This window comes from Streptomyces sp. NPDC001492 (genome assembly GCF_053597275.1).
Genome location: NZ_JBSFHW010000024.1, coordinates 1 through 56140, shown reverse-complemented (window position 1 = coordinate 56140; position 56140 = coordinate 1). Strand labels below are relative to the sequence as shown.

General features: G+C 68.2%; 53 protein-coding genes and 2 pseudogenes (1 of these 55 cut by a window edge). 22 read left to right on the top strand and 33 right to left on the bottom strand.

Translation table 11 applies throughout. The annotated features are described in order from the left end of the window. The 10 genes from ACWC1K_RS28545 to ACWC1K_RS28500 form a co-directional block, all read right to left on the bottom strand. Positions 1-441, bottom strand: the 5' portion of a protein-coding gene (locus ACWC1K_RS28545; RefSeq protein ID WP_450835482.1) for a hypothetical protein. The gene continues 189 nt to the left of window position 1, outside the view; 441 of the gene's 630 nt are visible here — the first part of the coding sequence; the start codon lies at positions 439-441; its stop codon lies beyond the left edge, outside the window. A gap of 428 nt (positions 442-869) precedes the next feature. Further along, on the bottom strand, positions 870-3266 hold the full coding sequence (locus tag ACWC1K_RS28540; RefSeq protein ID WP_450835480.1) for a putative T7SS-secreted protein: 2397 nt from the start codon (positions 3264-3266) through the stop codon (positions 870-872). Continuing rightward, on the bottom strand, positions 3263-3844 hold the full coding sequence (locus tag ACWC1K_RS28535; RefSeq protein ID WP_450835478.1) for a hypothetical protein: 582 nt from the start codon (positions 3842-3844) through the stop codon (positions 3263-3265). The genes ACWC1K_RS28540 and ACWC1K_RS28535 overlap by 4 nt, the downstream gene beginning before the upstream one ends. Further along, the gene (locus ACWC1K_RS28530) at positions 3841-4356 is read right to left on the bottom strand and encodes a hypothetical protein (protein ID WP_450835476.1); all 516 of its coding nucleotides are present in this window, start codon (positions 4354-4356) and stop codon (positions 3841-3843) included. Before ACWC1K_RS28530 ends, ACWC1K_RS28535 begins: the two co-directional genes overlap by 4 nt. 431 nt (positions 4357-4787) lie before the next feature. Beyond that, positions 4788-5375, bottom strand: a complete 588-nt coding sequence (locus tag ACWC1K_RS28525) for a hypothetical protein (protein WP_450835475.1) — start codon at positions 5373-5375, stop codon at positions 4788-4790. 6 nt (positions 5376-5381) lie between these two features. Next, positions 5382-5861 (bottom strand): hypothetical protein, encoded by a 480-nt coding sequence (locus tag ACWC1K_RS28520; protein WP_450835473.1) that lies wholly within the window; start codon positions 5859-5861, stop codon positions 5382-5384. Between the two features lie 214 nt (positions 5862-6075). Then, on the bottom strand, positions 6076-6756 hold the full coding sequence (locus tag ACWC1K_RS28515; RefSeq protein ID WP_450835471.1) for a hypothetical protein: 681 nt from the start codon (positions 6754-6756) through the stop codon (positions 6076-6078). Continuing rightward, a complete protein-coding gene (locus ACWC1K_RS28510) occupies positions 6756-7283 on the bottom strand; it encodes a hypothetical protein (protein WP_450835469.1) in 528 nt (175 codons plus the stop codon). The genes ACWC1K_RS28515 and ACWC1K_RS28510 overlap by 1 nt, the downstream gene beginning before the upstream one ends. A 2-nt stretch (positions 7284-7285) precedes the next feature. Continuing rightward, on the bottom strand, positions 7286-8695 hold the full coding sequence (locus ACWC1K_RS28505; RefSeq protein WP_450835467.1) for a putative T7SS-secreted protein: 1410 nt from the start codon (positions 8693-8695) through the stop codon (positions 7286-7288). Next, positions 8692-8994: a WXG100 family type VII secretion target gene (locus ACWC1K_RS28500; RefSeq protein WP_450835465.1), complete on the bottom strand. Its 303-nt coding sequence runs from the start codon at positions 8992-8994 to the stop codon at positions 8692-8694. Before ACWC1K_RS28500 ends, ACWC1K_RS28505 begins: the two co-directional genes overlap by 4 nt. Positions 8995-9678: 684 nt before the next feature. Between ACWC1K_RS28500 and ACWC1K_RS28495 the strand changes: the two genes are divergently transcribed. From ACWC1K_RS28495 to ACWC1K_RS28470, 6 genes and pseudogenes are all read left to right on the top strand, one after another. Further along, positions 9679-10407 (top strand): hypothetical protein, encoded by a 729-nt coding sequence (locus ACWC1K_RS28495; RefSeq protein WP_450835463.1) that lies wholly within the window; start codon positions 9679-9681, stop codon positions 10405-10407. Next, positions 10404-11588: a S8 family peptidase gene (locus ACWC1K_RS28490; protein WP_450835461.1), complete on the top strand. Its 1185-nt coding sequence runs from the start codon at positions 10404-10406 to the stop codon at positions 11586-11588. The genes ACWC1K_RS28495 and ACWC1K_RS28490 overlap by 4 nt, the downstream gene beginning before the upstream one ends. A 294-nt stretch (positions 11589-11882) precedes the next feature. Further along, a pseudogene (locus tag ACWC1K_RS28485) lies at positions 11883-12185 on the top strand (WXG100-like domain-containing protein); the annotation flags it as partial. 97 nt (positions 12186-12282) lie between these two features. Then, on the top strand, positions 12283-12735 hold the full coding sequence (locus tag ACWC1K_RS28480) for an SUKH-3 domain-containing protein (RefSeq protein ID WP_450835459.1): 453 nt from the start codon (positions 12283-12285) through the stop codon (positions 12733-12735). 1076 nt (positions 12736-13811) lie between these two features. Next, entirely contained in the window at positions 13812-14156 is a 345-nt protein-coding gene (locus tag ACWC1K_RS28475; protein ID WP_450835457.1) for a hypothetical protein, read from the top strand. A 306-nt stretch (positions 14157-14462) separates the two neighbouring features. Continuing rightward, the gene (locus ACWC1K_RS28470; protein WP_450835455.1) at positions 14463-15224 is read left to right on the top strand and encodes a hypothetical protein; all 762 of its coding nucleotides are present in this window, start codon (positions 14463-14465) and stop codon (positions 15222-15224) included. Positions 15225-15388: 164 nt separating this feature from the next. On the opposite strand, the gene ACWC1K_RS28465 is transcribed toward ACWC1K_RS28470, so the two are convergent. The 5 genes and pseudogenes from ACWC1K_RS28465 to ACWC1K_RS28445 all read right to left on the bottom strand — a co-directional run. Continuing rightward, positions 15389-15802: a hypothetical protein gene (locus ACWC1K_RS28465; RefSeq protein WP_450835453.1), complete on the bottom strand. Its 414-nt coding sequence runs from the start codon at positions 15800-15802 to the stop codon at positions 15389-15391. Then, the gene (locus ACWC1K_RS28460) at positions 15799-16272 is read right to left on the bottom strand and encodes a protease inhibitor I42 family protein (protein WP_450699703.1); all 474 of its coding nucleotides are present in this window, start codon (positions 16270-16272) and stop codon (positions 15799-15801) included. Before ACWC1K_RS28460 ends, ACWC1K_RS28465 begins: the two co-directional genes overlap by 4 nt. Positions 16273-16281: 9 nt before the next feature. Continuing rightward, entirely contained in the window at positions 16282-17880 is a 1599-nt protein-coding gene (locus ACWC1K_RS28455) for a peptidoglycan-binding protein (RefSeq protein WP_450835451.1), read from the bottom strand. A 128-nt stretch (positions 17881-18008) separates the two neighbouring features. Continuing rightward, entirely contained in the window at positions 18009-18476 is a 468-nt protein-coding gene (locus tag ACWC1K_RS28450; protein WP_450835449.1) for a WXG100 family type VII secretion target, read from the bottom strand. 140 nt (positions 18477-18616) lie between these two features. After that, positions 18617-18844 (bottom strand): annotated as a pseudogene (locus tag ACWC1K_RS28445) (IS5/IS1182 family transposase); the annotation flags it as partial. A 113-nt stretch (positions 18845-18957) separates the two neighbouring features. Between ACWC1K_RS28445 and ACWC1K_RS28440 the strand changes: the two are divergent. Next, entirely contained in the window at positions 18958-19284 is a 327-nt protein-coding gene (locus ACWC1K_RS28440; protein WP_450835447.1) for a plasmid mobilization protein, read from the top strand. Next, positions 19281-19766: a hypothetical protein gene (locus ACWC1K_RS28435; protein ID WP_450835445.1), complete on the top strand. Its 486-nt coding sequence runs from the start codon at positions 19281-19283 to the stop codon at positions 19764-19766. Before ACWC1K_RS28440 ends, ACWC1K_RS28435 begins: the two co-directional genes overlap by 4 nt. Before the next feature lie 48 nt (positions 19767-19814). Here the strand turns inward: ACWC1K_RS28435 and ACWC1K_RS28430 are convergent, their stop codons facing one another. The 4 genes from ACWC1K_RS28430 to ACWC1K_RS28415 form a co-directional block, all read right to left on the bottom strand. Further along, a complete protein-coding gene (locus ACWC1K_RS28430; RefSeq protein WP_450835444.1) occupies positions 19815-20096 on the bottom strand; it encodes a hypothetical protein in 282 nt (93 codons plus the stop codon). Further along, on the bottom strand, positions 20093-20635 hold the full coding sequence (locus ACWC1K_RS28425) for a hypothetical protein (RefSeq protein WP_450835442.1): 543 nt from the start codon (positions 20633-20635) through the stop codon (positions 20093-20095). The genes ACWC1K_RS28430 and ACWC1K_RS28425 overlap by 4 nt, the downstream gene beginning before the upstream one ends. An 81-nt stretch (positions 20636-20716) precedes the next feature. Further along, the gene (locus tag ACWC1K_RS28420; protein WP_450835440.1) at positions 20717-21304 is read right to left on the bottom strand and encodes a hypothetical protein; all 588 of its coding nucleotides are present in this window, start codon (positions 21302-21304) and stop codon (positions 20717-20719) included. A gap of 35 nt (positions 21305-21339) precedes the next feature. Beyond that, on the bottom strand, positions 21340-21837 hold the full coding sequence (locus tag ACWC1K_RS28415) for a hypothetical protein (RefSeq protein ID WP_450835438.1): 498 nt from the start codon (positions 21835-21837) through the stop codon (positions 21340-21342). 211 nt (positions 21838-22048) lie between these two features. Here ACWC1K_RS28415 and ACWC1K_RS28410 point away from each other — a divergent pair, with 211 nt between their 5' ends. From ACWC1K_RS28410 to ACWC1K_RS28400, 3 genes are all read left to right on the top strand, one after another. Then, positions 22049-22375, top strand: a complete 327-nt coding sequence (locus ACWC1K_RS28410) for a hypothetical protein (RefSeq protein ID WP_450835436.1) — start codon at positions 22049-22051, stop codon at positions 22373-22375. 20 nt (positions 22376-22395) lie between these two features. Continuing rightward, a complete protein-coding gene (locus ACWC1K_RS28405) occupies positions 22396-23559 on the top strand; it encodes a WXG100-like domain-containing protein (protein ID WP_450835434.1) in 1164 nt (387 codons plus the stop codon). 93 nt (positions 23560-23652) lie between these two features. Further along, the gene (locus ACWC1K_RS28400) at positions 23653-24042 is read left to right on the top strand and encodes a hypothetical protein (RefSeq protein ID WP_450835432.1); all 390 of its coding nucleotides are present in this window, start codon (positions 23653-23655) and stop codon (positions 24040-24042) included. On the opposite strand, the gene ACWC1K_RS28395 is transcribed toward ACWC1K_RS28400, so the two are convergent. The 9 genes from ACWC1K_RS28395 to ACWC1K_RS28355 form a co-directional block, all read right to left on the bottom strand. Next, a complete protein-coding gene (locus tag ACWC1K_RS28395; RefSeq protein WP_450835430.1) occupies positions 24033-24398 on the bottom strand; it encodes a hypothetical protein in 366 nt (121 codons plus the stop codon). The genes ACWC1K_RS28400 and ACWC1K_RS28395 overlap by 10 nt on opposite strands. Next, on the bottom strand, positions 24398-25657 hold the full coding sequence (locus tag ACWC1K_RS28390) for an amidase domain-containing protein (RefSeq protein ID WP_450835428.1): 1260 nt from the start codon (positions 25655-25657) through the stop codon (positions 24398-24400). Before ACWC1K_RS28390 ends, ACWC1K_RS28395 begins: the two co-directional genes overlap by 1 nt. Positions 25658-25659: 2 nt before the next feature. Then, on the bottom strand, positions 25660-25983 hold the full coding sequence (locus ACWC1K_RS28385) for a type VII secretion target (protein WP_450835426.1): 324 nt from the start codon (positions 25981-25983) through the stop codon (positions 25660-25662). A 326-nt stretch (positions 25984-26309) separates the two neighbouring features. Further along, entirely contained in the window at positions 26310-27014 is a 705-nt protein-coding gene (locus ACWC1K_RS28380; RefSeq protein ID WP_450835424.1) for a hypothetical protein, read from the bottom strand. A gap of 127 nt (positions 27015-27141) precedes the next feature. Next, on the bottom strand, positions 27142-29028 hold the full coding sequence (locus ACWC1K_RS28375) for an ATP-binding protein (protein WP_450835422.1): 1887 nt from the start codon (positions 29026-29028) through the stop codon (positions 27142-27144). 40 nt (positions 29029-29068) lie between these two features. After that, complete coding sequence (locus ACWC1K_RS28370; RefSeq protein ID WP_450835420.1) at positions 29069-29395, bottom strand: hypothetical protein; 327 nt, start codon at positions 29393-29395, stop codon at positions 29069-29071. 159 nt (positions 29396-29554) lie between these two features. After that, a complete protein-coding gene (locus ACWC1K_RS28365; protein ID WP_450835418.1) occupies positions 29555-30409 on the bottom strand; it encodes an immunity 49 family protein in 855 nt (284 codons plus the stop codon). Further along, positions 30387-35822, bottom strand: coding sequence for a toxin glutamine deamidase domain-containing protein (locus ACWC1K_RS28360; protein WP_450835416.1), 5436 nt, complete (start codon positions 35820-35822; stop codon positions 30387-30389). The genes ACWC1K_RS28365 and ACWC1K_RS28360 overlap by 23 nt, the downstream gene beginning before the upstream one ends. 174 nt (positions 35823-35996) lie before the next feature. Next, positions 35997-36503 carry an LppU/SCO3897 family protein gene (locus ACWC1K_RS28355; RefSeq protein WP_450835414.1) on the bottom strand — a complete coding sequence of 169 codons (507 nt, stop codon included), beginning with the start codon at positions 36501-36503 and terminating at the stop codon, positions 35997-35999. A 175-nt stretch (positions 36504-36678) separates the two neighbouring features. Here ACWC1K_RS28355 and ACWC1K_RS28350 point away from each other — a divergent pair, with 175 nt between their 5' ends. After that, positions 36679-37113: a hypothetical protein gene (locus ACWC1K_RS28350; RefSeq protein WP_450835412.1), complete on the top strand. Its 435-nt coding sequence runs from the start codon at positions 36679-36681 to the stop codon at positions 37111-37113. An 81-nt stretch (positions 37114-37194) separates the two neighbouring features. Here the strand turns inward: ACWC1K_RS28350 and ACWC1K_RS28345 are convergent, their stop codons facing one another. From ACWC1K_RS28345 to eccCa, 3 genes are all read right to left on the bottom strand, one after another. Continuing rightward, on the bottom strand, positions 37195-37518 hold the full coding sequence (locus ACWC1K_RS28345) for a DUF397 domain-containing protein (RefSeq protein ID WP_450835410.1): 324 nt from the start codon (positions 37516-37518) through the stop codon (positions 37195-37197). Positions 37519-37614: 96 nt separating this feature from the next. After that, on the bottom strand, positions 37615-38001 hold the full coding sequence (locus tag ACWC1K_RS28340) for a hypothetical protein (protein WP_450835409.1): 387 nt from the start codon (positions 37999-38001) through the stop codon (positions 37615-37617). A 138-nt stretch (positions 38002-38139) separates the two neighbouring features. Continuing rightward, positions 38140-42084 carry a type VII secretion protein EccCa gene (gene eccCa, locus ACWC1K_RS28335; protein ID WP_450835407.1) on the bottom strand — a complete coding sequence of 1315 codons (3945 nt, stop codon included), beginning with the start codon at positions 42082-42084 and terminating at the stop codon, positions 38140-38142. A gap of 269 nt (positions 42085-42353) precedes the next feature. On the opposite strand from eccCa, the gene eccD reads away from it, so the two are divergent. From eccD to ACWC1K_RS28300, 7 genes are all read left to right on the top strand, one after another. After that, a complete protein-coding gene (gene eccD, locus ACWC1K_RS28330) occupies positions 42354-43817 on the top strand; it encodes a type VII secretion integral membrane protein EccD (RefSeq protein WP_450835405.1) in 1464 nt (487 codons plus the stop codon). Positions 43818-43943: 126 nt separating this feature from the next. Beyond that, positions 43944-45461 carry an outer membrane protein assembly factor BamB family protein gene (locus tag ACWC1K_RS28325; protein ID WP_450835403.1) on the top strand — a complete coding sequence of 506 codons (1518 nt, stop codon included), beginning with the start codon at positions 43944-43946 and terminating at the stop codon, positions 45459-45461. A gap of 185 nt (positions 45462-45646) precedes the next feature. After that, on the top strand, positions 45647-45934 hold the full coding sequence (gene rpsO / locus ACWC1K_RS28320) for a 30S ribosomal protein S15 (protein WP_030945091.1): 288 nt from the start codon (positions 45647-45649) through the stop codon (positions 45932-45934). A 314-nt stretch (positions 45935-46248) separates the two neighbouring features. Beyond that, positions 46249-48468: a polyribonucleotide nucleotidyltransferase gene (locus tag ACWC1K_RS28315; RefSeq protein WP_450835402.1), complete on the top strand. Its 2220-nt coding sequence runs from the start codon at positions 46249-46251 to the stop codon at positions 48466-48468. Continuing rightward, positions 48465-49844, top strand: a complete 1380-nt coding sequence (locus ACWC1K_RS28310; protein ID WP_450835400.1) for a M16 family metallopeptidase — start codon at positions 48465-48467, stop codon at positions 49842-49844. The genes ACWC1K_RS28315 and ACWC1K_RS28310 overlap by 4 nt, the downstream gene beginning before the upstream one ends. A gap of 26 nt (positions 49845-49870) precedes the next feature. Next, entirely contained in the window at positions 49871-50623 is a 753-nt protein-coding gene (gene dapB / locus ACWC1K_RS28305) for a 4-hydroxy-tetrahydrodipicolinate reductase (protein WP_450835398.1), read from the top strand. A 7-nt stretch (positions 50624-50630) separates the two neighbouring features. Further along, positions 50631-51083: a tetratricopeptide repeat protein gene (locus ACWC1K_RS28300; RefSeq protein WP_351480035.1), complete on the top strand. Its 453-nt coding sequence runs from the start codon at positions 50631-50633 to the stop codon at positions 51081-51083. Between the two features lie 23 nt (positions 51084-51106). Here ACWC1K_RS28300 and ACWC1K_RS28295 read toward each other — a convergent pair whose 3' ends face one another. Both ACWC1K_RS28295 and ACWC1K_RS28290 read right to left on the bottom strand, forming a co-directional pair. Next, the gene (locus tag ACWC1K_RS28295; protein ID WP_450835396.1) at positions 51107-51658 is read right to left on the bottom strand and encodes a PH domain-containing protein; all 552 of its coding nucleotides are present in this window, start codon (positions 51656-51658) and stop codon (positions 51107-51109) included. A 90-nt stretch (positions 51659-51748) separates the two neighbouring features. Then, entirely contained in the window at positions 51749-51985 is a 237-nt protein-coding gene (locus ACWC1K_RS28290; RefSeq protein ID WP_351480029.1) for a hypothetical protein, read from the bottom strand. A 202-nt stretch (positions 51986-52187) separates the two neighbouring features. Between ACWC1K_RS28290 and thyX the strand changes: the two genes are divergently transcribed. From thyX to ACWC1K_RS28275, 3 genes are all read left to right on the top strand, one after another. Next, the gene (thyX, locus tag ACWC1K_RS28285) at positions 52188-52928 is read left to right on the top strand and encodes an FAD-dependent thymidylate synthase (RefSeq protein ID WP_450835394.1); all 741 of its coding nucleotides are present in this window, start codon (positions 52188-52190) and stop codon (positions 52926-52928) included. A 209-nt stretch (positions 52929-53137) separates the two neighbouring features. After that, complete coding sequence (gene dapA, locus ACWC1K_RS28280) at positions 53138-54037, top strand: 4-hydroxy-tetrahydrodipicolinate synthase (protein WP_450835392.1); 900 nt, start codon at positions 53138-53140, stop codon at positions 54035-54037. 143 nt (positions 54038-54180) lie between these two features. After that, entirely contained in the window at positions 54181-55866 is a 1686-nt protein-coding gene (locus ACWC1K_RS28275; protein ID WP_450835390.1) for a ribonuclease J, read from the top strand. Positions 55867-56140: the final 274 nt, after the last annotated feature.

Genomic DNA, 56140 nt, shown 5'->3' with positions numbered 1-56140 from the left:
ATCACGCTCGATGGCGTAGCTGCCGCCCTCGCCGACGGGAACGACGAGCTCGGCTGAGCGGAAGTGCTTGCTGAACGCCGTGTCGCTCTCGCGTCCCATGTGTCGGCGCTGGATGCTGCCCTCGAACTCGTTGACCGCCGCACGCCACCCCAGGCCGACCAGCGTGGGCTGGTACTCCCGGTTGATGATGAAGTCGCTCAGGCTGCCGTCCGGTTCGATGACCCAGCCGCCGAACACGTGCTGGAGGGGGACCTGCTCCGCGTACAAGTCGGGGAAGCTGCGGTCTACGACCGTCCACCAACGCTGCGCCTTCGGGTTGCGTGCGTAGTCGGCCATTTTTCGGATCTCGTCCGTGGTCGGTACGACGAAGCCCTGATGGCTCGCGGAGTACTCCGCCTCGTGCGGTGCGCCCGCGTACGAGCGCAGCTCACGCCCGGCCACGTTCGGGCGCGACAGCTCGTTCTCGACGTATTCCTTGAGCTCTTGCAGACTCTCTGCTGTCCGGAGTGGCCCCGGGAGTACGCGCCCGGGGAAGGGCCATCCGCCCGAATCATGCGAAGTTTGAATTTCTGCGAGAAACTGCGTTGGTTTCAGTCCGCGAGTCTTTGCGATGCGACGTTTCTTGATCCAGTAGATTCCACAGTTCCAGGCTTCGTCTCCTTGCTCCTCGTTTGTTACCCCGCCGCTGGCTTCCTGGTCGTCAGAGGCCCACAGCGCTTCAACAACGCCTACAGGGTTCGCTACTAGAGCGTACATAACTGGCCCCTTGCATCGACCCCGATAGTCGTCAGGTGCCGAGATTTCGTGAACGACCACATCCTGCGAGAGGGGGGAGCCTCCGCGGCGCTCCGAGTGCTCCTCATTGCTGCTCATTCCAGCACCTTTCCGTGGATGTGAATCTTACCGGATTCCCTGGTGACGTGAGTCACCTCGAATTGCGTGCCTTGCGGCAGAAGAAGTTCCCGCTCTTTGGGGTTGGCAGTGATCATGTTGCGTGCGCCATCTACCTGGTCCATCCAGATACCAGGGTGACCTTCCGGGACTTCGAGATGGAGCCATACAGGCTTGTGGCCAAATGCAGGTGTTTCGCCGATGGACGTGGAAAAGTAGCCTTTGTCGCTGAGTGTGCGGCCAACAAGTTGCTTAGCGTTGTCAGCGTCGAACTGGTCGAGCCAATGCTGGATTTCTGTGCCACGGCGCACCATCAACGACTCGGGAATGTGTGATTTCGCCAGAGCCTCATCCATATGTTGAGCTATACTCTCCAGCTCAGGCGTCTTTTCCCTCTGCCCTCTCAGCCAGCCGTTGATTTCATCGTACTTGTGAGTCGAGTACTCGCGCAGAGCTGCGTACTGTTCGTCTGGCAGTTTGTTGACAAATTCGCTCCAGTTCTTGGATCCATACTCGAAAGCCTCATCGTTGGTCAGATGCCTGACGTCGCTCGAGGCGCCGAGACCCCGACCGGAGTCGGCATCTACCGTTCCTGAGGACTCGTGAGTATCGGAGCCGTGCGCGTATTCGGGGGCATCGTGCGGCTGATTGACGTGGAGTTCGTCGATTTTCTTGCCGATGGCGTCAAGGTCGTGGCCAGCGGCCTCGGCGGCCGGCGAAGGCTTCGGCGCGAAGTCGTCGAAGGCCTTGTTGGCGTTGGCGCTCTCGTATGGGCCGCTGGGCGGTGCCAACTCGGCTTCCGGAGGCGGTGCGGTCTTCCCGGTGGGGGGAGCCGTCCACTTTACGGGTCCGGTCTCCGGGGTCGCGTGACCGGAGGCCGCCTGCGAAGGGGCGGTGGGCTCATGGGCGGCGGCCGTGGGGGAGTCCGGGTGGTTGACGTGGAGCTCGTCGATCTGGGCGCCGATTTTGTCGAGGTCGCCGGTAGCTGACTCGGCTGCGTGCTGGAGTTGCGGGACTTCGCTGTGCGACACGCCCTGGGCGGCATCAGGGGCTGCAGCGTCGATGTTGTGCTCGATGCCGGACAGGGTGTTGTCGAGGCCGCCTCCGAAGTCCTCAAAGGTCTTGGCGGCGTTCGCAGACATGCCTTTGCTCGCATCGGCGGCTGCTGTGGTGCCGGTGTGGGCGGCGTCGCGGGCCAAGGTGTTCTCGGCGGCGTGGGCCAGGCTGTTCTCGGCGGTGTGGGCGGCAGTGGAGGCCCCGACTTTGGCCGCGCCGCCGACGGGGATGAAGTTGGTGGCGAGGGCGCCCAGGGCCTGGTTGCGGTCGGTGGACCAGCCATCGCCAACGAAGCCTTTGACCAGTTCGGTGGGGTGGTTGACGCTGTGGACCAGTCCGGTGCCCACGGCGGCGAGGTTCGCGACGTACTGGCCGGGGTGGCTGATGTTGTAGGGGTCCGTGGGGTTGACGGTCCGGGCGAGCCGGAGCACGGACGTGCCGGCTTTGACCACGCCGCCGAGGCGGTGCTCGGTGCCGACGATGGTGTTCTTCAGTGTGTTGGAGACTTCGCGCTTCAGGAGGTCGGTGCCCTGGGGGGCGGGCGGTGCCTGCGAGTAGGCACTCTCGAGGGCCGCGGCCAGGGTGTCGGCGTCGGAGTCGCGCTGGTGGCGGGCGTGTTTGAGGAGGTGTTCGGCGGCGGCGCGCTCGTCAGCGCCCGGGTCTTGGAAGTCGCCGGGTTTCGGCGGCAGTTGGTCAGTGTTGCCGCGTGTGCCGGTCCAGGAGTTCTGCTGCCACAGAGCGTTGCTGTAGGCGTCGACCTGGGCGTTGTAGTGCTCGCGAGCGGCGTCGGTACGGGTCTGGGCGGCCTTGTACTTCGCGACGGCTTCCCTGGCCTGGCCACGGGCCCAAGCCACGGTCTCGGCGTACGAGACCATGGCGGAGGCGGCCTTTTCGAAGGCGTCGGCTGCCTTCAGCCAGCGCTTGGGATGGGTGGAGACCTTCTCGCGGAAGCGGTCGGCGGCCTCGCCGCGCCAGTCATGGGCGTCCATCTTCCGCAGGGACTGGCCGGTGCGTTCAAAAGCGGCGGAGAACTTCAGCAGGTGGACGGCGGTCTCGCGGATGCGGGAGGCGTCTCCGTGCAGGAGTTGGTCCGGATCGTCGCTCTCGTCGAGCTCCAATTCGCTGGTGTTGGCGCCGAGATGGTCGGCGACCCAGGAGCCGGCGCCGTCGGCCTTCTTCGCCAAGTCGTGCGCGCCCACGGCGTCCAGGCCTTCAGAGGCGCCATGGGTGACGTACTGCACCCCGTCGGCGATTCCGTCGCGCAGGCCTTGGGTGGCCTTGCCCAGTCCGTCCAAACCGGGTAGGCCGAGACCGCTCACCGGGATTCTCCGTCTTGGTCGGTGCCGGGCAGGGCGGCCTTCTTGACCGCGGCGATCTCGAGTCCGGTCTGGCCGGAGGTGGTCACATCGTCCCATTCCTCGGTGAGGGACTTGTAGGCCTGTGTCGAACCCTGTTTGAAGTCGTCGCCTGAGTAGTGGAAGCTGTAGTTTTCCCTGGCGGCCGCGGTCAGGTCTTGCATGGACATCTGCTGCGCCTGCTCGGAGGTGGTCGTCGGAGCCGCGACGACGGAGGCGGCAACGTCCTTCAGTACACCCTTTCCGTACTCCTCGGCCTCGTGGTAGTAGCCGGCGTTCAGATCGAGAGCCCCGGCAATCTCGTTGCCCTCATCCATCAGCGTCTGCACCTCCCAGGACCACCGGCTCGCGAAGTCCTTGAGCGCCTGAGCGGGGCGTGCCGCCCCAAGGGCGTTCGGCGGCAGCGCGAGATCCTCGAAGCCCTGACCGGTGGTCGCGTCGGTGGCGTCGGCCACTTCCTTGAGCTCGTCCATCGCTGCGTTCAGGCTCTTCGACAGCTGCTGGAGCAGCTCCGGGTCGACGCTGTAGCCGCCGCCGCTCATGCCGCAGCACCTCCCGCGCCGACGCCGGTGGCTGCATCGAGGTCGAGAGCGGCATGGTCGGGAACGATGCCGGGCAGCGGGGGCAGGAGAGTGCGCTGGGCGGAGGTGACATCCAGTGCGACGCCGTAAGGCACGCGGTCGCGCTCCATCAGTGCGGGGATGAGGTCTTCGAGGAGTTCGGCGCCGTTGACGCGTAGGTACACCGCGCGTCGCGCGAGTTCGGGCGGTAGATCGCCGGGTTGGGATGCATCCCATTTCTGCTGCATGAAGGCGTGCAGTTCACCGGTGGTGGTGAAGGCGAACAGCCACTGAGTCTCTTCCAGTTCGCAGGTCCACAACTGCTCTGGCGTGAGCAGGGCCAGTAGCAGCGGCGCACCGCGCACCGCGGCGATCAGCTCTTCCGGGTCTCCTGCGCCGCGGGACATTGCGGCCATCTGAGCCTGCAGCTCGGCTATGTCCGTCGGTTCACCATCGTGCTGGCGGCCCGGCGCGTCCCCGTCCCCGCAGTTCATGTGCGCGTGATCCCCAGCGTGCATCGTTCCGGCATGGCTGTGGCCGTGTCCCGATTACGGAGCACGGCCACTGATCATCTTAGGCATGGCGACTGAGTGCTTCGCGACAGCAACTGAACGACATTCGCAGTTTCTTCACGTTCGAGGTTGCGTTCACACGAGTGGCGTGAGGTCCGGGGTTTGGCTGGTGATCAGCTGCGGGGTGGCGGCTCGGAACCCCGACTGGGCCTCCGATGGGTCGATCCCTGGCCATGGACGCGATGGGAGTCTGTTCAGTGTTCCTGAAGCATCGAGTCATGTGGAAAGAGCGATCGGGGTCTTGAGAATGATGAGCGACGAAGCCGTCGAGGCGGCCAACGGCCCACGAAGTCGTTCTGAGCCCATGAGCGATCCGGTATCGCAGGCTGAGGACTGGTTGCGACGGCAGGGATTTAGGAGGTGATCGACTCCACGAGGTTGGCGACCCAGCCCAGAACCCCCACAACGACGCAGACGAAGACACCGACGCCCACCCGCCGGGCCGCCTGCTCGCGCCGCGAAGGCTCCCGGCTTCGCTTCGGTTTGCTCGACCTGGGCGGCCTGATCACCAGGTACGCGAGCCAGCCGAGGGCGGCCACGGCGAACCCAATCTGCCACAGCTCGCCCACGACGCCCCGGATTCCGGCCCGCTGCACCGTCTGTGGTTCGAGGCCCTGCCGCGCATCGAACTCGGTGCCGTCCGGGTAGTCGTGCCCGGTGTCCTTGAGGTGCACGTAGACGGCGTCGTCGGCACTGCCACCGTCCGGTATGAAGTCCCCGTAGCAGGAGACGTTGAAGATCTTACGGCGAGGGTTGGTGTCGTAGCAGCTGTCCACCTTGTACGTGCCCGGCGTGCCGTAGAGGCCCGCGGAAAGGGCGAGATCGGCGGCAGCGGTGACGGCCCAGAAGGTGGCGGCGAACGCGGCGACGCTGCCGCAGATCCACAGGATCACCCGGGTTATGAGGCTTCGAGTACGGAAGGCGGTGCGGGAGTTGGACATGTGGGGCTAGATGATCCTTCGAGTGAGGCCGGCGTCCTGGGCCCGGGTGACACGGTCGGGGGTCGCCTGCTTGCGGTCGCGCACGGTCGCGTCCCAGTCATCGGGCTGCATGAGGAAGAACCTCCCGCTGTTCGGCACGTAGCCGACCGCGCCGAAAGGCAGGTCTCCCGCAACGTAGACGCCGTTCTCGATGCCTTCGGGCCAGGGGTTGCGCCACGCGACGGACGGGGGGACGGCGTCCATCCGCATCAGCGGTGACTCCTGGCCGCCGGCGGCCCGCAGCGTGAGGGTCATCTTCTTCGAGTGGCCTCTGGTCGCCTCGGCACCGTCCACTTTGGCCACCTCGGGCCAGAATGCGTCGAAGGAGTACTGCGCCAGCGTCTTGCGGCAACTGCGCGTCATGAGGATCGCGATCGGAATGCTCTTGAGCGTGGCGAGCATTCCCATGATGCCGATGAAGACGCACGGCCCCATGACGATGAACACCCAGGACAGGCCGGCGCGAGTCAGATCCGCACCCAGTGACGCCCCCCCCGAACGCCATGATCGCGTAGATTCCGCCCTTGCGGATAGCGACCCACCATGCCCGGCCGGTCAGTTTCCCTCGCAGCGCGGCGGTGTCCAATGTTCCCGGTGCGTCGGCATCTTGCATGTAGTGCAGCATTCGTTCCCCTGTTGTCCGTCCCAGCCCGGATTCGTGCTACCCGAAGTCCGCCCTGACGTGATCGGCGACGGTACTCCTCGCTTCGTCCCCGCTGTCCGAGCCCGACTGCGAGCTGGCCTCTGCACCGCTGGAGACCGCCAGGTCGTGGGCGGACTTCGACAACAGCGAGACGTAGAAGGGGAGATCGGGCAGAGAAGGTGTGGTGAGGCTCAGGACGAGGAGTCGTTGCATGCGGGGAAGAGGCAGGTACACGTCCGCTCTGGCCAGTGGCAGCGAGGGAGCCGCGTCATCTGCAGGATCCGACTGCCACTCAAGGCCGCACAGGACCAGAACGCCCGGCCCCGCCGGGACACGTATCTCTTCGACCGTGTTGTTGTCGTTCGCGGAAAGGGCCTCGAAGAGGCCGCGTGCCGAGAGCTCGGCGTCCGGCTCGTCGAGTGGGTCGAGGCGAGCCAGCAGTGAGGCGGTGGTGAGTCGGCCATCAGGGGCCTCGTCGAGGCAGAAGCCGGCGTAGAAGGAACTCTCGGCGAGGGCGTGGTCGGCCATTTCGCGATATGTAAGAAAGGTGACTTCTCGCTGAAAGTCGGTGCCGTGGGGCCAGATCTCCTCGGCGATGGACCAGAGTTGCTCCTCGCGCTCCTCTTCGTCCAAGTCGAGCCCCAGTGAGTGAAACCCACCGGGTATGTCCAAGTGCAGCTCGTTACTCGGGGCGGACATCAAAGAATCTTCCTGTGGGTTGGCCGCAGCTCCACACCGCTACGCAGATCCGTGGGTACGTTCAGGGAGAGGTGGTGCTTGTGTGCCAGGCGGGTCAGCACACTGACCGGAGTGCCCCGGAATGCACGAGGATGCAGCGCGACACCCTTCAGGCGTCCGCCGTCAGACAGGTGGGTCAGGGTGACGAAGTGGTAGATCGTCGTGCGCCAGCCGAATTGCTGTCGCTCGATCTCCCCGGCGAGCCGGGCGAACTCCCGGTCCAAGGAAGCCTCGTGCTTGGCCGGGCTGCGAGAGAGGCGGAGCGCCAGCTTGCTGGGGGATATGAACCGGGCGGGAGCGTTGAGGAGCCGCATCAGATCGTCCTCATGGCCATCCCCGAAGATGACCATGAGGAGCCAGACCAGCTTGGCAACGAACTCCACCGGAATGAGGACCCACTGCAGCACGAACCAGAGCAGAAGCCCCAGCCTTGAAGGGAACGGAAGGGCCCGGTCGGCGACCGAGCCTGAGCGCGGCGTGACTGCCATGGCTAATCCCCCGTCACGCCGTCGTAGATACCGCTGGCAGTGCCCGGCACCTGCATCGCGAGCTGGGGGCCCTTCGACCACCAGGACAACGGGTCCACGGTTCCGTCGGCACGTATAGCTGCTCGTAGGGACTCAAGGTTCCTGAGCCCTGGAGTGTTGGCGACAACAGTGCTCAGTCCGGTCTCACCGATCGAGGCGCCCATGTTCTTGGCCACCGAATTCTCCCAGGCGAGCTTCACCTTGTTCGCGGCGCCTTGAGCCTCGAAGACCTGGCCCTCGGCGCCGCCGAGGATTCGGTTACCCGCTCGACTGAAATCGGTCGCTGTTGCGGCTCCGTCGTCCACGAGCTTGCCCAGCCGAGCAGCCCTTGCCGCGCCGTCGACCGATGTCACCAGTTCGCCAGCCTTCTCCGCGCGTACCACGACCTTCGCTGAGCCGGTGATGGCCGTCTTGGCGAAACCTGCGCCTGGAATGATGCCAAGGGTGTCGCCCGCCAGGTCCATGAGCCCGATATCCGCTCCACCGATCTTGGCTGCACCATGGGCCAGGAGCGCTCCTGCCGAAAAGCCGGCACTCGCCAGCGCGAGTGCGCCGGACAGTGGTGGGCACCACAGGGTCAGCAGCGACAAGATGCCAAGGACGGCAGAGATATTGCCCAGCCAGTCACCGATCTTCTTCAGCAGGTCCTTGTGTCGGGCGCACCACTCCTGGATCGCGTGCCCGAGCTTTTGGAACTGATCGCCCAGCTTCTCCCAGAATCCGGGGTCAGGTGCGCCGTCGGTCGCCTTGCGCAGGTGACTCGCGATGGTGCGGGCCTGGGCCTGGTGGTCTTCGTACAACCGCTCGGCGCGCTTGATGATCTCTTCGAGCTCGCGCTCGGCCTGGTCCAGCTGGGCTGAGGCTGCCGACAGGTCGCCGTCGGCCTGCTGGAGCCGGGCGTTGGCCGCATCGATCTTCGCCTGGGCGTCCTGCAGTGCGGAGCCGGTGAAGTACTGGCCGCTGAGGCGGAACGCAGGATCGGAGGCCGCCTGGTTGTAGCGGCTCGTCGCGGCGTCCTTGGTTTTCTCCGAGGAGCCGACCTGGCCCTTGGCCTGCTTGGCCTCCGCCTCGAACACACGGGCCGTGCTCTGGTAGTCGGTCAGGGCGTCGCGCCATTTCGACAGCTCCGACGACGCCGTGCGCATCGCTTCCTGGCTGTCCTTGAGGTAGCGGGGCAGTTCCCCGACCTTCTTCGAGAACGCGGATGCGGCGTCGCCGGCCCAAGTGACGTTCCCTGTCAGGCGCTTGATGCTGTTCTGTGCGTTGTCGAGCGCGTCCGCCGCCTTCTTGGTGCGGGCGGCGAGCGAGTCCACGTTGCCCGAGTCGCCGGGTGCCGGGTCGAAGCCGAGTGCGGGGTACGAGTCGCTGCTCACTGGCCGCCACCCTTCCCCGCGAAGCCATCACGCAGAGCCGTCTCGACTTCCTGGTAGGTGTCGCGGGTCTTCTTCAGCCCGTCCTCGATGGCCTGCGTACCCTCGGCGATCTTCCCGATCGCATCGTCCCAACTGTCGTGGAACTCATCGCAGGCGTTGTCGAGCTCCTTGCTCCCCGTGGTCTTCGGTCCGGTGTCACGCAGGGCGTTCAGCGCCGAGCGCATCTCGTCCTGACTCCGTTGGAGCTCTCTGACCAGGCCGTCCAGCTCCGATATCTCGACCTTGAAGCCTGCTCCCATGGCGTCGGCGTCCCCCTGTGGTGCAAGCGGCAGTCAATGCTTGTTCAAGCCGCGGTCAATCGATCTCGCCAGTACGTTATCTGCAGGTAAAGGCGGTCGTGTCGGTGGGGGCTTCCCGTGCGCAACACCTTCACAGGCCTCCCGGTCCGTCTTGCCGGGCCCTGACGTCCACGGCATGCGCCGACGTGGGTGGAGAGCGGCTGTGCGCCTTGAACACGGATTGTGCACGGAAGTCCCACAGGGGGTGTGCGTCGCCGAGGTATGAACGTCGTAAGGTGATCTGTTACTGACGGGGGACGATGTACTCGCGGTGCTGCAGTTGCACTCTGTCGAGACAGCATGCGTAGCGCGGTTGCCGGTCGGCCGAGATGCCGAGCCTTTGGTGCACGGGTTCGCACCGCACATCATGCCCCTCACCTGCAGAAGACGTGTGTGAGGAAACCGATGTCTTATCCGCCGCCGCCTGGAGGTCCGGGCAGCGCCAACCCATACGGGCAGCCGCCCCAGCAACCGTACGGCCAGCAGCCTCAGCAACCGTATGGGCAGCCGCCTCAGCAAGGCGGATGGCAGCAACAGCAGTGGCAAGGATCGTTCCAAGCGCCGCCTGCGCCTCCGGCGATGCCGCCGGTGGCTCCGCCTGCTCCTGTCGGCGCCCCAGGCGGCGGGGGGCGCGCCGCTCGCACCGTGATCGGTTCGATTCTCGGTCTCTTCGGCGTACTTGTTCTTGTGGGGGGCGGGGCTCTTGCTGCGCACGCCTACAGCAATAGTCAGCAGACGCTTGCCAATCCCGAGTACGGCGAGGTGATTTGGAGCGATGAACCGGCCGATAGCATCTTTCCGGACAACATCGGAAGTCGTGAGGGTCGTTTCGGGGATGTCACCGATCCCAAGTACGCGAGCTGGCATCGGCTCGGTATCTCCTCCGATACGTCCTGCAGCAAGGGGCTGACGGGGAAGATCCTCGAGACCGCGAAGCGGATCGGATGCAAGGCCGTGCTGCGCGCCACATATGTCGACCCCACCGGGGACATGCTGGCCACGGTCGCACTGATCGTGCTTCCGGCAGAGGGGTCGAAGAAGCAGGAGCTTGTTCAAACCTTCGAGGACCAAGAAGGCACAGCAGGAGCGGTAGCCCCTCTACGAGTGCCGGGAACTCTGGCCGCTGATTGGAAAGCGAGCGGACGCAACGGAGCGGCGCTCGATTCGACTGGCGGCGAGCATCTTCCCTACGCCATCGCTGTCACCACGGGTGCGGTTGACGGGCGGCTGGCGGGAAATTTGCCAGGAACTTGGGGCGAGGATGACGAGGGCGGAACCATCGGCGACTTGATGTCGTGGTTTGCCGAGGCGGAAATCCTCGTTAGCCGGTTCCAGAGTCACATGGATTATCTGCAGCTCGGGGACGGGATATGAGCATCCGACGTATGAGGGCGGTCGTTGCCGGGGCGGCGCTGAGCGGAATTCTTTGCGGACTGTCAACGGCTCCTGCGTATGCCGCCACGACTCCCATTGGGTGGGAAGGTGCTGCCCTCGGCCTTTCGTCAGCACAACAGCTCAGTCAGGGGCAGGGGGTCACTGTGGCAGTCTTGGACAGCGGAGTGGTTCCTGATCACCCGGCGGTCAAGGGCCGTGTGACAACCGGTCCCGACTATCGCAAGGACGGTCTTGACCCGCAGAGCCCCAATTGGGGGGCGCACGGCACCGCAATGGCGTCGGACGTTCTCAAGGTCGCGCCCAAGGTCAAGATTCTTTCGGTGAGGGTGAGCTCAGACCGAGACAAGGCAGACGACGAAGACGTCGAGGTTCACCGCGGCGGAAGCCCGATCGCGAATGGCATCTACTATGCGGTGGACCATGGCGCTGATGTGATCTCGATGTCTCTTGGCAGCGGTTGGCTCAACCAAAAGGACGAGGACGATGCCATAGCCGTCGGCTACGCAGTCAGCCATGGGGTGCCGGTTCTCGCGGCGGCTGGCAATAGTGGGGACGAGCTCAATCAGACCTCCTTCCCGGCCGGCTATGCAGGCGTCATCGCCGTAGCCGCGACACAACAAGGCGGTGCGCGTGCCGAGTTCTCGACCGTCCACACGTACAACGCGGTGGCCGCCCCCGGTGTGGGCGTCGCGAGCGCGAAGAACACGGGGGGTTTTGAGCCGGTCAGCGGTACGTCACCGGCGACTGCCCTCGCATCCGGCGTTGTGGCCTTGATGCTCTCCCATAATCCCAAGCTCACCCCGGCCCAGACGCGCACGATCCTCACCAGCACCGCTCGCCACCCGCAGGGTGGGTGGAATGCCCTTGTCGGGTACGGGCAGATCAATGCCGCAGCTGCGGTGAAGGCTGCTGCCTCGCCGGCTGCCGACAAGACCATCCCCGTGAAATACAAGGGCAGGGAGCATTTCGGGACTCCTGTAGGCACGTCGAAGACGACCCATCCCGCTATGGAGCAAAGTGTGTGGCTGACTGGTCTTGGCGCCGCAGGTGTGGGGTTGCTGATGTTGGTGGGCGGGCTGCTTCTGGCGCTGGGCGGCCGTCGTAGGGCCCGTGCCGCCGTGCCCGTCATACCACCTCAGCCAGGACCATTCCGAAGCTGATTCCGGTGGCGGACCGTTGGTAGGCCTTGGTTGATGGCGAAGCCCCCGCGGACGGCGGTCGACTTAGGTCGAATCCTTGTCATCGGGCGCTTCGCCAGCCGAGCCGGCCCCGGATTGCCCACCGGTGGCGGATCAAGGTGACCGTGAGCTCAGGCCACGTGGCGTCCGTAGGGCATGGCATCCCCGTAAGACTGTCTGTGCGATCGTTTACGGTGACCATTCGCGCTCGCGATGATCAGAATTGGTCGGCCGGGAGCGCGTATTGCTCGATTGTACGGGGGAGGTTGACGGGGGATGGGCTACGTCCTGCCTGGCTGGATGGACGAGATCCTGGACTTCATCGGGATCAACTGGCCGAACGTGGACGAGGACGACTACCGCGAAATGGCTGACGCCATGCGGGAGTTCGCCGAAAAGTTCGAGGGGCACGGCGCGGAGGCGCATGCGGCGGTCGCCCGCGTCCTGGCTTCCAGCGAGGGCGCAGCGGTCGACACCCTCCAAGAGCACTGGGGCATGGTGAAGTCCGGGCACCTGGACAAGGTGCCCGAGATCGCCTGCCTCTTCGCGGACGCCTGCGACGTCGTCGCCGAGATCATATTGACCTGGTGACGGTCAACCCCAAGGGCAAGAAGTTCAAGATGTGCGACAACTGCAAGACCTGGGTTCCCGGCTTCGGAGGAGACGTGCACACGGGATGCACAGCAATCACGACAGCCCGGCGGTGCGGGCACTGCGGGAGCGCCTCGCCGGCGCGGCACGGATCGAGGCCTGTCCGCTCGATGTCGAGGACGCATGCAGGCGGTATGCCGAAGAGGGCTACCACGTCAGTGCGGCGCTGCGCGAACACTTGGAGATGTACGGAGAGCTGACGGTCACCTGGCCCTTCCGAGCCGGCGAGACCTACCTCAAGGTCGCGGTGGAAGAGGCGCTTGACCTCCCGGACAGGAACGTCCGCATCTTCGGCAGGCGCCTGGGACAGCCCGTCCTCCCGCTGGGCATCGCCTTTTCGACCGAGGAGGCGGTCCTTCTGGCGGAGAACGGCGACATCCTCTTCGGCGGGGATGCCGGAATGCAGCGGGTGGCCAACGGATTCGAGACCGCCATCGTGGCCCTTGTCATGGATGACTGGGACAAGACCTTCTTCTGACCTCGATTGTGCGTGCGCCAAGCAGACCGGAGGTCTTCATGACGTAGTGGTGATGGGTGGTGCGGAGCAGCAGGCAGGGCACGCCTGAGATGCAGGAGAGGGACGTTTCTTGAGCCTTCAGCTCAGGTAGCCGGGCCGGTGGCGTGCGGTCGTGACGGAGAACTCATACGACGTGGCTGACATCGAGGTTCTGGAGTTCGACGCCGCTGTGCGCAAGCGGATGGGCATGTACTTCGGGGTGGGTCGTGGAGATTCGAGGCTGCCGGCCCGCGTGCTGTGCTCCGTGGGGGAGCCACGCGCTTCATCCGGCAACAAAGGTTGCTGCGGAGCACACGTTGCGCGCTGTCGTTGAGATCACTGGTGATCTCAGCTTCACGATGGTGGTGACGGATCAGCCTCATGCCTGGGACGGCTCGGACACTCCCGCCCTGGGTTACTACGACTCTCTCCTGGGTCCTGAGTGGTGGCTGTTGGCCAGCTGCCGCGGCGTTGTCTGAGCGGGTCACGATCGAGATGTGGTCCACAGGACGTGGCTTTGGCCAGGACCTCGTCGGTATTCGCCCACTCTCTGGTCCCCGGGAATTCGATCCGCAGGAAGGCAGCGGAACGAAGGTGGCCTTCGCCTTCGACCCGACGCATGTCGGTCCGGACTTTGTCCTCCCCACGGATCTTGAGAACCTCGACCTGTATGGCCCGCACTGCTCATCGCCTACCGGCTCCGGACAGGTGCTGATCCGGGATCTCCGCCCCGGTTCGGCTGGGCAGGAAGTCATGCATCGCTAGCTGCGCTTCCGTCTGGGCGGCCCTATTCGTTGGACTGCTTTCTCTCCATCGCCCCGCGCTCGCTCTTTGGTTCTTCTGTGGCTTCCATGCGGGCACTCATGCGTCGGCAGGCCGTGCCCATAAGCTGGGTGAGCGGGATGAGCTGGACTGTGAGCGCCCGAAGTGGACGCGCCGGTGCGCGGTGTCCGGAAGTGGTGCGCGGCCGAAGCCTCACTGACCATGCCCTAGGGTGCAACGTTGCACGCCCTGGCGTGACTCCACTTCCAGCCTGCTCACCATCACGGGGATCCCTTATGCGTTTGGCGACCGTACTCGTACTGATCGGCGTTCTGTTCGGGTCCGCACCTGCTCCTGCTCAGGCGGCGCCGGTGCGTGACTCCGTCGCGTACGCCTCGCTGTCGTCGACGCGGAGCAGTGTGGGTATCGGCAAGAGTGGCGGTGGCAGGGGCAAGAGCCACGGCGGCTACCGGAGGTCGAGTGGTGGTTACTCCTACCGCGGCAACCACGGGAGTTCGTACTCGGGGAAGGGGAAGATGTCTCTGTGGCAGGCCTTCCTCGTCCTGTTCCTCTTCGGTGGCCTCATTGTCTGGGGCGTCGTGAAGATGGTGCGCAAGTTTCGGAACCGCGTGAGCGTCTGACTGCCAGTCGGGACTTGTTCCCGCGACGAGGGCATCGGTTGGTCTGTGTGCCTCGAACTCATGAGTGAGTAATGGCAACGGGTTTGACCACTGAGCACCCCCTCGGGCCCCTGCGTGACACCGAACGTCCAGGGCGTGGTCGTCGGCGTCGGCGCAGTGCGCCCGCCCATTGGGGTCGAGATGTGAAGGCCTGGAGGGGATTCGGCCGACAAGTCTCTTGATGTGCGGCTTGGTTGGAGTCGTTGACCAGGGCTTGCTTAGATGATCAAGCACGTTTGAACGCAATCAATAGCTACGGGGTTTTTCATGCGCACGTCTGTCGTGTCCGTCCGGCGCACTGCCGCCGCCCTCGCCTGCGCGGCGGCGATGGTGTCGCTCGCGGCCTGCAACAGCGGTGACACCGATGCCGTGGGGTCCGGTGGCTCCACGCCCTCCAAGACCGCAGAGGCCAGTCCTGCCGCCGAGCCGAACGGCGTCGAGAAGCTCTCCGCCAAGGAGATCTACGACAAGGGCCACAAGGCCAACGCCGGTGCCGGCTCCTTCCGGGAGCAGATGACGCGCACAGACGCCAAGACCGATCTGCTGCTCTCCGCCACGGAATGCGTCGGCACCGTCAAGATGTCGAAGGGCACCTTCCAGATCATCCGCAAGGGCAACGACGTGTGGGCCAAGCCGGATTCGGCGATGGTCAAGGAGTTCAACTCCGAACTCGGCGCCAACACGCTCTCTGCCGACAAGTGGCTTCACGGGACGCCGAGCCACCCGCTGATGAAGGGCTTCGCCAGCTGGTGCCATCAGGACCAGTTCACCGCCCCTGACACGCTCGACGCCGGCAACAAGGTGACCAAGGGGAAGGTCACCACGGTGGACGGGCAGCAGGCGGTACCGGTCGTCATGACGGCGAAGGGGCAGTCGGTCACGTGGTATGTGGCGACCACGGGCAAGCCGTACCTCTTCAAGCAGGACAGCACCCGTGAGGACATGCCGGACGTGGTGCACTCCGACTTCGGCAAGCCGGTAGGGGCGCAGGCGCCCTCCGGGTCGGTCGAAGAGGCGCCGAAGGAGTAATCCCCGGTTTCCCGGTTTCCCCGGTTACGTAGTCGACGGTCCGGCGGGCGCAGTTGCCCGCCGGGCCGCATCTTTTCGTGGTGCACGCCACGTGACCGCCCAGCTGGACGAACTCGCCGAGTTGCTCCGCGATCAGTTGCTCCGGTGATCCGGAGACCCGCCACTCACTCCCCGGCTACCCGAGAGCGGTGGACGCGCCGGAGGCCGAGCAGCTCGGCGACGGTCTCCAGCCAGCGGGCGGTCTGCTCGTCGCCGTCGATCCCCTCGGCGGTGGTGGTCGCGGACTCCAGCCACGCACGCACCGTGGACGCCGCCTCGTCGCCCGGCACCGGCTCGCGCAGCTCGGCCGCGTACCGGACGCCCCCGCTGCGTACCACCTTGGCGAGGAAGGCCACCGCCCGCGGCTGGATGCCGAGCCGGTCCAGCAGGACGGCGGCGCCGACCGCGCCGTCGCCGAAGAGGGCGGTGCGGTGCGGGCCGGCGAAGGAGAGGCCGTACCGCAGCATCGCCGGGATGTCCGACTGCGCCAGCTCGTCGTCGGTCCGGCCGGGGGGCGAGCTCTGCGGCGCGGAGGTCATGGCTTCCTCACGGTGACGGTGTAGGTGTGGATGGTGGCTCGCTCCTCCTTTGGGAGGGCGGGGCTGCCGCTCGGGACCGGGGACGGGGTGACGGGACCGCCGGCATCGCCGCCGCCGGCGCAGGCACCGCGCGGGCACTGGATGAGCCGGATCTTCGTCGTGCCCGGACCGACGGCCTTGAAGCCGAAGAAGTCCGTTCCGCTCCCGCTGCCGACGGCCTCGTCGTCGGCCTTGATCTCCTCCCGCTTGTCCGTCCGCCGGACGACGTCGGCGTCGGGCTTCGGCGATGTCAGGTACCACCATTCCCCCATCGCGGTGTCGACCGGGACGGACAGCGTGAACTCCTTCCCCTCATCCACCTCTATGTGCTTCTCGCCCAGCTCGTAGGTGTCCGGCCCGGTGCTGCCGCAGCCCGCGAGCACGGTCATCAGCAGGGCGGGGAGGGCGAGTCGGCGCAGGGCGCTGGTCATGACGCTCACTTATCGGTCGGCGGGCAGGTGGACGGCGTACGCGTCGGGCATGCGGGAGTCGGAGGCCTTGTCCATGTGGCCGTTGACGAAGTCGTCCTCGCTGACCCAGGTCGTCTGCCCCCACGGGTTGTAGATCTGCAGCATGTCGCCCTCCTGCCCGATCACCATCATCTGGTGTCCGACCCGGCCGTCCTTGTCGTGTCCCTCCACTTCGAAGGGGACGGGTTTGCCCTCAGCGACGGACTTCTCGATGTCCGGCAGCACGTCACGGCGCTCGTCCGCGCCGCGAATCTGCTGGTACTCGTACTTGCTGCCGGTGTGCGGGCTGATCTCGTCGTTGGCGATCTCGTTCTGCCCGTCGCTGTCCATTCCGTCCGGGACATCGGACCACCAGTGCAGGTAGTCGCCGTCGCCTTCCTCGTGCAGGCGCAGCTGTTCGTCGTGGAGACGGTGGCGGAAGGCGTCGGGGTCGTTCTCCTGCCCGGACGGTCCGCCGGTCAACTCCAGGGCGTAGAGGGGATCGACCATGGCGCGGGCGGTCACGGTGCTCGACGGCACACAGGTGTTGCCCTCCTGGGACCACTTCTCGTCGCCGAACCACTGGTAGTCGGTGTTGCGGTTCGACCCGTCCGGATTGAGCCCCTCGTCCGCCTTGCTGTCGTCGGCCGTGACGATCGGGCTGAGGTGCTGCTGAAGCCAGTTCGGGTCCTTGCCGTGGATCTTGTCGCGGAACTGGCCGACCTGGTCCACGTCGTAGCCCGCAGCCAGCGCCTTGACCAGATACGCCCGCTCCTGCGGCGTCTTGGCATCCGCGAGCATCCGCTCGAAGCGGGCCTCGTCCTGCGCGTTCATCTTCTCCATGAAACGGCCGGACCGTTCGAGGTCGCCGGCGGTAAGGAGTTCGTTCTGCTCCTGCGGGCCCCCGAACACGCTGACGTCGGCGAGGACGAGGCGGTCGGCGGCGGAGATGTTGTCGGTGTGCATGTGCCCGGCACGGGCCTCGGCCGCGTACTTGTTGAGCTCCCGCGCCGCCGTCCGAGCCGCGTCGTCCGCCACCTGCGCGGCGGCGTAGAGCAAGTTGGCCCCTGTGCCCGCGATGTCCTGGGCCCGCTTGCGGTCGGCTTCCTCGTCGTCCGTCTCGACCATGTCGTCGAAGAAGCCGTCATCGCCGCCGAGCATCGTGCGGGCCTTCCGCAGTTGCTCGCGGCCGTCGCCGTCCTTGGACTGGGCGGAGGTGAGGGCGTCGGAGAGGTCGTAGAGGGCCTTCGACGCCTTACGGAACGCCTCGGCCATCTGCTCGGCGGAACGGCCGGCCGCCGCCACCACCTCGGCCGCCTTGGCGCCGGTGCTGCCCACCCACACCGACGGAAGTCCTGACGCGGCGACTTTCTCGACCCGCTGCTGCACGTCCGCGGCATTGTCGGCCTGGCTCTTGTAGCGCTGGGCGATCGCGTCCAGGGTGCTCGGGGAGCCGACCGGCGCGGAGACACCGAGGAGGTTGCCGATGGCCGCCAGGACCTCGTTCTTGCTGTCGGCCGCCGCGAGGTCTCCCGTGAAACGGTCGATCTTTTCCTTGCGGTCGGTGGTGGACTCGCCTGCGTCAGCCATGTGGTGAGAGCCCCGCTGTCCTTGCTCAGGTGTCAGGTGTCAGGTGTCAGGTGTCAGGTGGAAGCACACACGTCGGTCCGGTGCGCGCGGTCGCCGGTGTGTCGAACTGTGTGGTGTGTGCCGGTCCGTCAGTCGAAGTCGGAGAGGCTCGGCGGAGGTCCGCCCGGGGTGGGCTGGGTGCCGATGGGTGGCTCACCGAGGGCGGCGGGGCGCGCGCCCGGGGCAAGACCCGTGGTCGTCCCCGGGTGGGCAGCGGCGGGCATGGTCGTCAGGCCGTCGTTCGCGCCCGCGGAGTGCAGCGCAAGGATGGTTTCGTGGTCGGCGTTCTCGTACTTCCGCTGGGAGATGCCGACCTTGTCCGCGAGTTCGTGCAGCGCGGCTTCCAGTGTCTTCGCCTCGGCCTGCCAGGCGGCGGCGAAGTCGTTGTACGCGGGGCCGGAGTCGGAGCCGCCGAGAGCGTCCGGTGTGTAGCACATGTGGTCTTCCACGGCCTTGCGTATGGCGCCGACGTCGTCGCCTGCCCGGTCGAGCTTTCCGGCCTCGCCGTCCATGCCGCTCGACTGGATCCTGTAGCCGTCCGAGCTCGCACCGGACATGCTCCCCGCCCCCTGATCTGAACGGCCGAACACCCCCGCGGCGGTCCAGGCCTGCTGACCAGCGATGATACCTGATCTTGTGTCATGAGCACGTGGCGTCAGCCCTCGACCGGTGGACGCCAAAAACATCGCCGCGGACAGGCTTTGGTGACGGAGTCGTCGACGGCGATCTGTTCCAGGATGAGGCCGACAGTGCGGTCGTAGGGCTCCAGCGCGATCTGTCCGAGTTCGGCGAAGGCGCCGAGCCTGATCCACTCTTCGCGACGGTCGCGGATCGTGGCGGCCGACCAGGTCGTGTCAGCGATCGCCTGGTGGGAGCGGCCGAACCGCAGAAGCTCCGGCCTTTTGTGAGCGACGATCCGGTCGCTTCCGCTGGTCAGGGGTGGTTTCGGTCAAGGTGATGGGTCCGGAGGCCCACTTCTTCGGGAGCGCTCATATGCCTTCCCTTGGCCGGGCGTAATACGCGTCATACAGTCTCTTCATGGCCAAGACCCGCATCAGTATCAGCCTCGACCAGGAGCAGGCCGAACGCATCAGGCAGCACGCCGAGAGGGCGGGGCTGGACGTATCGGCGTACCTGGTGCACGCCGCGACACGGCAGATGGCGGAAACAGAGGCCATAGAGGAGCGGTTCTCCGAGGTCGACGCCCTTATTGCCCGGGCCGAAGCGGAGGCAGACGCCCTTACGGACGAACACGACGACGCTGTGCCGGAGTTGACCGAGCAGGAGCGGCGGGACGTGCAAGCCGCACTCAACCTCGTCTACGGGGAAGACCGCGAAGCGGCTCGCCCCGGACAGGTCGCGTGACCGTGCGGATTCCGGTCTACGACACCGGAATGCTGATCGCCCTGGCGGACCGTAAAGCGAAAGCCGTGGCCCTTCACAGCGGCCTCAGGGCCACGCCTCATCGGGCACTGGTCCTCGGTCCCGTCCTGGCCGAGGTGTGGCGCCCGCGACCAAGCGTCGTCCATGCGCTGGCCGGCATCCTGAAGGACTGCACCGTGCCACAGGCACGCACATCGGAACCGCCCCTGCGTGAGACGAAGGCCGGCCGGCCGGAGTGCATCGCCTGTGCCACCGGCCTCGATGTCACTGACTGGCGACGCATCGGCACGGCTCTGGGGCAAGCGAAAGTTCCCGCCAGGAAGAAGCCCGATGCGGTGGACGCCTGGGTGGCGCTGTCCGCCGTGAAGCATGGCAGCGCGGTGATTTTCACCAGCGATCCGGAGGACATCGAGGCGTATCTCGACGTGCTGAACCCCGGCGACGTTCACGTCGAATCAGTCTGACGAGGGCGCAAGGCGGTGCATAGTACGGGGGCCTCGTCGGCGTGGGGCTCAGGGCCCGCAGGTCCCCGATTCGGCGGTGCACTGCCAGTCCGAGAAGCCGTCCTCGGGGTAGCGGACGGCGTGGTCGAAGTCGATGAAGCCGCGGATGAGGAGGAAGGTGAGGACGACGGGGACGAGCCCCACCAGCACCAGAATGATCCGCAGAGCCCATTTCGTCGCCCGGCGGCGGCCAGGGTCCTGCTCGGCTGTCCGGCCCCCGTCCTCGTGGCGGTCCCGGGCCTGCTCCCGGGCTCGGCGAGTGCCGCTGTTGGGGGCATGCTGACCGGTCATGCGCAGGACGTGATCTCGTCGGAGGTGCCGTAGACGTTGAAGTCCTGTGCCAGGCCTACGGTGTTGAGGTGGGCGAGGCCGGCCTGCTCCAGGTTCACTCCGCCTCCGCCTACGTCGCTGCGATGCTCGCTCGGGATGCCCCAGTCGTCACGCTTCTGGACCTCGACGCGGCAGGTGACCTCGCCGTTGTGGACGCAGCCCGTCAGCCGGTACTGGAAGTGGTTGAGCGCGTAGTACCAGTCCATGCTGCTGTGGCCGTCCTTGGGATGGGGAGCCGTGCTCTGCCGCACGCTGGTGAAGGGGCCGTTCGGGCGGCCGTGTACATCCGTGCGCAAGGTCTGGTCGACGTCCTTCCGGAAGGCCGGGACCTGGTCCATCAGAGGCTGCGGGTCGACCTCGACGTCCGTGCCGCTGGTGTCCGGGCACTGCTGGATCAGGCCGGCGGCGCTGGGAAGGTGAACGCCCTGCAGCAGAAGACCGCGAACGACGCCGACTCCAGCTCCGTGGAGGCCGAGGAAGCGCTGCGATGCACCAGGCACCCCACGGAGTGCGGGTAGGCGGGTGGGAGACGGCCCGGCGCCCCTCGTCTCCCCCGTGGACGAGGGGCGCCGGGCTCTCCGTCACGTGAAGAACACCACCAGCAGGCTGACTACGAGGCCGAGTACGCCCACCGCGACCGTCACCAGGGTGGTGCGGAACAGCCGCTGGCTCTCCCCCTCCCCGTAGGGGAAGCCGGTGACGGCGCAGAAGAGGCCGACGGCCAGGGCGATCAGGGCGCCGAACCACCATGCGCAGCCGAGGGCGACGGCGTGGGCCCAGCCCTGGTCCTGCATGTAGGAGACGTCGCTGATCCTGCGGGCCTCGATGACGTGGCCGCGCTGGTACAGGGCGTCGCTCTTGAGCTCGGCGTTGAGGTCCTTGACCTTGCCGTCCTCGGAGGTGAAGGTGCCGTAGCACCACCTGCTCTTGGTCTTCTTCCGCGAACTCGAACTGCTCGACGCGCTCCGGTACTTGTAGTCGACGGTGCAGTTCTGAACGCTGAGTTTGCCCGGTGTGGACGTGGCGTACTTGTAGGGGCCGAGGTAGGAGCCGAGGGCCAGGAGGACGAGGCTCACCAGGATCAGGCCGGCGCCGATGAGGCGGCCGCGGCCCGCCCGATCTCCCGTTGCTGCGGCGTTCGTCGCGGCGTTCCCGCGTACTTGTGTCATTGGTGGTTCCGGTTCCTCAGGAGGGGATGCGGGCGTTAAAGGACGAATGCGCAGACGAGTGCCGCCACGGCCCCGAGGCCGAATACGCCGCCCAGGACGGGGCCGGTGACCCGTGCGGCCGGCAGGCGTTGCCAGGAGTCCGAGAGGGCGGGGCCGTTGCGGGCGCCGAAACCGGTGAGGAGGCAGAAGACGCCGAAAGCCACCATGGAGAGGCAGAGCGCGAGAATTCCGGCGTCTTTTCCTGGGGCCCGGTCCTCGGGCAGTTCGAAGGTGTCGTCCGCTTGTACGACGGGGATTTTCGCGCCGGTCTCGAAACGCGAGGACGTGTTCACCACGACGTCCTGGTAACTGGCCTTGCCGTCCCGCGCGGCCCAGTTTCCGGTGCAGCTGAACTCGAGCTGTGTCGTACGTCTGTGCGTGCCGTAATGAGTCTTACTGTGTGTTTCGCATGAAGAAACCGTGAGGGTTCCTTCGGTGCCATCCCCGGCGAGTTCACCGCGCAGTTCCGGAATGGTCACCACGGCGACGGCCACGGCCACCAGGAGCAGCCCCAGGCCGATGAGTCTGCCCACCCAAAGGCTGCCTGTGCTGCCGTAACGCGGCTGTGTTGTCACCACTGTTGGTCGTCCCCCCTGGGAAACTTTACGATCTCTTGACTGGCGGGTTCGCGGGGTCGTGCGCGAGGAGTCTAAGGTATCCGTCTGTCGTCCTATATGAATGCGCCAAGCGGTACGGGGGAGATTTATGGCGTTCGACGCCTTTGATGTGGACACCGACGTACTCCGCAAGCAGGGAGTGAACTTCGCCGAACTCGGAGGCGATTTCACAAAGGCCTCCAAGCGGCTCCAGGACGCCCTTGAAGGGCTTGGGGAACCGTGGGCGGACGCGGATTTCGGGGAGATCTTCGGGCAGGTCTACACGCCGGTTCGTGACGGAATCTTCACATCGATGGACAGCCTGGGGAAGCGGCTGGAGAAGATCGGGCACAACCTGCAGGACATGGCGCACAACTACGACGAATCGGAATCGTCGAACTATGTTCTGATGGACGGGATCTCGGGCCAACTCTAATTAAATTCGGGGATATTGGCATGTCGCTCACACTGCCCAGCGAGCTTGTCTGGGTGCTCGATCTCCTCGGCTACAGCTGGCCCGAGGCCGATGAACAGGCACTGCACGATGTCGCCGAGGCCTGGCGGGCCTTCGGCAAGGATCTCGAAACGATCCAGACGGAGGGCGACGGATTCGCCCGCACCATCCTGGCGAGCAACGCCGGTACGGCCGTCGACGAATTCACCAAGGGCTGGGGCGCCTACACCGGCACGAACGGCCAGGACAGCTACATCCCGGACGCGAGGACCGCGTGCGAGGTGATCGCCCTCGCCTTCGACGCGGCCGCGATCGCCGTCCTCACGGCGAAGCTGGCCGTGATCGCCCAACTCATCGCCCTGGCCTGCGAGATCATCGCGGCGCAGGCGGCGGCCCCCTTCACCTTCGGACTGTCCGAGGTCGGCGCGCTGGGTGCGACGCAGGCCGCGCGGGTGATCGTCCGTGAGCTGCTCAACAAGCTCAGGACGGAGGTCGTGCAGGCGATCACCAAGGCCATGGAACACGCCACCATGGACGCCCTGAAGAAGATCGCCAAGGAGCAGCTCGAGAAGATCACCAAGGAGAAGGTCAAGCAGTTCGCCAAGGACAAGATCAAGGAAGAGGCGAAGCAGTTCGTCCAGGAGAAGGTGGTGGACGCGGCCAAGGAGAAGGCCAAGGAAGCCGCCGTCGGAATGGCGCAGAACATCGCCCAGCAGAGCATCGAGACCTACTTCGACGAGCGGTCCGGCATCGACCTCGGGGAGACCACGGACGTCGCCGAGAAGGCGGGCGGCGAATACCTGGACGGCCTCAAGAACGAGGTCAAGGGCGGCGAAGGCTCGACCCTCGCGGGCTACACGGACGTGCAGGGGCACGTGGACAACGCCGTCGACCAGGCCACGGAGAAGGTCACCGGGGCGGTCGGCGATCGCGTACAGCACGGTGTCGACGCGCTGTCCGGGCACGGTGGCAGCGGCGGGGAGGCGCCGGACGGGGGCGCGGACGGCTCCTCCGAGACGGGCACCGGCTCCGCCGCGCGATCCGGTTCCGCCCACGGCACGCAGGCGTCCTCCCACAGGACCGTGGCCTCCGCCGCCGCGGCGAGCTCCGGCTCCTCGCACGGTTCGGGGGGCGCGCAGGACTGGGCCCGAAGCGAGTTCGGGTAGCCACTCAACTGCCTCGCCACCGGCCGAAATGACGAGCACGACAAGCACTGCACGACGAGCACCGCAGGAACAACAGGAAGGACGGCCGGACCCATGACCCCGGACCGGGAGATCCAGGACGAGGAACTCATGGGGATCGCCCAGGACCCCGAACAGGCCCTGCGGCTGCGCCGTTCCCTGCGCACCATCGCCGGCGCGACCTCGCTCGACCCCGCCCTGCGCGAGATGGCGGGTGAGGTGCTCAGCGGACGCGTCGACGTCAAGGACGCCTTTCAGGACCCCCGTTACACCGAGGCCGTCTACCAGCGGCTCCATGAGATGCGCCGGGCGGCCGAGGACCAGACGTACGCCGAACGCCGGCAGTCCCAGGGGCAGTTCGCGGACTGGGACGCACGGCAGCAGGCGGAACTGGACCGCGAACGTGCGGAGCGGGACGCGCCGGTGCACGGCTCCATCGGGGGAAAGCGGTCGGCTCAGCGCTGAGGCGCTGCGGCCGGCATCATCCCCGAGCAGTCCTGACCGCCGGAAGGGTCCGGTTCGTACACCCAGTAAAGGGCTGCGAGTTGGACCAGCAGCAGCACCGGTACGACGCACACGGCGGCCATGGCGAGCGGCCCCGGCCGCCGCCCCTCGCGGCGCAGAAACAGCAGGAGCACCAGGGCCGCAAGGGCGCATGCCGGGGCGGCCCAGGCGGTGACGTACATCCGGGTGGACGGGCCCAGATACCGGCAGTTCCGGAAGGTGTCGCCGTCGAAGGAGAAGTGGGCCGCCAGCAGCCCCGCCGAGGCGAGGACCAGGATCGGTACCAGCGGAGACCAACGGTTCGTGGGTGTGTTCATCAGTACCAGTCCGGGTTGGGGCGGACGATCCGTATGTTCTGCCGGCCCTCGTGCTGTTCGGTCGCGGGGAGCCGGCCTTCCAGGCTGACGTTCTGGTACGAGTCGCTGTGCTGGGTGTACTTGATCTCGCCGTCCGGCATCACAGCGGTGACGATCGCCGCGTGGTGCGTGTTGCCCTTCTCGATGGAGTCGTTGGGACCGGCCTGCTCGTAGTAGATGATGTCGCCCGGCTTCACCTCCGAGCGAGGGACCTCGGTGCCGCCGTGCTTGAGCATGAAGTTCTGGTTGTTCTCGGCGGCGGCCCAACTGTCCGAGTAGGCAAGCCGCTTGTCGATCCCGTCGACACCGGTGCGGTTGCCGATCATCCAGGAGTCGTCGTCGGACGTACCCCAGATGCTCGTCTTCTCCTTCATCCCCGCGTGCAGCAGGGCGTTGGAGACGAAGTTGGTGCAGTTGTTGCCGAAGTCGGTCGGGTCGTCCTTGTCCCAGTGTGCGAGGGCGTACTCGACCAGCTTCACGCGGTCGTACTTGCCGTTGCCGCGAAGCTCCCGCCGCACGTCGTCCGGTATGCCGTCGAGGTTGGCAAGGGCGACCGGCTCCGCCAGCGTCATGTCCTTGCGCTGCTGGGCGGTCAGGCCGTTCCACCAGTGGCGGACCGTGGTCGGGTCCTCGTTCACCGGGATGTCGGCGGCGAGCATCTGCATCTGGACGTGCGAGGCGTGTGTCTGTAGGTCGTTGAGTGCCTTGCTGGGATCGGTGACGCCTGTCTGGCCGGCCAGCTTGGCGAACTCGGCCGCGGCCAGCTTGTCGGCGGTGGTGACCTGTTCCACGGCCTGGTCGATGAGGTCCTGCACCTCCGCACGGTACGGACCCATCTCCTCGGCCTCCATGCGGTTGCGCGGGGGCGGGCCGGTGATCGTCCCGTCGACGCCGATCTCCAGGCCGTAGCGGGCCGCGAGGTCCACCGCGGCGTGCATGGTGCTGTGCGCGGTCTGGATGGTCGTCGTCATGCCGTCAGCGACCATGTTGACGGCGAGGAGGATGTCGTACGCCGCCTCCAGTTGGTTCGCGAGCAGCTCGAACTGCGCGGCTGCCGTTGCACCGACCTCGTCCGTCCAGTTGTCCTTGAGCGGCTTGGCACCGTACTCACGCAGGTCCTTCGCCGCGTCCAGGGCGTACTTGGCGAGTGCGTGCCATTCGTCGGCGGCGGTCGCCCACGTGCTCGGTCGGGCGCTGTTGACCCCTTGATACGAGACCATGGTCAGGCCTTCCCCAGGTCGCCCAGGCCGGCCCGCAGTCGTGACTCCGCCTCGGCGTCCGCGCGGTCGTAGCCGTCGGCGGAGTCCCGCAGCTTCTGGCTGAGCTCGCCCATCCTTTTGGCGAGGGAGACCATGTGGTCCTCCCACTTGAGGGCGCACACCCTGAGTTGGACCGGGCTCTCCCAGCCGTTGCCGTAGTGGGAGGCGTAGACGTCGTCGCTGGTGTCGAGGGAGTGGCTCAGGCGCTTCATCACCTGGTGGGAGAGGGACTGGGTGTCGTCGGCCGCGGCGCGTACCCGCGCGGCCTCGATGTCGATGTCTGCCATGGAGAACTCCCCCGATACAAGCCAGCTGCCGGGCTCTGGTTGTAGTGGACCAACGCGAACTCGTTCGAATGCGGCCGTCATCGTACGGGTGGGTCGGGCTCCGTGGGCCCCAACTCAGGGCTCCCGCAGATCCCTTGACCATCGATCACGCAGTTCTCCTCCGAACCGCCACATTGTCCGCGGGGTGGGAGGCCGGACGTCAGCGCGAGGATCCGCCCGTCGCGGACCAGGGGCCACAGCACCGGGTCGTCGCGGTCGACGGGAGCATGGGGGCACAGCTCGATCGAGTACTCCTCTGCGGGTGCGGCGCACCGCAGAGGAGACAGTCATGCGGGACGACGCCTGTTGCCGATGAGGTACGCGATGCCCCAGGCGGCGCCTGCGGCGAGTACGAGGCTGAGCAGGGAGAACCAGTCGACTCCACCGGTGGCATCGCTGTGCCACCAGGCCTTGGCCGGGAGGAACGGGTTGTACTCCAGCATGTCCTTGAGCGCCATGAACGACTGTTCCTTGGCGATGATGAGCGGGAGGGCGTTGGCGTCGCCGAAGAAGGCGCCGAGCGCGGCGACGACGGCTCCGCCGATCCGGGCACCGTTGCTGCCGCGCCCCACCTTGCCGACCAGTGCGCCGACGATCGCGCCATTGAGAAGTGCATGGCCCAAGGAGAGGGTGTTGGCCACGGTGGTGGACGTGATGTCCTTGTAGGTCGCCAGGATGAGGCCGGTGTAGAGCGCCGACACGACGAAGGAGACCAGCAACCCGAGGAACACCGCCCCGACGGCGTTACCGCCCGCATTCGGCCGCTGCCCGAAGGGGGCCGCCTGGAACGGCGGTGCCGGCTGCATCGGGTACATCGGCGGCTGCCCCTGAGGGGCGGGGTGCGGTCCGCCGTACATCGGGGGCTGCCCGGGGGGAGGACCGGGCGGTCCGAACCCCGGCTGCTGCGGAGGGGCCGGCTGGGCGTAGGGGTTCGGGTGGTTCAGCGGTGGCTGTGGTGGCTGCTGCGGCGGCTGGAACGGCGGCTGGCTCATGATTCCCCGTGGACTCAATGGAGGTGACTGGCAGAACCAGCAAGTTATCAGTGAGATCAGGAGGCAGACGGTGGAGCCGGAGCGGGCTGCGTGAAGGGTGTTGTCCGACAGGGCGTCGATGTGACGGTCAGGCGGACGGGGTGCGGCCGAGCCGGTGCCCGGTGATGCGGAGAGCCTTCGCGCCGTGCTCGGTGGCGACGACGAGGATGCCGTCGGGGGACAGGTCGGCCGCGGTGACGGGTGTGTCGGAGAGCAGCGCGGCCACGATGTCCTGCGTCGCCCGGTCCCATACCCGCACGTAGTCGGCGCCCCGGCTCAGCGCCAGCGGAGCGGCGGCCCGCGCCTCCTCGGAGAGGGGCAGGACCTCTCCAGGGTCGGTCTCGCCCGGATCGTCCGGTCCTGCGAGGCCGTGGACGAGCGTGCCCGTCGGGACGGTGAGCACGGCGACGGGAGCGGCCGGTCCTTCCGGACGGGCCGGACGGCCGACGCTCACCGCGCTGACGCCGGGGACGGGCAGGCTCCACAGGGTGCGCCAGGGCAGGTCGAGGCCGAGCCGGCCGTGGATGGCGTCGGCGTACTCGGGCAGGCCGTCCTCGACGAATGCCGTCTCCAGCAGCGCGGCACGCAGCATCGCAGGGGCCTGGGCGCGGGCCAGCAGGGGAGCCGTGCGCAGGTATGTACGGGCCGGTGCGCCGAGTTCCCCGGTCGGTACGGCATCGACGGCGGCGCGCAGCGGTACCGGGTCGGCGTGCACGAACAACCCGGGATCCGTGAGGAGTTGGGGCAGCAGGCCCGCCTCCAGGGTGTGGCCCGCGATGTGGTCCCGTACGTACGGGTCGGCCTTGCTCCAGTCCTGGTCCGGCACGGCCTCCAGCAGCGTCATCGCGATCTGCGTCTGCGCGGCGCGGACGCTCGGCAAACCGGCCCGGATCTCCTCGCCGATGGCCGGGTGCAGCAGCCGTAGCAGCGTCCGCGCGCTGCCGTCCCCGTCCTGCCGGAGCGACTCGACGAACGGACCGGCCAGGGCGCCGCTGTGCGCGAGGGCGCCGCTCATGTCCCTGCCCGCAAGGGCGTTGACCAGCCGTATCCAGAGGTCGAGGGGCAGACCCTCGCCCTCCGCCAGGGCCAGCGGCGCCAGGAGCTGACGCAGGGTCTGCGGGTCCGCGCCGAGGCGGCGGGCGTGCAGGTCGAGTGCCTGGCCGGGGGACGAGGGCAGGAGGGCCTCGTCGTGCGGGGCCCCGGCGGCCGGACTCGTCAGGATGCTCTGGACGGCGAGCTGCACGGTGAGCGGGCTGGTGCCGGCCCGGCGCCCGATCGCCTCGGCGAGGGCGCGCCGCGCCGGACGATCCGTGGTGAAGGGCAGCTCCGGTGCCCCGGACTCCGGGCTGAGCAGTGCGTCCGCCTGCAGTACCAGGCCGTGCGGGTCGGCCCACTGCGGGTCGTCGAGGTCGATGATCCGGGCCGTGCCCGGCGGGAGCGCGGCGGCGAGCTGGGTGGCGAGACCGCGCGGCACGTCCGTGAGCAGCCGGATGGTGGAGGTGGTGGCGAGTGGCTCGAGCACTTCCCGCACGACGCGGGCCGGCTCACCCGTCGTACGCACCGGTCCCGCCCGGTCGACATCGGGCACGACGAGGGTCTCGGTCCGGCCGAGGGCGCCCAGGGCGGCGTACACCTCTTCGACACGGGTGGGCCGAAGCCCGAAGTGGTCCGCGATGAGCCACCCGAGCTGCGCCGCGGTCAGCCCGGCCGCGCTCGGCACCGCGGGGGCGGGGAGTGCGGGCGGTACGGTCGACGGGTCGAGGTCCGCCAGCGGCAGCCGTCCCCGGAACTCCGGATCGCACAGCATCAGGAAGCCGGTGAGCAGGTGTGAACGCCCGCTGCCCGGACTGCCGGTGAGGATGGTGACGCGGGGCGCACCGGGCCGCTCCGTCCGCCAGGCGGCGAGTGCGCGCAGCACGGCTGTGCGGCCGCCTATGTAGGGGTGGAGTGCGTAGCCGGTGGTCGGGGCGGTCATCGATGCGGGTCCTCGCGGGTGCCGGAGTGTCGGACGGTGGTCAGGCGTTGCGCTCCAGGTTCTTGCGGTAGAGCGCGATCGCCTGCTCGGTCGGGAAGTTCGGGACGGTCACGGTCTCACCGGTCTCCTTCGACACCACGATCTTGGCTCCGCCGGGCGGGGCGGGGCGGGGCGGGCCGGCGGTCTCGGCGGGGGGCGGGAAGACCGCGTACACCAGGTAGCCGATGTCGAACTCGTGGACGTGCAGCTCGGCGGGGGTGCCGTCGGGGAGTCTGGGCTGGGCGTAGCGGCTGAGGACGATCTGGACGGCCTGGTCCGGGGTGGTGGGCGGACCCTGGGGTGTGGGGACGGGCGTGTCGGGAGCCATGGGCTTCCTCTCTGGTGTTGCTCGGTCGGAGTCGTCGGTCACGCGGGGAAGCCTCTTCTCACGGCGGACACGGGCGAGCCGGAAGGCGTTGAGCCAGGTGCCGGGTCTCGGCGGCCCCCGGGGCCACGGGCGACTCCTTGTCGGGGGTCGGAGCGGGGGTCAGGTCGGGAACTCGCCGTACCAGCCGCCGTCGAGGAGGTATTTGGGCAGGTACTCGGACTCGACCTCGATGGTGAACCCCGAGTCCTGGGCCAGGCAGGCGACGGCCAGCGGGCCCAGGGCGATGAGGCCGTCGGAGTCGCGCGCCCGTTCCTCGTCGCTGGTCCAGTACTCCTTGTGCCATTCGACGGCCTTGGCCAGTTCGGTGTTGAACCTGTCCTGGTCGCCGCGGACCAGCTGGGTGAGGAGGTTCATGGGCGGATACATGAGACGCAGTACGGCGCTTCGCGAGGCGGGCCGCAGCACGTCCGGGTCGGTTCCGTCCACGGCCGCGACCAGCTTGTCGCCGAGACTCGGCTGCTTGAGCCAGTACGCCTGCAGGGCTTCGACCCAGGCGTAGACGTACTCGTCGAAGTCGGCCCCGGAAGCGCGCAGCAGGGAGACGGGGACCTGGCACAGGTCGGTGGTGCGCTGCCGTTCGCGGCATACGCAGGCCAGCCAGAACGCCGTGAGCCAGTTGCCCGCGTGGGCCCAGGGCCCGGCACCGGAACGCAGGACGCGCTGCTTGTGGCCGATCCGGCACTCGACGGTGGGGGTCGTCGCCCGGGCCGCGGTGAAGAGGGCGGAGCCCACCTGCATCGCGGTGACACAGGCTTCCCAGGTCTCCAGCCTGTCGGCCGTGGGATCCCCGGAGCAGCGCCGGTTGAGGATGGTGGTCGCTGAGCGCAGGGCCGTGGTGAACCACTCGGGGCTCTCCTCGAGGTCCTCCAGCTCCTCCTCCAGTTCTGTCTGGAGCTCTTCCAGCACCTGCGGCAGAGCGCCGGTGGGAAACTCATGGCGTGGAATCTTGATCATTTCCATCCTTCTTGGGAGGCCTGATGTCGTACTCCTTCATCAGGTATCCCTCGTGCGTCTTCTTGGCCTCGTCGGAGTTCCCCTGCACCAGCATGTACCTCACGCGCCCCTCCTTGAGGGCCTTGCGCAGGTCGCGTGCCAGGTCCAGTTCGTCCTGGGCAGCCTTGCGTTTGGCCTCGGCCTTCGCCGGGTCGGGCTCAGCGGCTGCCTCGTCCAGCCCGCGCAAGCCTCGCATGCGCATCTCGTGCAGGATCGTCTTGAAGTACTCACGAGTGCCCTGCGAGACCTGCGGCACGGCCGGGTTCGCCGGTGCGCTGCCGTCCGGTGCGTCCTGACCCTCGTCCGCAGCCGTGTCCTGCCCGTCGTGGCCTTCTCCCGGCTCGGGACGGTCGGGGTCGTCCGCTCCGAGCGGGAGCCCCTGACGTTCGCCTTCGTGCGCCCTGAGGGAACCCTTGCACTCCACGACCACGTAGTCGTGATCGGTCGCGTCCGGCGGTGCGGTGTAGACCTGGTCGAAGCGGTTGTTGCCCTCGGCCCGGTTGTCGACGCGGACCGCACCCGGGAACTCGTTCGGAATCGCGTGGTACTCGGCGACCTCGTCTCCGTACCGCTCGCTCTCCTTGCCTCGCGCCGCGTGGAGCGGCCTGTGCACGTTGTCGGCCTCTTCGAAGGCTTTTCTGTTCTCAGGAGTGTCGTTCGCGTCAAGGGCCTTCTTGGCCGCCTCCCTCGCCGTGTGCGGCTCCCGGTCCGCTTCGATCGCGTCTGCCCGGGAGGCGGCACGCTCGTCCAGCTTGCCGAGCGTCTCGTCGGAGGGACCACCCTCGGTCCGCCCGACCGGCTTCACGTTCGGGTCGACGTAGCGGGGAGGCGAGGCGGGCAGCACATTGCTCGCTGCCATCCACGGCCGGTGCGGGTCTCCCGTGGCCCGCAGAACGGGCAGTTGGTGACCCATGTACCGGTCGTGGCGCGACCACCGGTGACCGTCGGTCGGCCGGTAGTACTTCTCGAAGAACTTGGGGTCCGTGTTGGCGAGATGGACCATGTGGTCGGCCCACTCCTGGTCCGACTGCGGGTTGTTGACCGGATCGCCCGCCGGTTGTGCCGGACCCTCGGGGTGGTGCTGTGCCTCCGGCTTCGGAGGGGCCGCGTGCTCGGGGGTGATCTCCCCGTACAAGGGCTTCTTGCCTGCCGTGGACTCCTGGATGTGCCGTGACGCATCGGCGTTCCTGCCGTCCGGCAGGCCTTCGTGGGCGGGGACCGCGGAGTCCTTGGTCATCCTGCCGGGGCGGTCACGGTGCTCGTCGGCCGCCGACGGATCCGAGTTCTCGGGGTGTGCCTGGTCCGGGTTCGCGGGCCGGTCGTGGTCCGACGTCTCCGACCGCGGATCCGCGCCGTGGTCGGGGTGGTCGGGGTGGTCGGGGTGCGTGCGGTCCGGCCTCGGCTCGGTGTCCGGGCGCTGACCGTCGGGGCGGTCGTTGCTCTCCGGATGCTTGTGCTCGGGGGTGTCCCGAGGCGGCTCCGAGGTCCGCGGATCGGCCGTTCGCGGGTCTGGAACACGGGGATCGGGCGTACGCGGATCGGGCGTACGGGGGTCCCGGGTACGGGGGTCCGGGGTGTGCGGGTCCGTGGTGTGCCGGTGCTGCGGGTCGGACGCACGGGGGTCCGAGGGCGTGGGGCTCTGCTGCTCGGACTCCTTGCCGGGGGTGCGGCCCTGCTCGTCGGGGCGGGGCGCCTCGTCCGGGGACGGGCGCTTGTGTTCGGTGGGACTGTCGGGAGACTGCTCCTGCCGCTGATCGGTGTCGCTGTCGTCCGGGGACGGCTGCCGGCCATCGGGGGCGCGGTCCGGTTCGGACGGGTTGTCGCTCTCGCTCCGCGCCCGGCCGTTCTCGTCCCCGGGCTCGTCCTTCGTCGCCGTCGGGTCGGTGCTGGAGGGCTGCTGCGCCGGGTCGTCGGCCTGCTTCGGGGTGTCGCCCGAGGCCTCGTTCTGAGGCGTCTGGGTCTGGGGCTGCGCGCTGTCCGGCTGTCCGTCGTTGTTCTCGGAGTTCTCGGAGTTCTCCGGCTGGGCTTCGCCGTCGCTCTGGGCCTGCGCATCGTCGTTCTGGTCCGCGGAGTCCTTGGCCTCGGGCACCGCGGGGTGCAGCGGGTTGCCGTCGGCGTCCAGGGGGATGTGCCAGACGTGTTCCGCGTTGGAGATGTGGAGCGGGTTGTGGCTGACGTCTCCGGTCTGGGTGTCGATCCAGATGATGTTGCCGTGGTGGTTGACGGCGTTGAAGGCGTGGCCGCCCCCGTTGTTGGGCCAGCCGACCTGGACGATGGCCGCGGCACCGTGTCCGGCCTGCTGGAGGTCCCAGGCGATACGGGCGGGCGTGTGAGGGTCGTCTCCCCGGCCCGCGTAGGTGTGGGGGGCACCCGCCCAGCGGATCTGGTTGTCGTTCGCGTTGTCCTCGGGGGACCAGTAGTCCGGCTTGCCGTTCGCGTCGGTGTCGAGGGTGCGCGGGGCCGACACCTGGGGGTTGCCGTACCAGGTCTCCAGGAAGGAGCGGGAGCAGTCGGCGCAGTTGTTGCTGCGTCCGGGGACGGTGTTGCCACCGTCGTTCTGGAGCTGTGCCCAGGAGCCGAAGGGATCGGGGAAGCGCTGCGGGGTGCCGTCCTCGTTGTGCGGCACCGCGTCGACCAGAGCCTGCTGATCGGCGGGGTCGGGCTCGGTCAGGCCTCCGGGGTGGTGGTCCAGGTCGGCACGGATGTCCTCCAGGCTGTCCTGCTGCGGATGCTGCTGGTGGTCGGCGTTGCCGGGGGTGGCCTGGGGCGAGGCCGGTGCGGGGGGCGTGGCGGGACCTGCGTGCGATGGTGCCGCCGGGGCGCCCGGGGTGCGGATGACGGTGTGGACCGGGACCGGCGTCACCTGCTGCTGGTGCTGTTGTCGCGGGTTGTCGGGCTGCGCGGCCGGCTGCGGCGGGGAGCCGGGCGGGCTGCCCGCAGGCTGCTGAGGCGGCCTGTTGGGGGTGGGATCACCGTTGCCGGGCCGGTTCGGGGAGCCGGGAGTGCCGGAGGCGTCGGCGGGGCCGGGCCGGCTCGAGGGCCCGGCGGTACGGCCGCCCGGCGTCGACGAGTCCGACGTGCCGTTGCCCGGCGTCGAGGAGCGATCCGCACCGGAGCCGGTCGAGGTGGAGGGCGTCGACGTGGAGGTGCCGGCGGACGGCGATGTGGTTCTGGAGGACGACGACTGGGCCGGGTTCTGAGTCGCGGTGCTCGTGTTCGAGTTCTGGCCGACGGGGGTGCTACGAGTGTTGCCGGCCGGGTCCGTGGTGTTGGTACGGGTGCTACCCGTGGGGTCCGTGGTGCCGCGGGGCGTCGTGCTATCGCCCGGCCTCGTGCCGGGGGTGTTGCGGGGCGTGGTGCCGTCGCCCGGTTTTGTGTCCGTGGTGCCGCGGGGCGTCGTGCCGTCGCCCGGCCTCGTGTCCGTGGTGCCGCGAGGCGTGGTGCCGTCCCTGGGCGTCGTACCGGGCGTGTTCCTCGGTGTCGTACCGTCCCCCGGCGTCGTGCTTCCCGGGGTGCGCTGGGGCGGTGTACGCCCGTCCGGCGTGCCGGGAGTGCGGCCGTCCGCCGTACCGGGGACGCGCCTGTCCCCCGTGTCGGAGACCCGAAGACCCGCACCAGCCCCGACGCGGCCGTCCGTCGTCGCCGACGCCGATGCCGACGCGGTCGTGGTGCTGCGGGACGGGGACGTCGGACTCGGTGTGGAGGCCGGCCCCGGCCCCGTGGGGGAGGCGGTGGCCGAAGTGGGCCTCGCCGTACCGGAGTTGGGCGCAGGGCTGTTCGGGCCCGCGCCGGACGAGGTGCCGCTGCCGGCCGCAGCGCCGTGAGGTGAGCCGCCGCCCACCCCACCCGCCGTAGAAGGCGCGACGGGCGAGGTGGGGATGCCGGAACCGCCGTCCGCACGGGCCCCGCCCCCGCCGCCGGAGGACGGGTCACCGGTCGTCGGAGCAGCCGTGGGCGCCGCGTTGGTGTGGGTGGGGGTGCTGGCGGCCAGGCTGTCGATGTTGGTGCTGATCCCGCCGTGGCCACCCGTCGACGTCGACGGGGACGTCCCCGACGCCGCGGCGGCCGACACGGAATGCACGGTCGGCGACGCGATCCCGGACACCGGCGAGCCGCCGCCGGAGTGGGACGGGCCGGAGGCGCCCGGACCGTCGGACACACCACCGGAGTCCGAGCCAGTCGACGGCGCTCCGCTCGGTGAGGGATCGTCGAAGTCGGAGAGGGTCGGACCCGAGTGGGAAGGCGTCGGCCTCGGGGCCCCGGAGTCGGACCCCGAGTCGGAGCCGGATCCGGAGTCCGACCCCGAGTCGGATCCCGGCCCCGCCCCCAGGTCCGGCCCGCCGATGCCGTTGCCGCCGGTGTCGGCGGATATCCCGCCGCCGATGTTCACTCCGGTGTTGCTGCCTGCCCGCGTCGACGTCGAGGAATCCGACCCCGACGAGTCGGAGCCGTCGGAGTGCGAGCCGGAGGAAGACGAGTCGGAGGAGGAACCGGAGGACGAGTCCGAACTCCCCCCGCCGGTAGACGAGTTGGAGCCGCTGTCACCGTCCGGGCTGTTGGAGTCGCCGTCCCCCCGGGACGAGTCGGAGTCGCCGTCGCCGTGCCCGCCCTCGGAACCCCCGCCGTGCCCGTCGATCCGGCTGTCGATGGCATGGTGCGCCCGGTGCCCGGCCTTCTCGCCCAGGCTGTCGCGGACTCCCTCGGCGAGGGTCTGCGGGGTCTGCTTGATGGCGTCCCAGGCGCTGTCCGCACCGGCCTTGAGGGTTGTGCCGAGGTCGTAGCCTTCCTGGGCGCCGAAGCCGACGTTCACGGTCTGGCGGATCAGGTCGGTGATGATCGCCTCGATCATCGAGATCGCGGGCTCCTTCATCGCCTCGACGATCGCGTTGAGCAGCGCCTCCTTGAGCTCGTCGAGGAGGCGGCGCACGATCAGCCGGGTGACCTGGGTCGCCCCCAGCGCGCCGACCTCGGAGAGGCCGAAGGTGAAGGGCGCGGCGGCCTGGGCGGCGGCGATTTCGATGGCCAGGGCGATCAGCTGGGCGATCACCGCCCACTTCGCGAGCTCGACGATGTAGGCGCAGGCCTCCATCACGTTCGCGATGAGGTAGGCGGCCTGGGCGGCGTTGCCCAGATAGCCGTCGCCGCCTCCGCCGTCGAACTTCTTGTACGTCTTGGTGAACGCGTCGATCGATTCGCCGGCGTTGTGCGCGACCACCTGGCCGGCGCTCAGGTTCGCCTTGGTGTGAAGGTCGGCGACGTCGTCGCCGAACTTCCGCCACAGCTTGGCGGAGTCCTTGAGCTTGTCCTCGTCCGCGGTCGGCCAGTTGTAGCCGAGCATCTCGAGAACCCACTCGAGCTCGTCCGGCAGCATCATCGACACAGCAGAAAGCACCCCCGTAAAACGACACGGCCGTACAACTCCCTCATCGGTCAAGGGAAGTCACACAGAAGTACAGCCGTTCGCAAAGTTTACGGATCCCCCCTCCGCAACTTCAGGGCGCTGCTGTCACAAAACCGTTGCAGCTCCCCCGTCGGAGCGTGGCCCAGGTCAGACCTTGGTGAAGCACAAGGTGTAGCCACTTGTCCGACGGTGGTACTGGATGCCGTAGTCGTACTGGGACCCGCATTCCATGTTCGCGCCAGGGACCATCTCGCCCAGCTTGTACTCGGCCTCGGGGGAGCCGCAGTCGACGACCGTCGTGACCGGTTCGCCCTTGGGGTCCTTGACCTTGACGCAGTCGCCGATCTCGGGGTCGTGAGCCGCGGCGGACGCGGACGCCGAAGCCTCCGCCTTCGCCTTGCCGCCCGTGGGGCTGGTGTTGTAGTCCCAGACGTAGTAACCCACACCGCCGAACAGCACGACGACCATGGCGATGGCCTTCACCACGCGCAACGGACCGCCCTGCTGCGGGCGTTGGGGGCTTCGCCGAGGCGGCTGTGGCTGCGGCTGTTGCGGGTATCCATACGGAGCCTGCGGCTGTTGCGGGAATCCATACGGCTGCTGCGGCTGCCCGTACGGCTGCTGGTTCGGGTACTGCGGAGGAGGCGTCGACATGCCTGGTGGGCCCCATGGTTGATTGCGCGGCTGAGTGAACGAACAGAGATCAACAATAGGCTGACTGGCGCAGACTGTCCTCCGGCGCCGCGGACGGAGGGGGCTGGCAGGGCAGCCGTACCTGACGGGAGATACTTCGGGTGTCCGAGAGACGAGGGCAGCGAGGAGAAGCGGCATGACCAGGGGACCCGAGAACTCACCGAATCCGCAGGGCGCTTCGCCGGAGCGCGGTGTGCTGGACGAGGCACTCGAACCGGAGCAGATCCGTTCCCTGAACTCCGCCCTGCGGGGGCTGTCCGAGAACGACGGCGTCGGCAAGGACCTCCAGGAGGCGGCGAAGAAGCTGCTCTCCGGCCGCCTCCCCCTTCGCGACGCCCTGGACGACCCCGGGGTGGCGCGCGCCCTGGGCGGCGGCATGGCGTCCCTGCGCGGCCAGTGGGAGTCGCTCTCCGAGGAGGAGCGCGACCGGGTCAGGCACGGGGAGCCGCTGACCGGCGGTGACCCTTCCTCGCCTTCGGGACAGCCCGAGCCGAGGACGTCCGAGGACCGGTTCACGCAGTCCGGGAAGAAGAGCCAGGGGCGGCACAGCGGCGGATTCTCGCTGTACTGATCACTGGCTCATCACCGGCTCATCGTCAACTGATCACCGGCGCCGCCCGCGGTGCGAAGAGAGAGCGGCGCCGGTCGGGTCCTAGTCCGCCTGCTCGGCCGGAACCCCGCCGTTGTGCGGCGCCGGCTCCAGGTCGAACTCCCCGTCCCGCGCCCCGAGTACGAACGCCCGCCACTCCGCCTCGGTGTACCGCAGCACGGTGTCGGGGTCGAGGGAGGAGCGCATGGCCACCGCGCCCTCGGGCAGGTACGCGATCTCGACGCGCTCCTCGTGCTCCTCGGTGCCGGGGGCGCTGTGCCACTCGACCCCCGAGATGTCGAGCGCGTACAGCTCGTCCCGCTCCCGCTCCTTGCGCGCCTTGATCTCGGCCGGAGTCTCGATCTCGTTGTTCCGTACCTCGGTCATGCTGCGGGGCCTCTTCCTGACATGTGACGACGAACTCGACTCACCCTACTTGCGCGGGTGCAGCCGTGCCGTCCGCTGCCGCACATCCGGTACGGATCAGGTGTTCTGCGCCTTGGTGAAGGTCCCCTGTGCTACGCCCGGCGGGAGCTTCACCTGGCCGTCGTACTCGGCGGTCGTCGCCTTCCACATGTCCAGCTGGTCGGCCTCGTTCTGCTCGTGCGCCACGCCCATCTTGGTGAAGGCGATCCCCATCCCCGCCAGCCGCTCCGCCAGGCTGCCCATCGACTGGTACATGCCGTCGCGCAGGCCCGTGTAGGCGACGCCGAACTTCTCGCCGATGTCGTCGTCACCCCAGGGCGGGGTGCCGGTGCCCTCCAGCGCGGTCAGTCCGTCCTGCAGGGCCTTGACGGCCTTCGAGAAGTCCTGGCCGACCGTGTACATGTTGAAGCCCTCGGTCTTGAGGACCTTGGGATCGGAGTCCATGAAGTCCGACGACACAACTGCCCCCCGTGGCTTGTCTTTTCCCGTCTTCTCTCTTGCAACGCCACCATAGCGGTCCCCACTGACACAGGGGGGCGGCACCCGCGTGGGTACCGCCCCCTGTGCCGCAGCTGTCGCCGCTCAGAACCGGGCCGGCAGCCAGCCCGTCTGAATCAGCTGTCCACCGCGTCGCCGCGTGTGGAAGTACCCGCGGCCGGGCGGCAGTTGGGACGCCGTGATGTTGCCGAGCAGCGCACCCTCCGCCCGGTCGCCGGAGAGCACCAGACCCTGGGCGCCGAGCTCGCGCATCCGCTGCATCACGGGCTCGTACAGCGACCGGCTGGCACCGCCCGAGGAGCGCGCGATGATGATGCGCAGACCGATGTCACGGGCGAACGGCAGATACTCGAGCAGCGGGGCCAGCGGGTTCACGCCGGTCGCCACCAGGTCGTAGTCGTCGACGATGACGAACGCGTCCGGGCTGCTGTACCAGCTGCGGTTGCGCAGCTGCTCGGGTGTCACGTCCGGGCCCGGCATACGGCGGTGCATCGAGCCCGCGAGGCCCTCCAGCGTCTCCGTGAGGGCGGGCGCCGAGGCGCAGTACCGCGACAGGTGGGTGTCGGGCACACCCTCCAGGTGCGCACGCCGGTAGTCGCCCATGACGATCTTCGCCTGGTCCGGCGTGTAGCGCTCGGTGATCTGCTTGACGAGCAGCCGCAGGATCGCGGACTTACCGGACTCGCTCTCACCGAACACGATGAACAGCGGATCCGACTCGAAGTCGACGAAGACCGGCGACAGCGACGACTCGTCGATACCGATGGCGACACCGCGGTCCGGGTGCTCGAACCCCTTGGGCAGCCGGTCCGAGGGCAGCAGCGTGGGCAGCAGCCGTACGGCCGGAGCGTGGTTGCCCTGCCAGTTGTCGTTGATGCCGCGGACCAGGATCGACGTCGCCTCGGACAGGTCCTCGGTCGCCGAGGAGCCGTCGACCCGGGGCAGCGCGGTCATGAAGTGCAGCTTGTCCTGCGTCAGACCACGGCCCGGCACCGCGGCCGGGACGTTCTGGGCGACCTTGCGGTCGACCTCGGACTCCGTCGGGTCACCGAGCCTGAGCTCGATGCGGTTCTGCAGCATGTCCTTGAGCGCGGGCCGCACCTCGGTGTAGCGGCTCGCGGTCAGGATCACATGCACACCGAAGCCGAGACCGCGCGTCGCGATCTCCGTGACGGTGGACTCCAGCAGCTCGTAGTCCTGCTTGAAGATGGCCCAGCCGTCGATGACCAGGAAGACGTCGCCCCAGATCTGGTCGGGCAGATGGCCCGCGGCCCGGCGCTGCCGGTAGGTCTGGATCGAGTCGACGTTGTTCGTGCGGAAGTACTCCTCGCGCGAGTTGAGGATCCCCTCGACCTCGCTGACCGTACGGCGCACCTTCTCGGCGTCGAGACGGTTCGCGACCCCGCCGACGTGCGCCAGCTCCTCCATCGCGATCAGACTGCCACCGCCGAAGTCCAGGCAGTAGAACTGCACTTCGGACGGGGTGTGGGTGAGGGCGAACGAGGAGATCAGCGAACGCAGCAGCGTCGACTTGCCGGACTGCGGACCGCCCACGAACAGACCGTGGCCCGCACCGCCGGAGAAGTCCCGGTACAGCACGTCACGCCGCTGCTCGAACGGCTTGTCCACCAGACCGACCGGCACATTGAGCCGGCCCAGCGCCGTGTAGTCGGGTGCGGTCAGGCCGCGCTCCGGGTGGACGGCGAGCTGGGGGAGGAGCTGCTCCAGTGACGGCGCCTCCTCCAGCGGGGGCAGCCACACCTGGTGGGCGGGCGGTCCCTGGTTGACCATCCGGCCGACCAGGACGTCGAGAACGGTGTCGGCGAGCGCGTCGTCCACCCGGTTGTCGGGCTCCGGCTCCTCGACCACCGGCTGCGGGGGCAGCGCCACGTGCTCCGCCGTGAACAGCGCGGGCCGCAGCTGCGTCGAGCGGTGCACCCGGGAGGGCCCCTCGCCGTGGTACGGCCCCGACACGTACGCCGCCTTGAAGCGGACCATGGTGTCGGTGTCGTAGCGCAGATAACCGGAACCGGGGATCGACGGCAGGTGGTAGGCGTCCGGGACGCCGATCGCCGTACGCGACTCGGCGGCGGAGAAGGTCCGCAGACCGATCCGGTACGAGAGATAGGTGTCCAGGCCGCGCAGCTTGCCCTCCTCCAGGCGCTGCGAGGCCAGGAGCAGGTGGATGCCCAGCGAACGGCCGATACGGCCGATCTGGATGAACATGTCGATGAAGTCGGGCTTGGCGGTGAGGAGTTCGGAGAACTCGTCGAGCACGATCACCAGCGACGCCATCGGTTCGAGGGCGGCGCCGGCGGCCCGGGCCTTCTCGTAGTCGTGCAGGTTGGCGTAGTTGCCGGCCGAGCGCAGCAGCTCCTGGCGGCGCTGCGTCTCACCCATGATCGAGTCACGCATGCGGTCGACGAGGGTGAGGTCGTCGGCGAGGTTGGTGATGACGGCCGCGGTGTGCGGCATGTCCGCCATGCCCGCGAAGGTCGCGCCGCCCTTGAAGTCGGCGAGGATGAAGTTCAGCGTCTCCGAGGAGTGCGTCACCGCGAGACCGAGCACCAGCGTACGCAGCACCTCGGACTTGCCGGAACCGGTCGCGCCGACGCACAGGCCGTGCGGGCCCATGCCCTCCTGCGAGGCCTCCTTGAGGTCCAGCATGACCGGCTCGCCGTTCTCGCCGACACCGATCGGCACCCGCAGCCGCTCGTGCAGGGTGCGCGGCCGCCAGGTGCGGGAGACGTCGACGGTGCCCGCGTCGCCGATGCCCATCAGGTCGGTGAAGTCCAGGTTGGAGAGCAGGGGTTCGCCCTCCTCCGCGGAACCGACCCGGAAGGGCGCCAGCTGCCGGGCCAGGGACTCGGCCTGCTCCGGGTTGAGCACATCGGCCTTGCCGGTGTACGCCGACTCATGGCCGACGAACAGCTGCATCCGCTCCGGCTTCACATACGCCGTCAGACCGGCGCGCAGCTCCTCCTCCAGCTCGCCCGGGGCGATCTCCAGGAAGGTGACGCCCTGGAGCCCTTCGGAACTGGCGAGTTCGGAGTCCGGCGGCACGGTGCCGCCGTCGAGGACCACGATCAGATGCGGCTGGTCGTAGACAGGGGTCGCTTCGCGGTTCCAGCGGGGCCGGTCTTCCAACTGGCCCGCCAGCGCCTCCTCCAGCTCCCCGAGGTCGTCGAAGAGGAGCCTGGCCGAGCCCGCTCCGTCCTTGGCCTTCGGGTGCTGGCTGTGCGGCAGCCACTTGATCCAGTCCCAGTCCGCCGCCGCCGAGGGGTGCGCCACCACGGCGACCATCAGGTCCTCCGGCGAGTGCAGCGTCGCCAACTGGGAAATAGCGGCACGGGCATTTCCGTAGACCGTGTCCGTGTCCCCGCAGATCGTCACGTGGTAGAAGGCCCGCAGCGAGATCGAGACCGGTAGGTCGTGCAGGCTGCCGTGGGCGTCGAGGAAGGCCTTCATGGCCGCCGCGGTCAGCGGCTCCAGCTCCTCCTTGGGCGCCGTGTCCGGGGCCACCAGTGGCGTGTTCAGCTGCTGGACCCCGCGGCCGATCCGCACCGAGGCGAAGTCCGCGTCCGTCGGGCGCCGCTCCCACAGCCGCTTGCCGTCGGCCGCCACCGCCCACAGCTGCTCCGGGTCCGGGTGCTGGAAGAGCTGGCTGCGCCGCTGCAGTTCGGCCGTCTTGTGCACGTCCTTGCGGACCTGCTCCAGATAGCGGAAGTAGTCACGGCGGTCCTGCGCCATCCCCGCGCCGCCGCCCTGCCGGGACTTGGCGAACTGCGCGATGGCCATGGCCAGCGTCGAGGCGAGCATCAGCCCGCCGACCACCCTCATATAGGGGGGGAGGTTGGGCATGAAGAAGAAGCCGACGGAACCCAGCATGCCCATCATGGGCAGCAGGTTCATCAGCATGCTCTCGTCGCCCTCACGAGGGATCTCGGGGGGCGTCTCCAGTTTGACCTCGCCGTCCGGCACCACCGGGGGTGGTATCCGCGGTGGCCGTTTGATGATGACGACGCTCACCGATGCACTCATCCTTCGTGATTGATACGTCCTGGCATCGACGCCCCCGTGTACCGCGACGTGTTCCCGTTCGCGTAGGCGTCGTTCGCGTTGGCGTCGATCCTACTGATGCCCCTGGACCGCAGGAGAGCCAGGAGGATGGAGATGCGAAGGGGGTACGGGGAGAATTGAGGGAGGCAGCCCCAACACCCCGTACGGCAAGGGATAGGGTGGCGCTTCGCGTCGTACGAACTGCATGAAGCAGCCTTGTCTAGCAGGGGGAACACCAGGTGAGCACGGGGACTTCGACAGGTTTCTGCCGAATCACCATCGCAGCGCCGGACAGCCGAGTCGATGTCGCGCTGCCGGAGGACCTGCCGATCCAGGACCTCTTTCCTGAGATCATCAGGCTCTCGGGCCTGGTCCAGGCGGACACCAGTCTTGCCGGTTATCACCTGGTGACCCGCGAGGGTCAGGTGCTCGACGCGAGCCGTTCGTTGCTGGAGCACCGGGTCAGGGACGGCGAGGTGCTGCTGCTGCGGACCTTCGCCGACTCCCTGCCGCCGGCCGTCCACGACGACGTCGTGGACGCCATCGCCGCCGCGGTCAAGCAGGACATCCGCAGCTGGAACGACAACCTGATGCGGGTGGCCGGTCTCGTCGCCGGTTCGCTGCTGCTGGTCATGCTGGGCTTCGTCTTCTGGTTCGCGGACCCGATCCGGCACGACATGCACGGCCTGCAGGGCATCCTCGCGGGCGTGACCGCGCTGGGCCTGACGGCACTCGCCGGTGTACGGGCCCGGGTCTACGACGACCGGGGCTCCGCCGTCGCGCTCGGCATCTCGGCGCTGCCGCACGCGCTCATCGCGGGCTCCGGCGTCCTCGCGCAGGGCGCGCACGAAGGCCCCGGAAGGCTCCAGTTCCTCGTCGGCTGTGTCGCCGTACTGCTGTTCTCCGTCGTGCTGATCATGCTGCTGCCGCAGGGCGACGCCCCGTTCGTGGCCGCCGCCCTGGCCTCCGCGATCGGCACGCTCGCCGTGTTCTGCGGGGTGCTGACCGACGCGGCGCCGCGGGAGATCGCCGCGGGCACCTCGGTGGTGGCCCTGGCGGTCGTCGGCTTCCTGCCCGGCTGGTCCGCCCGGTTCGCCAAGCTGCCGATCGGCTTCCGCAACCCCGAGGACCTCGCCCGGGCCCGCCGTGAGGGCCGTGAGGGCGACCTCGAGGCTGTCGACGTCCAGCGCATCGTCGCCCAGACCAGCCGCGGCCACGAGCTGCTGCTCGGCCTGGTGGGCGGCTGCGCCGCCGTCATCGTCGGCGCGGGCGGCGCGGTGCTCGGCTTCAGCGACAGCGGCTGGGCCCAGCTGCTGGCCCTGTGCACCGGCCTCGCCGCGATGCTGCGGGCGCGTCTGTTCCGCTACACCGCCCAGGTCACCTGCCTGTTCGTGGCCGGTGTCATCACGCTCGGCCTGCTGGTCCTCGGCCTGGCGATCTCGCCGCCCGCCGACATCATCATCCAGCTGCTCCAGAACAACCACGGCCCGGTCAACGTACGGACCCTGTGGCTCGGCGCCTCGGTCGCGGCCGGTGTGCTGCTCCTGATCGCGATCGCCCTGATCGTGCCGCAGAAGGGCCTCTCCCCGTTCTGGGGCCGCATGCTCGACCTCGCGGACTCGCTGGTCCTGCTCTCCCTGGTCCCCGTCTGCCTGGCGGTCCTCGACGTCTACGGCAAGGTCCGCGGCGGCATCGGGAACTGACACCCGCCCGGCGACACACCCGAACGCCCCACCCCCTGCACGCAGGGCGTGGGGCGTCGGCGTGAGCACGGCAACGGAATCCGCACCTCCGGTCACGGCAGAACCCCACAGGAAAGGGACCCACGCGTGAGCTTCGGCCCGCCCCCTCCCATGTACGCGCAGCCCGCCCCGCCCGCGCAGCCCCCACGGCAAAAGCGCCGCCCGAAGTGGCCCCTGGCGCTGCTCGCACTCGTGCTGGCCGGGGCACTCGGCGCCGGTGGCTGGCTCCTGTGGAGTGCCGGCGACGGCACGCAGACCTCGAACGGGGCGGCCACCCGGCAGGGACCGCTCGACATCCGGGAGACCGTGGAGAAGAAGCCCGCGAGTCCCACCGGAAAGATGGCCTTCCGTTTCTCCGTGGACGACCTCAGCCCCGGTGAGCACTACCAGATGCCCGGCATGTGGGCCACGGACAAGATCCTCGCCAAGGGCATCAACAAGACCGTCATCGGGCTGCGCATAGGCACCGACGCCGCCCCCGGCGACGAGAAGTGGAAGCTCCCCCTCGACGGCCCGATCTGCGGCTACACCCGCCATGTGACCAACGACCACCGCACCGCCGTGCTGTTCCGCGCCAACGACCGCGGCAACGCCTTCTGCAACCACGTGGCCTTCTTCGACCTCGACGACGGCCGTGAGATCTGGGACGCCGACTTCCCCGTCTCCGAACTGGGCGACGGCCACGGCATGGCCACGGGCGGCGACTCCCAGGACACCCCGAGCGTGACCCTGGTGCACGGCACGGTCGTCGTCACCTGGGGCGGCGGCACGGACGCGTACCGCATGAAGGACGGCACGCGCGCGTGGGAGACGATGTCCGCCGGCCCCTGCCAGGACATGGGCGCAGCGGGCGGAGGCGCACTGCTGGTGCGCCAGCAGTGCTGGAACGACAAGGCCCCCGCCGACTCGACGGACGCCACCACCTACAAGGCACGCAAGGTGGACCCGGCAACCGGCAAGGTCCTGTGGACGTACTCCGCCGCCAAGGGCATCCGTGACCTGAACATCCCCTCCGCCGAGCCGCCCGTCCTCGCCGTCCAGGCCGGCGGGATCGGCATCTCCGAGATGCTCTCCCTCGACGCCTCGGGCAAGCCCCGCGCCGTGGTCCGCCTCCAGAACGGCACCTACGTCGGCGAGTGCTCGTACGACGACTTCCTGAACACCGAGGACTGCCCGACCATCGCGGTCGGCGCCGGCCAGGTCTTCCTGCGCAGCAAGGACTCGGGCGAGCTGATCAACTCCAACTGGATCATCGGCTTCGACCTGGCGACCGGAAAGACCACCAAGAAGTTCGACTCCGGTCCCGGTTCCCTGCTGTACCCGGTACGGATGAGCGGTGACGAACTCCTGGCCGTACGCGTGACCGACCAGCACGTCATGCCGTCGGGACTGGTCACCCTGGATCCGCACAAGGGCACGGAGAACCCGTACCTCTACTTCGACCTCCCCGAGGAGGCCGATCTGATGACGATGACGGACTACAACGACATCGTCGTCCAGGACGGCCGCATCTTCTTCGGCGTCAAGAAGGTCGACGGGCCCGCCAAGGGACAGCCCAGGTGGGTGTATCTCGTCCTGGGCATCGAGAGCATGGCCGTGAAGTAGCGGCCCCACCGGCTGGTACGCTGTGTGACGGCCGTTTGTGTACGCACCCCCGGAGCCCCCGCAGGTTCACCTGCGGGACCTGGAGGCCGCGCCCAGCGGATCCCCGCCTCCCGAGTAACGGAAGCTCCCCCGAGACAAAGACCGGGGGCACTCGGTGGCAACTCTGAAGACTACGAGGAGTACGAGTGTCGCTCGACGCCGCTACGAAGAAGCAGATCATCACCGAGTTCGGCCAGAAGGAGGGCGACACCGGCTCCCCCGAGGTCCAGGTCGCCATGCTCTCGCGCCGGATCTCGGACCTGACCGAGCACCTCAAGACCCACAAGCACGACCACCACTCCCGTCGTGGTCTGCTGATCCTGGTCGGTCAGCGCCGTCGCCTGCTGCAGTACCTGGCCAAGAAGGACATCCAGCGCTTCCGTGCGCTGGTCGACCGCCTCGGCATCCGCCGTGGTGCGGCGGGCGCCAAGTAAGACGCCGTGCAGGGGGAGCGGTTCCCGAAGGGTCGGGACCGCTCCCTTTGCCGTACGTACGGAAACGTCCGTACGTACGGAAACATGCGGAGTGTCACTGCCCCTTTGTAGTGTGGTAGCACAACGCAATACGTACGACACAGCGAGAAGCGCACCTCGCCGCCGCCGGTCCTCGGTAGTGGCCCCCGGGGGAAGTGAGCCCCGGGTGCTTCGATCGAAGACCGGCCCGCACCAGTGGAGCGCTTCTCCGTGACGGTCCTCCTGCCACACGGGCAGACAAGGACAAAAGACGAAAAGTATCGGAGAAAACGCTAGTGGAGAACGAGACCCACTACGCCGAGGCCGTTATCGACAACGGTTCCTTCGGCACCCGCACCATCCGCTTCGAGACGGGCCGCCTGGCCAAGCAGGCCGCCGGCTCCGCCGTGGCGTACCTGGACGACGACACCATGGTGCTGTCGGCCACCACCGCCTCCAAGAACCCCAAGGACCAGCTCGACTTCTTCCCGCTGACGGTGGACGTCGAGGAGCGGATGTACGCCGCCGGCAAGATCCCCGGCAGCTTCTTCCGCCGTGAGGGCCGCCCCTCCGAGGACGCGATCCTCACCTGCCGCCTCATCGACCGCCCGCTGCGCCCGTCCTTCAAGAAGGGCCTGCGCAACGAGATCCAGGTCGTCGCCACGATCATGGCGCTCAACCCCGACCACCTGTACGACGTCGTGGCGATCAACGCCGCGTCCGCGTCCACGCAGCTGGCCGGTCTGCCCTTCTCCGGCCCGGTCGGCGGCGTCCGCGTCGCGCTGATCAACAACCAGTGGGTGGCCTTCCCGACGCACTCCGAGCTCGAGGACGCCGTCTTCGACATGGTCGTCGCGGGCCGCGTCCTGGAGGACGGCGACGTCGCGATCATGATGGTCGAGGCCGAGGCCACCGAGAAGACCATCCAGCTGGTCAAGGGCGGCGCCGAGGCGCCGACCGAGGAGGTCGTCGCCGCCGGTCTGGACGCCGCGAAGCCCTTCATCAAGGTGCTCTGCAAGGCCCAGGCCGACCTCGCCGCGAAGGCCGCCAAGCCGACCGCCGAGTTCCCGATCTTCCTGGACTACCAGGACGACGTCCTCGAGGCCCTCACCGGCGCCGTCAAGCCGGAGCTCGCGCAGGCGCTCACCATCGCCGGCAAGCAGGAGCGCGAGGCCGAGCTGGACCGCGTCAAGGCGCTCGCCGCCGAGAAGCTCCTGCCGGAGTTCGAGGGCCGCGAGAAGGAGATCTCCGCCGCGTACCGCTCGCTGACCAAGTCCCTGGTCCGTGAGCGCGTCATCAAGGAGAAGAAGCGCATCGACGGCCGCGGTGTCACGGACATCCGTACGCTCGCCGCCGAGGTCGAGGCCATCCCGCGCGTGCACGGTTCGGCGCTGTTCGAGCGTGGCGAGACCCAGATCCTGGGCGTCACCACCCTGAACATGCTCCGTATGGAGCAGCAGCTGGACACCCTCTCGCCGGTGACCCGCAAGCGCTACATGCACAACTACAACTTCCCGCCGTACTCCGTTGGCGAGACCGGCCGCGTCGGCTCCCCGAAGCGCCGCGAGATCGGCCATGGTGCTCTCGCCGAGCGCGCCATCGTGCCGGTTCTGCCGACGCGCGAGGAGTTCCCGTACGCGATCCGTCAGGTGTCCGAGGCCCTCGGCTCCAACGGCTCGACGTCCATGGGCTCGGTCTGCGCCTCCACCATGTCGCTGCTGAACGCCGGTGTGCCCCTCAAGGCCCCGGTCGCCGGCATCGCCATGGGCCTGATCTCCCAGGAGATCAACGGCGAGACGCACTACGTCGCCCTCACCGACATCCTCGGTGCGGAGGACGCCTTCGGCGACATGGACTTCAAGGTCGCCGGCACCAAGGAGTTCGTGACCGCGCTCCAGCTGGACACCAAGCTGGACGGCATCCCGGCCTCCGTCCTGGCCGCTGCCCTCAAGCAGGCCCGTGACGCCCGCCTCCACATCCTCGACGTGATGATGGAAGCGATCGACACGCCGGACGAGATGTCCCCGAACGCTCCGCGGATCATCACGGTCAAGATCCCCGTGGACAAGATCGGTGAGGTCATCGGCCCCAAGGGCAAGATGATCAACCAGATCCAGGAGGACACCGGCGCCGAGATCACGATCGAGGACGACGGCACCATCTACATCGGTGCCGCCGACGGCCCGGCCGCCGAGGCCGCCCGCGCCACGATCAACGGCATCGCCAACCCGACCATGCCGGAGGTCGGCGAGCGCTACCTGGGCACCGTCGTGAAGACGACGACCTTCGGTGCGTTCGTGTCGCTGCTCCCGGGCAAGGACGGTCTGCTGCACATCTCGCAGATCCGCAAGCTGGCGGGCGGCAAGCGCGTGGAGAACGTCGAGGACGTTGTCGGCGTGGGCCAGAAGGTCCAGGTCGAGATCGCCGAGATCGACTCCCGCGGCAAGCTCTCCCTGATCCCGGTCATCGAGGGTGAAGAAGGCGACGACGACAAGAAGGACGACGGCGACAAGTGACGCCCCGTGGCTTCGAGGCGACGGCCCGCACCTCCTCGGAGGCGCGGGCCGTCGCCCGTACCCAAACCCTCATCAAGGGCGAGAACGGCATCGGCACGGTCCGCAAGACCACCCTCCCGGGTGGCCTGCGCATCGTCACCGAGACCCTGCCCTCGGTCCGCTCCGCGACCTTCGGCATCTGGGCGCACGTGGGCTCCCGCGACGAGACCCCGGCCCTGAACGGCGCCACGCACTATCTGGAGCACCTGCTCTTCAAGGGCACCTCCCGGCGTAGCGCGCTGGACATCTCCTCCGCCATCGACGCGGTCGGCGGCGAGATGAACGCGTTCACGGCGAAGGAGTACACGTGCTACTACGCGCGCGTGCTCGACACCGACCTGCCCCTCGCCATCGACGTCGTCTGCGACATGCTCACGGGCTCCCTGATACGGGAAGAGGACGTCAACGTCGAACGCGGCGCGATCCTCGAAGAGATCGCGATGACCGAGGACGACCCGGGCGACTGCGTGCACGACCTCTTCGCGCACACGATGTTCGGCGACAACCCCCTCGGCCGCCCTGTCCTCGGCACGGTCGACACGGTCAACGCCCTCACCGCGGACCGCATCCGCCGCTTCTACAAGAAGCACTACGACCCGACCCACCTGGTCGTGGCGGCCGCCGGCAACATCGACCACAACAAGGTCGTACGACAGGTCCGCGCGGCCTTCGAGAAGGCGGGCGCCTTCAAGAACGACGCGGCGGCCCCGATCGCCCCGCGCGACGGCAGCCGCACCATCCGCACCGCGGGCCGCGTGGAACTGCTCGGCCGCAAGACCGAACAGGCACACGTCGTCCTCGGCATGCCGGGCCTCGCCCGCACCGACGAGCGCCGCTGGGCCCTCGGCGTGCTGAACACGGCCCTCGGCGGCGGCATGTCGTCCCGCCTGTTCCAGGAGGTCCGCGAGAAGCGCGGCCTGGCCTACAGCGTGTACTCGTACACCTCGGGCTTCGCCGACTGCGGGCTGTTCGGCGTGTACGCCGGCTGCCGGCCCTCGCAGGTCCATGACGTGCTGAAGATCTGCCGCGACGAACTCGACCACGTCGCCGAGCACGGTCTGTCCGACGACGAGATCGGCCGAGCCATCGGCCAGCTCCGCGGTTCGACGGTCCTGGGCCTCGAGGACACGGGCGCGCTGATGAACCGTATCGGCAAGAGCGAGCTGTGCTGGGGCGAGCAGATGTCGGTCGACGACATGCTGGCCCGGATAGCCTCGGTCACCCCGGACGACGTCCGCTCGGTGGCGCGCGACATCCTGGGACAGCGGCCTTCGCTGTCGGTCATCGGCCCGCTGAAGGACAAGCAGGCGTCCCGCCTGAACGAAGCGGTCGCGTAAGTCCTCTCCTGAAGGAAGCAAGAAAGATGAGCAAGCTGCGCGTGGCGGTCCTCGGTGCCAGGGGCCGCATCGGCTCGGAGGCGGTACGGGCCGTCGAGGCGGCCGAGGACATGGAGCTGGTGGCCGCCCTCGGCCGCGGCGACAAACTGGAGACGCTGGCGGAGACCGGCGCCCAGGTCGCCGTCGAACTGACCACCCCCGCCTCGGTGATGGACAACCTCGAGTACTGCGTGAGCCACGGCATCCACGCGGTCGTCGGTACGACGGGCTGGACCGACGAGCGCCTCACGCAGCTGGGCGGCTGGCTGGCCGCCTCCCCGGAGACGGGCGTGCTGATCGCGCCGAACTTCTCCATCGGCGCCGTACTGACGATGAAGTTCGCGCAGATCGCCGCGCCCTACTTCGAGTCCGTCGAGGTCATCGAGCTGCACCACCCGAAGAAGGTCGACGCCCCGTCCGGGACCGCCACGCGCACGGCCCAGCTCATCGCCGAGGCACGCCGGGCCGCAGGCACCGCCCCGGCGCCGGACGCCACGGAGACGGCACTGGACGGCGCCCGCGGCGCGACCGTCGACGGGATCCCCGTCCACGCCGTCCGCCTGCGCGGTCTGCTTGCCCACCAGGAGGTCCTGCTCGGTGGCGAGGGCGAGACGCTGACCGTCCGGCACGACTCGCTCCACCACAGCAGCTTCATGCCGGGCATCCTGCTCGGCGCGCGCCGCGTGGTGACCACCCCGGGCCTGACCTTCGGCCTGGAACACTTCCTGGACCTGGGCTGACACCGCCATGCGAGCCAAGCTGTCCTACGCCATAACGGCCGCCGTCCTGGTCTTCTACTTCGTCCTGGTCGGCAGCCGCGGCGTCATGCTCATCCAGTCCGGCACGGTCCTCACCGTCACCTTCGGCGTGGCGGTGCTGATCCTGCCGGTGATCGGCCTGTGGTTCCTGTGGAAGAACACCCAGTTCGTCCGCAAGGCCAACGCCCTCGCCGCCGAACTCGACGCCGAGGGCGGCCTGCCTGTCGACGAGTTGAAGCGCACCCCCGGCGGCCGTATCGACCGCGACTCGGCCGACGAGGTCTTCGCCAAGCGCAAGGCCGAGACGGAAGCGGCCCCCGACGACTGGCGCAGTTGGTTCCGCCTCGCCGTCGCCTACCACGACGCCCGCGACACCCCTCGCGCCCGCAAGGCCATGCAACGCGCCATCGCCCTGCATGACGGAAGGCCCGTCGAGGCCTAGCTGCGGGCAGCCGTGCCGTTCGGTCAGCCGCGCCTGTTCTCCGCCGCCCACGCCTCGATGGTGTCCGCGGCCCGGTCGAACGACCCGGGCCGCGCCACGAAGTCCGCGTTGTGCGTGGTCAGCAGTATCGGCGCGTCCTGCGCCGGACGGTCACTGCGTACGAGGATCAGCGCCTGCCCCTGCACCGTGCGCGGCAGCCCGAACCAGCGCACCGGCTGCTGCACCGTCCGCAGGGCGGCCACCCGCTCCCACGGCGTCGTACGCGTCCCGAAGAAGCCCACCTGGCGCAGCCCGCGCGCACTCACCCAGACACCCACGCGCAGCAGCCGCAGGGAGCCCGCGATGACGGCCAGCGCGATACCGAGGACCACGCCGGCCTCGGAGGCCGATGCGGTGAACGCGATGATGACCGCGGCGAACAGCACGAACGAGGCGAGCAGCAGCCAGAGCGCCGCCGCGCCCACCCGCCACGGCCCGGGACGGTAGGGACGCCGCCAGCGGTCACGGTCGTCGAACGGCAGCGCGTCGTCCGCTGGCTCATAGGCACGGTCGGCCGTCAGGAAGGGCAGGGGCACGGCTGGTCCTCACTCAATCCATGCATGGGCTGTGCCCGGTGAGGTTATCCGTCTGTGTGCCCGCTCACCACTCGTGGGGTCCGGATGGAGTCAGTGCCCCTGAGAGGCCTGTGACTGCTGGGCCGGCGTGGAAGCGGGGCTGGACAGCGCGGGCATACCGAGGACCAGCGAGCCCACCAGCCCGGCGACGATGGTGAGTCCGAGCAGCCAGCGCCCGGCTATCTGACCTGCGGACGCCCGCTCACGGGGCGGGGGAGCGACATTGCTGCGGAACCTGTCGGCTTCGGCGACGAAGGCGAACGGGACGGGTTCACGCCGACGGAACATGAGGGGAGCTTCTCCTCTCGGGATCGAACGAGTGACTGTCACCTACACAGACGGTCGAGTGCCCCAAAAGGTGCCCGGTTTCGCCGAATTCACAGAAATTCGGCGGCGTATGTCGCGACCCGGCACCGAACGCCCCGTTGTCAGAGCCGGGCCGTAGAGTGGGCGCCGCCCGAGAGAAGTGATGGAAGGGACCCTCCGAGTCGTGACCGACACCCCCGCCGACGACCTCAAGCCCAGCTTCCGCAGCGACGTCACCGTCGAGCTGGTCAAGCACACCGCGTCCGACGCCGACGTCCTCTTCGCCGCCCGCGTCTCGACCACCGGCGAGCAGTCCCTGGACGAGCTGGGCAAGGACCCCGAGCGCTCCAAGGGCCTGATCAACTACCTGATGCGCGACCGGCACGGCAGCCCGTTCGAGCACAACTCGATGACCTTCTTCATCAGCGCCCCGATCTTCGTCTTCCGCGAGTTCATGCGGCACCGCGTCGGCTGGTCGTACAACGAGGAATCGGGCCGGTACCGCCAGCTCCAGCCCGCTTTCTACGTGCCCGACGAGTCCCGCAAGCTGGTCCAGGAGGGCCGCCCCGGAAAGTACGTCTTCGTGGAGGGCACCCAGGCCCAGCAGGAGCTGGTCGGCCGTGTCATGGAGGACTCGTACCGCCAGGCCTACGAGGCGTACCAGGAGATGCTCGCCGCCGGCGTCGCCCGCGAGGTTGCCCGCGCGGTCCTCCCGGTCGGTCTGTTCTCCTCCATGTACGCCACCTGCAACGCCCGCTCGCTGATGCACTTCCTCGGCCTGCGCACCCAGCACGAACTGGCGAAGGTCCCGTCCTTCCCGCAGCGGGAGATCGAGATGGTCGGAGAGAAGATGGAGGCCGAGTGGGCCAGGCTCATGCCGCTCACCTACGCCGCCTTCAATGCGAACGGCCGCGTGGCGCCGTAGCGCACCGCGTTCCCAGGCCGAGCGCAGGTGTACGGTCAGCCTCGCGAGGTGTCCGTATTGCGGCATTTGGAGAAGTTCATCTAGCCTGATCAAACGGACCCGGTACTGCTTGAACCCCCGAGCAGGCAGTACCGGGCTCCGCATTTGTCCGGACTTATCCCGCACCCCAAGGGCAGACCACGCATTGAGCACCGAGTAGCGTGTTACCCATGGCTCCGACCTCGACTCCGCAGACCCCCTTCGGGCGGGTCCTCACCGCCATGGTCACGCCCTTCACGGCGGACGGCGCACTCGACCTCGACGGCGCGCAGCGGCTCGCCGCCCACCTGGTGGACGCAGGCAACGACGGCCTGATCATCAACGGCACCACCGGCGAGTCCCCCACCACCAGTGACGCGGAGAAATCGGAGCTCGTACGAGCGGTACTGGAGGCGGTCGGCGACCGCGCCCATGTCATCGCCGGCGTCGGCACCAACGACACCCACCACAGCATCGAGCTGGCCCGGGCCGCCGAGAAGGTGGGCGCACACGGCCTCCTGATCGTGACGCCGTACTACAACAAGCCCCCGCAGGAGGGCCTCTACCGGCACTTCACGGCCGTCGCCGACGCCGCCGAACTGCCGGTCATGCTCTACGACATCCCCGGCCGCAGCGGTGTCCCGATCAACACCGAGACGCTGGTCCGGCTCGCGGAACACCCGCGCATCGTCGCCAACAAGGACGCCAAGGGTGACCTCGGCCGCGCGAGCTGGGCCATCGCGCGCTCCGGGCTCGCCTGGTACTCCGGCGACGACATGCTGAACCTGCCGCTGCTCTCCGTGGGCGCGGTCGGCTTCGTGTCGGTCGTGGGCCACGTGGTCACTCCGGACCTGCGCGCTCTGGTCGAGGCGTTCGTCTCCGGCGACGTCCAGAAGGCCACCGAGATCCACCAGAAGCTGCTCCCGGTCTACACGGGCATGTTCCGCACCCAGGGCGTCATGACGACGAAGGCCGCCCTCGCCCTCCAGGGCCTGCCGGCGGGCCCCCTGCGCGCACCCATGGTGGAGTGCACGCCCGAAGAGATCACACAGCTCAAGATCGATCTTGCTGCGGGCGGGGTACAGCTCTAACACCAGACTTGGCACCACCACAGGCTTCACAACTGAATAGCGGGCCACCGGTGCCCGCACCCCACAACGACAACTGCTCATGCACGAACGTCACGCGCGCCACGTGCCCACCGGTACGTGGCGCGTGTGGTGAGGAGAGTCTTTTGAGTCATCCGCATCCTGAACTCGGCCCGCCCCCGCCGCTCCCCGAAGGTGGCCTGCGGGTCACCCCGCTCGGCGGTCTCGGCGAGATCGGCCGGAACATGACGGTCTTCGAGTACGGCGGCCGTCTTCTGATCGTCGACTGCGGCGTGCTCTTCCCCGAGGAGGAGCAGCCCGGGATCGACCTGATCCTGCCGGACTTCTCGTCCGTACGGGACCGCCTCGACGACATCGAGGGCATCGTGCTCACGCACGGCCACGAGGACCACATCGGTGGCGTCCCCTACCTCCTGCGCGAGAAGCCGGACATCCCGCTGATCGGCTCCAAGCTGACCCTCGCCCTCATCGAGGCGAAGCTCCAGGAGCACCGCATCCGCCCGTACACCCTCGAGGTGGCGGAGGGGAACCGCGAACGTGTCGGCCCCTTCGACTGCGAGTTCGTCGCGGTCAACCACTCCATCCCGGACGCCCTCGCCGTGGCCATCCGCACGCCCGCGGGCATGGCGGTCCACACCGGCGACTTCAAGATGGACCAGCTCCCGCTGGACGGCCGCCTGACGGACCTCCACGCTTTCGCACGACTCAGCGAGGAGGGCATCGATCTCCTCCTCGCGGATTCGACGAACGCGGAGGTCCCCGGCTTCGTCCCGCCCGAGCGCGACATCTCCAACGTCCTGCGTCAGGTCTTCGCGAGCGCCCGCAAGCGGATCATCGTGGCCAGCTTCGCCAGCCACGTCCACCGCATCCAGCAGATCCTGGACGCGGCCCACGAGTACGGCCGCCGGGTCGCCTTCGTAGGCCGCTCCATGGTCCGCAACATGGGCATCGCCAGGGACCTGGGCTACCTGAAGGTCCCGCCGGGCCTGGTCGTCGACGTGAAGACGCTCGACGACCTCCCCGACAGCGAGGTCGTGCTGGTCTGCACCGGTTCGCAGGGCGAGCCCATGGCGGCCCTGTCCCGCATGGCCAACCGTGACCACCAGATCCGCATCGTCAACGGCGACACGGTGATCCTGGCGTCGTCGCTGATCCCCGGCAACGAGAACGCGGTCTACCGCGTGATCAACGGCCTGACCCGCTGGGGCGCGAACGTGGTCCACAAGGGCAACGCGAAGGTCCATGTCTCGGGCCACGCATCCGCGGGCGAGCTCCTGTACTTCTACAACATCTGCCGCCCGAAGAACCTGATGCCGGTCCACGGCGAATGGCGCCACCTGCGCGCCAACGCCGAGCTGGGCGCCATGACCGGCGTCCCGCACGACCGCATCGTCATCGCGGAGGACGGCGTGGTCGTCGACCTCGTCGAGGGCAAGGCCAAGATCGCGGGCAAGGTCCAGGCGGGTTATGTCTACGTCGACGGGCTCTCGGTCGGCGACGTGGGCGAGCCGGCGCTGAAGGACCGCAAGATCCTCGGCGACGAGGGCATCATCTCGGTCTTCCTCGTGGTCGACTCGTCCACCGGCAAGATCACGGGCGGCCCGCACATCCAGGCCCGCGGCTCGGGCATCGAGGACACGGCCTTCGGCGACGTGATCCCGAAGATCACCGAGGTGCTCGAACGCTCGGCACAGGACGGGGTGGTGGAGCCGCACCAGCTGCAGCAGCTCATCCGCCGAACCCTCGGCAAGTGGGTCTCCGACACCTATCGGCGCAGGCCAATGATCCTCCCGGTCGTGGTGGAGGTCTGACAGGTGTACGACCCCTCGTACGTGTGAACCCGGAGCGGGGCGCCTCGATTTGCATCGGGGCGCCCCGCTCCAGTACGTTTACGGCTCCGCCAGAACGGGAACCCGGACGCCTCGTGCGCCGGAACCAGTCCCCGATCGGGGCGGGAAATCCGACTCAGAATCTCTGATAAAGTCGGAGTCGCCGGAAAGGGAAACGCGAAAGCGGGAACCTGGAAAGCACCGAGGAAATCGGATCGGGAAACGGTCTGATAGAGTCGGAAACGCAAGACCGAAG

Excerpts from the sequence above, each read along its gene's own strand:
- ACWC1K_RS28535 (WP_450835478.1), bottom strand. The coding sequence starts at position 3,844 with ATGAGCGGCGGCGGCTACAGCGTCGACCCGGAGCTGCTCCAGCAGCTG.
- ACWC1K_RS28530 (WP_450835476.1), bottom strand. The coding sequence starts at position 4,356 with ATGAACTGCGGGGACGGGGACGCGCCGGGCCGCCAGCACGATGGTGAA.
- ACWC1K_RS28525 (WP_450835475.1), bottom strand. The coding sequence starts at position 5,375 with ATGTCCAACTCCCGCACCGCCTTCCGTACTCGAAGCCTCATAACCCGG.
- ACWC1K_RS28515 (WP_450835471.1), bottom strand. The coding sequence starts at position 6,756 with ATGTCCGCCCCGAGTAACGAGCTGCACTTGGACATACCCGGTGGGTTT.
- ACWC1K_RS28510 (WP_450835469.1), bottom strand. The coding sequence starts at position 7,283 with ATGGCAGTCACGCCGCGCTCAGGCTCGGTCGCCGACCGGGCCCTTCCG.
- ACWC1K_RS28500 (WP_450835465.1), bottom strand. The coding sequence starts at position 8,994 with ATGGGAGCAGGCTTCAAGGTCGAGATATCGGAGCTGGACGGCCTGGTC.
- ACWC1K_RS28490 (WP_450835461.1), top strand. The coding sequence starts at position 10,404 with ATGAGCATCCGACGTATGAGGGCGGTCGTTGCCGGGGCGGCGCTGAGC.
- ACWC1K_RS28480 (WP_450835459.1), top strand. The coding sequence starts at position 12,283 with ATGCACAGCAATCACGACAGCCCGGCGGTGCGGGCACTGCGGGAGCGC.
- ACWC1K_RS28475 (WP_450835457.1), top strand. The coding sequence starts at position 13,812 with ATGCGTTTGGCGACCGTACTCGTACTGATCGGCGTTCTGTTCGGGTCC.
- ACWC1K_RS28470 (WP_450835455.1), top strand. The coding sequence starts at position 14,463 with ATGCGCACGTCTGTCGTGTCCGTCCGGCGCACTGCCGCCGCCCTCGCC.
- ACWC1K_RS28465 (WP_450835453.1), bottom strand. The coding sequence starts at position 15,802 with ATGACCTCCGCGCCGCAGAGCTCGCCCCCCGGCCGGACCGACGACGAG.
- ACWC1K_RS28460 (WP_450699703.1), bottom strand. The coding sequence starts at position 16,272 with ATGACCAGCGCCCTGCGCCGACTCGCCCTCCCCGCCCTGCTGATGACC.
- ACWC1K_RS28455 (WP_450835451.1), bottom strand. The coding sequence starts at position 17,880 with ATGGCTGACGCAGGCGAGTCCACCACCGACCGCAAGGAAAAGATCGAC.
- ACWC1K_RS28450 (WP_450835449.1), bottom strand. The coding sequence starts at position 18,476 with ATGTCCGGTGCGAGCTCGGACGGCTACAGGATCCAGTCGAGCGGCATG.
- ACWC1K_RS28440 (WP_450835447.1), top strand. The coding sequence starts at position 18,958 with ATGGCCAAGACCCGCATCAGTATCAGCCTCGACCAGGAGCAGGCCGAA.
- ACWC1K_RS28430 (WP_450835444.1), bottom strand. The coding sequence starts at position 20,096 with ATGACCGGTCAGCATGCCCCCAACAGCGGCACTCGCCGAGCCCGGGAG.
- ACWC1K_RS28420 (WP_450835440.1), bottom strand. The coding sequence starts at position 21,304 with ATGACACAAGTACGCGGGAACGCCGCGACGAACGCCGCAGCAACGGGA.
- ACWC1K_RS28410 (WP_450835436.1), top strand. The coding sequence starts at position 22,049 with ATGGCGTTCGACGCCTTTGATGTGGACACCGACGTACTCCGCAAGCAG.
- ACWC1K_RS28405 (WP_450835434.1), top strand. The coding sequence starts at position 22,396 with ATGTCGCTCACACTGCCCAGCGAGCTTGTCTGGGTGCTCGATCTCCTC.
- ACWC1K_RS28400 (WP_450835432.1), top strand. The coding sequence starts at position 23,653 with ATGACCCCGGACCGGGAGATCCAGGACGAGGAACTCATGGGGATCGCC.
- ACWC1K_RS28395 (WP_450835430.1), bottom strand. The coding sequence starts at position 24,398 with ATGAACACACCCACGAACCGTTGGTCTCCGCTGGTACCGATCCTGGTC.
- ACWC1K_RS28390 (WP_450835428.1), bottom strand. The coding sequence starts at position 25,657 with ATGGTCTCGTATCAAGGGGTCAACAGCGCCCGACCGAGCACGTGGGCG.
- ACWC1K_RS28385 (WP_450835426.1), bottom strand. The coding sequence starts at position 25,983 with ATGGCAGACATCGACATCGAGGCCGCGCGGGTACGCGCCGCGGCCGAC.
- ACWC1K_RS28380 (WP_450835424.1), bottom strand. The coding sequence starts at position 27,014 with ATGAGCCAGCCGCCGTTCCAGCCGCCGCAGCAGCCACCACAGCCACCG.
- ACWC1K_RS28375 (WP_450835422.1), bottom strand. The coding sequence starts at position 29,028 with ATGACCGCCCCGACCACCGGCTACGCACTCCACCCCTACATAGGCGGC.
- ACWC1K_RS28370 (WP_450835420.1), bottom strand. The coding sequence starts at position 29,395 with ATGGCTCCCGACACGCCCGTCCCCACACCCCAGGGTCCGCCCACCACC.
- ACWC1K_RS28365 (WP_450835418.1), bottom strand. The coding sequence starts at position 30,409 with ATGATCAAGATTCCACGCCATGAGTTTCCCACCGGCGCTCTGCCGCAG.
- ACWC1K_RS28360 (WP_450835416.1), bottom strand. The coding sequence starts at position 35,822 with ATGATGCTGCCGGACGAGCTCGAGTGGGTTCTCGAGATGCTCGGCTAC.
- ACWC1K_RS28355 (WP_450835414.1), bottom strand. The coding sequence starts at position 36,503 with ATGTCGACGCCTCCTCCGCAGTACCCGAACCAGCAGCCGTACGGGCAG.
- ACWC1K_RS28350 (WP_450835412.1), top strand. The coding sequence starts at position 36,679 with ATGACCAGGGGACCCGAGAACTCACCGAATCCGCAGGGCGCTTCGCCG.
- ACWC1K_RS28345 (WP_450835410.1), bottom strand. The coding sequence starts at position 37,518 with ATGACCGAGGTACGGAACAACGAGATCGAGACTCCGGCCGAGATCAAG.
- ACWC1K_RS28340 (WP_450835409.1), bottom strand. The coding sequence starts at position 38,001 with ATGGACTCCGATCCCAAGGTCCTCAAGACCGAGGGCTTCAACATGTAC.
- dapB (WP_450835398.1), top strand. The coding sequence starts at position 49,871 with ATGAGCAAGCTGCGCGTGGCGGTCCTCGGTGCCAGGGGCCGCATCGGC.
- ACWC1K_RS28300 (WP_351480035.1), top strand. The coding sequence starts at position 50,631 with ATGCGAGCCAAGCTGTCCTACGCCATAACGGCCGCCGTCCTGGTCTTC.
- ACWC1K_RS28290 (WP_351480029.1), bottom strand. The coding sequence starts at position 51,985 with ATGTTCCGTCGGCGTGAACCCGTCCCGTTCGCCTTCGTCGCCGAAGCC.
- dapA (WP_450835392.1), top strand. The coding sequence starts at position 53,138 with ATGGCTCCGACCTCGACTCCGCAGACCCCCTTCGGGCGGGTCCTCACC.